This window comes from Okeania sp. SIO3B5, from assembly GCF_010692555.1.
Classification (GTDB): Bacteria; Cyanobacteriota; Cyanobacteriia; order Cyanobacteriales; family Microcoleaceae; genus Okeania.
Map to the genome: position 1 here is coordinate 732 of NZ_JAAHHG010000042.1, position 40,392 is coordinate 41,123.

Here is a 40,392-nt window from a genome sequence, read left to right on the forward strand (position 1 = left end):
GGTAAACTACTACCACCAGATTTCCTCATACCTCCTATACAAATCAACCAAAAATTAACTCCTACTCTGACAGAATTAGTAACTCAAGTAGATAATGAAACAACAGCGTCTTTTGAAACAAGCTTAGAAGAATTAAGCAGAGATTATATAGTACAAGCATTACAGTCAATGAGTTGGTCATACAAACCAACAGAAAGCTTTGCATTTGATGTAGCAGCCCAAAAATTAGGTATAGTTCCTACCCATCGACCACTGTTTAAGCGTTTGCTGCAAATATTAACAGAGTCAGGAATACTCAACTCAAAGAATCAGCAGTGGGAAGTATCACAAACCTTAGCTGAAGTCAAGCCTACGGAAAAAATCAGCAGTTTACAGAAGAAATATCCAGAAGAAACAGCAGCATTGACACTACTCTCTCGTTGTGGGTCTAAACTAAGTGGGGTATTACGAGGAGCAATAGACCCAGTAGAGTTAGTGTTCCCCCAAGGAGATTTGACAGCAGCGACTCAACTTTATGAAGACTCAACAGTAGCAAAAGTGATGAACACAATAGTAGAAAGAACCATCACCAAAGCTATAGAAAAATTACCCAAAAGCCGAGGAATCAGGTTGTTAGAAATAGGAGGGGGAACAGGAGGGACTACAAGCTATATCCTACCTCATCTAACTCCTCAGCAAACCGAATATACATTCACGGATATAGGGGCATTATTTACAACGAAAGCTCAAGAGAAATTCCGGGATTATAAGTTCATAAAGTATCAAACTTTAGACATAGAAGTAGACCCGACAACTCAAGGATTTGAGGCTCATCAATATGATGTAATTATTGCAGCTAATGTACTTCATGCAACGACAGATATGAAGCAGACATTATCTCATGTGCGAGAACTGTTAGCAGATGGGGGAATGTTGGTGTTATCTGAAGCAACAGCTAAAACAATATGGATAGATTTAGTATTTGGGTTGTTAGAAGGATGGTGGAAATTCAGGGATTATGAATTACGACCAGATTATCCTTTGTTGAGTCGTGAAAAATGGCATCATGTATTGAGAGAAACGGGTTTTACTGAAGTAGTTACTATGCCAGAAGTGGAGGGAATGGCAGAAACCTTGTCAGCACAAACAGTAATTGTAGCTAAAAGCTCTCAAAGGAAGTTAGAACAAAGGAATGATGATTCTAAGAGTTGGTTGATACTGGCAGACAAAAAGGGAGTAGGGCAACAGTTAGCGACCGTACTCCGCTCAGTAGGAGAGGTTTGTACTTTAGTATTTGCGGGAGAAAGGTATCAACAGATAGCTCCGGGAGAGTTTACTATTAATCCTAATCAAGCTAAAGATTTTGAGGAGGTAATAGAGACAGTGGCGCTTAAGTCACCATCATTGTATGGAGTGGTACAATGTTGGACGACTGAAGCGGGAGTGGGGAATGGGATTAATTCTGAGGAGTTAGGAAGTTTATCGAAGTTAGGGTGTGGCACAACTCTATCTTTAGTACAAGCATTGGTGAAAGGCGGGTTATCAACTGTCCCTCGATTATGGTTGGTGACAAATGGTGCTCAGGCGGTGCCGAATAATCATCCGGTGATACCAGGAGTAGCTCAATCTTCGGTATGGGGAATGGGGAAAGTGATTAGCTGGGAACATCCAGAGTTGAACTGTACTCGTATAGATTTGGACCCAGAGGAGACTTTAGAGGGTAAAGTTGATGGGCTATTTAAAGAAATTTGGTCGGAGGATAGGGAAGACCAGGTAGCATGGCGTGGGGATAGTCGTTATGTAGCTCGGTTGGTGGGTAGTCGTTATCGGCAACCAGTAGCACAAAAGTTGGTTGCATCACAACCATTCAAACTAGGAAGTTCCCAGAAGGGTAGTTTGGATAACTTAATCCTAGAGCCAGTTACGAGACGTTCGCCAGGAACAGGAGAAGTAGAGATTAGAGTGAAGGCAACAGGATTGAATTTTCTAGATGTAGTATCTGCATTAGGATTAGTTCCTCAGCAAGTAGATGGAATGTCTCAAAAACACTTAGTAGAGATGGACAGTTTTGGTGGGGAGTGTGCCGGTGAAGTAGTAGCTGTAGGGTCAGAAGTCAGAGATTTTCAAGTGGGTGACTTAGTTATGGCTATGGCTCAAGGCAGTTTGAGTAAGTATGTAACTGTTGATACTACCTATGTGGCGCTCAAGCCAGAAAATCTGAGCTTTGAAGAAGCAGCATCTATTCCAGCTAATTTTTTAACAGCTTATTACGCTTTGCATCATGTGGCTAAGATTAAGGATGGGGAGCGCATTCTGATCCATGCTGGAGCCGGAGGGACTGGAATGGCAGCGATTAAAATTGCACAGCAGCTAGGAGCTGAGGTTTTGGCTACAGCAAGTCCGCCCAAATGGGAGGCATTACGAAATCTGGGTGTGAAACATATTATGAATTCCCGGACATTAGAATTTGCTGACCAGGTGATGGAAATAACTCAAGGTCAAGGAGTTGATATTGTACTCAACTCCCTGACTTCTGGGGAATTTATTAGCAAGAGTATGTCAGTAGTAACTCAGGGTGGTCGGTTTGTGGAAATCGCTAAGCGCGGAGTATGGTCTTCCAGCCAAGTAGCAGCAGTCAGACCGGATGTATCTTATTTTGTGGTAGATTTACTTAAAGAGTCAATAGAGCAACCGGGATTAATCAATTCTATGTTGCAAGGGTTGAAAGAGGAATTTGGCAATGGTTTACTACAACCACCACCAATAAAGGTATTTCCAATAGAGGAAGTCATTGATGCCTTCCGTTATATGCAGCAAGCTAAACATATAGGTAAGATTGTTGTAACTCAAACACAACCTGATGCTAGGACTAAAAAGTCTTTAAGTTTCCGTTCTGGAGCAAGCTATTTGATTACAGGAGGTATGGGAGGTTTGGGTTTACTGGTAGCAAATTGGATGGTGTCAAAGGGGGCTAAACATCTAATCTTGTTGGGACGCCGTTCACCGGATGATACTGCTATCAAAAAAATAACCGAGTTAGAAATGGCAGGAGCAGAAGTGGTAGTGGAAAAAGCCGATGTATCTGATGGGGAATCGATGAGAGGTGTATGGCAGAGAATAGAGGAGTCAAAGAGATCCTTAGGAGGAGTGATTCATTCGGCGGGGATGTTATCAGATGGAGTGCTGCAAAACCAGACTTGGTCTAGTTTTGAACGGGTGATAGCACCGAAAGTGCAGGGTGCTTGGCATTTGCATCAATTGAGTCTTAATCAATCATTGGACTTTTTTGTGCTGTTTTCTTCGGCAGCATCTCTGTTGGGTTCATCTGGTCAGGGAAATCATTCTGCAGCTAATGCTTTTCTTGATGGTTTGGCTCATTATCGTCGAACTATGGGATTACCGGGATTGAGTATTCATTGGGGAGCAGTTTCTCAAGTGGGAGAGGCGGCTGAAAGGGGTGCAGATGTGAGGGCAAGTCAGCAGGGGATGGGTGTAATATCTCCGGCTCAGGTATTGGAGTCTTTAGAGCTATTGATGAGTGGTTCGGATGTGGAAGTAGGGGTAGTGCCTATTGAGTGGTCTCTGTGGCAGGAGAAAGTGACGCAGTGGGCGTTTTTAGAGGATTGGCAGGAAACTATATTGGAGGTAGCTAAACCATCGAAGTCAGATTTTCTATTAAAGTTGGAGGCTACACCACCTAATGAGCGTCGCTTGTTGTTGGTGGCTCATGTGCGTCGTCAGGTGGCTCAAGTATTGGGGATTAGTCATGCTGAATCAATTGCAATGGATACAGGGTTTTTTGATTTGGGTATGGATTCTTTGACTTCTGTGGAGTTGAGGAATAAATTGCAAAGTAGTTTGAAGTGTTCGGTACCTTCGACTCTGGCTTTTGATTATCCAAAGCTTAATAAGCTAGTAGATTACTTGGCCCAAGAATTAAGTTTAATAGATGTTCAACAAGAGGAGACTGAGTTGCGATCGCCTGACTTATATAAAGAAAAGTCATCCGAGTTATCAGAGCCTAGACCACTGACAGAAGTTGAATTAGAAGTATCAGTTATTGAAGCAATTGAAAAATTAGAAAAATTCATCTAAACCATTTTTATACTTTAGACAATAAAACTCAACAATCCAACACACATTACTTCTATTTACTAATTCCAAAACTACAACTATAGCGTAATCAAAACAAAATGAATCCAAAAGAAACACAAAAAAAACAACAATTAAATTCTCCTTTAGATTTAGAAAGAGCACTTAAAGCTCTCAACAAGGCATACTCCAAACTAGAAAAATACGAAAATCAAAACAAGGAAGCCATCGCTATTATTGGAATGGGTTGCCGTCTTCCAGGAGGCCCTTCTACCCCAGAAGCCTTCTGGGAACTTTTACAAAACGGAGTAGATGCGATTACAGAAGTGCCAGCAGACCGATGGCCTATTAACAAGTATTACGACTCCGACCCTACCGCTCCCGGTAAAATGTATACTCGTTATGGAGGCTTCATAGAGGGAATACAAGAGTTTGATGCTAATTTCTTTGGTATTTCTCCGAAAGAAACAGTTCATCTAGACCCTCAACAGCGATTACTTCTAGAAGTGAGTTGGGAAGCTTTAGAGCGTTCAGGAATAAATTATCAAAAACTTACAGGAAGCTCTACTGGTGTCTTTGTTGGCATTTGTAGTAATGACTATACTCAAAAGATATTAAATCAAGGCTTTGAACAAATTGATGCCTATATAGCTTCAGGAAATAGTCACAGTACAGCATCAGGAAGAATTTCTTACCTTCTGGGGCTAAAAGGACCGAGTTTGGCAGTAGATACAGCTTGTTCTTCTTCCCTAGTGAGTATCCATTTAGCTACGACCAGTTTAAGAAATAGAGAGTGTAATTTAGCTCTAGCGGGAGGAGTAAATGCATTAATATCTCCAGAATTTAGCATCAATTTTTCTAAGGCCAGAATGTTATCTGCCGATGGTCGATGCAAAACTTTTGATGCTACTGCAGATGGATTTGTCCGTGGTGAAGGATGTGGTATGGTCATACTTAAGCGTTTTTCTGATGCTGTAGCCGATGGGGATAATATTCTGGCTGTGATTCGTGGAACTGCCATTAACCAAGATGGTGATACCAGTGGATTGACTGTACCTAATGGGCCATCCCAGCAAGCAGTGATTGGTCAAGCCTTGGAAAATGGAGGAGTAGACCCAGCTAGTATTAGTTATATAGAAGCTCATGGCACAGGCACATCTTTGGGAGACCCTATTGAAGTGGGAGCAATAGGAACGGTATTTGGCAAAACTCACTCTCAAGAGCAACCTGTAATCATTGGTTCAGCCAAGACTAATATTGGTCATTTGGAGGGAGCAGCAGGAATTGCCGGTTTGATGAAGGTAGTATTGCAACTGCAAAATCAGAAAATCGCCCCATCACTGCATTTGAATCAGCCAAATCCCTATATTAATTGGGACCAATTACCGGTACAAGTCGCGACTAAGCTGACCTCTTGGCAGACAAATGCTAAAAGTCGCATAGCAGGGGTTAGTTCTTTTGGTTTTAGCGGCACTAATGCTCATGTAGTTATAGAAGAAGCTCCCTCCAAAGTCAAAATTCAGAATAATGTTGAACGTCCAATTCATCTCTTAACTCTGTCAGGGAAAACAGAAAAGGCTCTGGAAGATTTAGTCAGTAGTTATCAAAATTATCTAGAAACTAATCCCGAGTTACCCCTAGCAGATATATGTTATACAGCCTCCACAGGTAGAGCCCATTTTAATCATCGACTAGGGGTGATTGCATCTGAGCCCAAGGAATTAATGGAGAAACTGCTTGGGTGGAAAACTGAGTCAGAATTAGTAGGAGTATTTAAGGGACTTCCAAATAGTGAAAGTCCCAAAATAGCATTCCTATTTACAGGTCAAGGTTCCCAGTATATAAATATGGGGAGACAACTGTATGAACAAGCACCAACTTTCCGTCAAGCTTTAGAGGAATGTGCTCAAATTCTCAAACCCTATCTGGAAACATCTATATTGGAAATCATCCACCCTGAAGCTCCAGAAAACTCAAGTACTTTAGACCAAACAGCCTACACCCAACCTGCCATATTTGCCCTGGAATACGCCCTGTTTAAATTATGGTCTACCTGGGGAATCAAACCCAATGTAGTCATGGGTCACAGCGTCGGAGAATATGTAGCAGCTTGCATTGCCGGAGTATTTAGCCTAGAAGACGGTCTCAAACTAATAGCCATGCGAGGAAAGTTGATGCAAAAATTACCCTCCGGTGGTGAGATGGTATCCGTAATGGCATCAGAATCTCAGGTAACAGAGGCTATAAAAGAATATACTTCCCAAGTAACAATAGCAGCAGTTAACGGACCAGAAAGTATCGTAATTTCAGGTGAGAGTGGAGCTATAACAAATATTTGTAATTTTTTTGAATTAGAAGGAGTCAAAACCAAACAATTACAAGTATCCCATGCATTCCATTCCCCATTGATGGAACCAATGTTAACAGAATTTGAAGCAGTAGCCAAAGAAATCACCTATAATCAACCAAAAATACCACTAATATCAAATGTTACAGGTACTGAAGTAGGTGCAGAAATAACCACTGCTGAATATTGGGTGGGTCATGTGCGTCAACCAGTAAAATTTGCCCAGAGTATGAAAACTCTGGAAGAGCAAGGATATGAAAGCTTCCTGGAGATAGGACCCAAACCAATATTGTTATCCATGGGAAGGCAATGTGTAACAGAAGATATGGGAGAATGGCTGCCCTCATTACGTCCTGGAGTGGATGAATGGCAACAAATGCTATCAAGCCTAGGAAAATTGTATGTACAGGGAGCCAAAATAGATTGGTCAGGATTTGACTCTGACTATAGTCGTCAGAAAGTAGCATTGCCCACATATCCATTCCAACGGGAACGTTATTGGGTGGAAACAACAGAAAACAAACAGAAACAACATCAAAACACAGACAATATTCAACAAACTCCCATTTTCCAACTACTCACCCAAGGAAACACAGAAACCCTCACCCAACAACTAGAAACAACAGGCAAGCTTTCATCAGAAAAACTGAAACTCTTACCAGAACTATTAGAGATATTAGCCCAACAACATCAAGAACAACTAACAGCAGCAACCATCAAAAACTGGTTCTACGAAATTCAGTGGCGACCCCTCACTCAAACCAACTCCAACACAAACATTCAACCAAGTCATTGGTTAATCTTGGCTGATACCACAGGAGTAGCCGAAAAACTTGCCCAAAAATTACAACAACAGGGTCACGAATACAGCTTAGTTTATCGAGGCGAGAACTATCAAAAACCAACAGCAAATACTTATCAACTCAACCCTCATATTCCCCAAGAATTTGAACAACTGTATCAAGAAATTCAACAAAATACTCAAACTCCCATTACGACGTTAATTCATTTGTGGAGTTTAGACGCTCCCGACTCAAAAGACTTAACCCTTGAAACCTTAGAATCAAGCCAAATCTGGGGATGTGGCAGCGTAGTGCACCTGTTACAAACCCTACTCAAAAACCCCAGGGTTCCCGAACTGTGGTTAATAACCCGTGGTTCCCAGTCAGTATTATCCAACACAGAAAATCAGATAACAGGACTAGCAGCCTCACCATTGTGGGGATTAGGTCGAGTAGTGTCTAATGAACATCCCCAATTATGGGGAGGACTAATAGATCTGGACCCACAAAGTCCAGCAGCAGACGAGACAGAAATGTTATGGCAATTATTAGTTAACCAACAAGAAGAAGATCATCTAGCCTTACGAGGTAAAAACACCTATGTAGCTCGTCTAGTTGACAAAGATACTCCAGAATTTGCTCAACCCCTATCCTTATCATCAGATGGTAGTTACCTAATAACAGGAGGGTTAGGAGCTTTAGGATTACATACAGCCCAATGGTTGGTGGAAAAAGGAGCGAAAAATATTGTTTTAACAGGACGTCGCCCTCCCACAGAAAAAGTGACCGAGTCCCTAAAACAATTAGAAGAAAAAGGATGCCAAGTGAGAGTGTTGTTAGGGGATGTTGCTGTTGAAGCAGAGCTAGAGAAAATTCTGGAACAAATTCAGACATCAATGCCAACACTCAAAGGCATAATTCAGTCAGCCGGAGTGCTAGATGATGGAACCATACAACAAATGAATTGGGAACGTTTTGCCAAAGTCATGTCGCCAAAGGTAATAGGAACTTGGCACTTACATAAATTAACCCAAAATCTGCCATTAGATTTCTTTGTCTGTTTCTCATCAATAGCTTCGATGTTGGGGTCCCTGGGTCAAGGAAACTATGCTGCAGCCAACGCCTTTATGGATGCTTTAGCGAGTTATCGTCGCAGCCAAGGATTATCAGGACTAGCCATTAATTGGGGAGCCTGGGCATCAGAGGGCATGGCGGCTCGTTTAGCAGTGGAGCATCAAAATAGGATGCACAACAGTGGGATAACTGAAATAGCCCCCAAAGAAGGAAAGTATGCCTTAGATTTACTGTTAACCAAGAAATCGGCTACAGCTCAGGTAGGAGTAGCAGGTATACAGTGGCAGGTACTGGCAGAAAGTTGGAGTGGTATCAAAATCAATTCATTACTAAGAGAATTATTACAGCAAGAGGAATGGTTGGAACAAGATACACGGAAACAGAAAGTCAAAGGCGAATTTTTAGCAAAATTAGAGGAAGCATCAAATGAGAAACGTCAAGAAATTTTAATCGAATACATTCGAGGGGAGGTAGCTCAGGTACTAGGTTTCAGTTCGTCTAAATTACCAGAAGTGAATGTAGGCTTGATGGAAATGGGAATGGACTCTTTGATGACAGTAGAATTAAAAAATCGACTGCAAAATCAACTAGGAACCAAGTTACCTGAGACAATAGCCATCGAATATCCAACCATTGCCAAATTATCTTTATATATAGAGGAATTAATGGGATGGAATACAACAGAAAGTGACCCATCCTCTGAAGAAACCGAAACCCAATTGATGATGGAGCGCTCAAGAAGTGAAGCAATAGCCATCATCGGCATAGGCTGTAGATTTCCCGGAAATGCCAACACACCAGAAAGCTTCTGGGAATTGTTATCCAATGGCAAAGACTCCATTACAGAGATTCCCCTAGAACGTTGGGATCTAGATTCCTACTACGACCCCAACCCTGATACTCCAGGGAAAATGTATATCCGTCACGCAGCATTAGTAGAAAAAGTAGATCAGTTCGACCCACGATTTTTTGGAATCTCTAACCGAGAAGCTTATAGTCTTGATCCACAGCAACGCTTCATTTTGGAAGTAACTTGGGAAGCTTTAGAAAGAGCTGGTATTAACCCTCAACAATTAGAAAACACTCAGACAGGGGTGTTCCTGGGTATCGGTCAAAATGATTACGCGAATTTAGGTTTTCACCAAGCAGCCGAAGATATAAGCCCTTACGATGCTACAGGAAATTTGTTTTGTTTTGTAGCAGGTAGGTTATCTTACTTTTTAGGAACGCAAGGTCCATCAATGGCAATAGATACAGCTTGTTCATCATCTCTAGTAGCTATCCATGAAGCTTGTGAGAGTCTGCGTCAGGGTGAGTCCAACTTGGCTTTGGCTGGAGGAGTTCAACTAATTCTCTCTCCCGAAGTAACAACCGCACTATCAAGATTAAAGGCTCTAGCACCTGATGGTAAGTGTAAAACTTTTGATGCTGCTGCAGATGGTTTTGGTAGGGGAGAGGGATGTGGCATTGTGGTACTGAAGCGTTTGTCGGATGCGCTCAAGGATGGGGACAGGATATCAGCAGTAATTCCTGGTTCGGCTGTTAACCATGATGGACCAAGTAGCGGAATGACAGTACCGAATAAACTGGCTCAGGAAAAACTGATTCAGAAAGCTCTCAAAGCAGCCAAGGTAAAACCGTTACAAGTGAGTTATGTGGAAGCTCATGGTACAGGAACTTCTCTAGGAGATCCTATGGAAGTGAGAGCTTTAGCTAGGGTGTTTGAGGAGGGACGTGATCAGGAAAATCCATTGAACATCGGTTCAGTTAAAACTAATATCGGTCATCTGGAAGCAGCAGCTGGAATAGCAGGTATGATTAAGGTGATTTTGCAATTGCAACATCAGAAAATTGTGCCTCATCTGCATTTTGCTAATCCTAACCCTTATATTGATTGGGAAAATATGCCTTTGAAGGTACCCACTCAACTGACTCCTTGGTTGTCCAAGGGGGAGAAAAGGATGGCAGGAGTTAGTTCTTTTGGTATGAGTGGTACGAATGCTCATATAGTTTTAGAAGAGGCTCCTATTGAAGTCAGAAGTCAGAAGTCAGAAGTCAGAAGTGAAGAATATCTAGAACGTCCGGTTCATATACTAACTCTGTCGGCCAAGACTGAAAAAGCACTAGAAGATTTAGTTAATAGTTATGAAAGTTATTTAGAAGCCGAAAATAATGATAATTATTTAGGGGATATTTGCTACACAACCAACATCGGGAGAGCAAAATTTGACCACAGATTAGCAGTGGTTACTTCTGATAAACAAGAGTTAGTAGAGAAACTCAAACAATATAAACAAGGTGAGAATGTTGCTGGAATCTTTTCAGGAAAACAAATAAGTGAAACTAGAACAAAAATAGCCTTTATATTTACTGGTCAAGGTTCTCAATATCTGCAAATGGGAAGGCAGTTATACGAAACTCAACCCACTTTCCATAAAATTATTGACCAGTGTAGTGAAATGCTGGTAAACTCTCTAGAGGTTTCTTTATTAGATATACTTTATCCAGTTGAGATTAAAGATGAAAGTTCGACTTTGATAGACCAAACAGCTTATACTCAACCCGCTATATTTGCCCTTGAATATGCCCTAGCTAAATTATGGGAATCATGGGGTATAAAGCCAGATGTGGTGATGGGTCACAGTGTAGGAGAATATGTGGCAGCAACAGTAGCAGGGGTATTTAGTTTAGAAGATGGTTTAAAATTAATAGCCATGCGGGGACAGTTGATGCAAAAGTTACCCTCCGGAGGTCAGATGGCATCTATAATGGCATCAGAATCTCAGGTAATAGAGGCGATAAAAGAATATAGTTCCCAAGTAACAATAGCAGCAGTTAATGGACCAGAAAGTATAGTAATTTCAGGTGAGAGTCCAGCCATAGCAAGTATCTGTAGTCAATTTGAATCCGTTGGAGTCAAGACAAAGGCGCTACAAGTATCTCATGCTTTCCATTCCCCATTGATGGAACCAATGTTAACAGAATTTGAAACAGTGGCCACAGAAATCACCTATAATCAACCAAAAATACCACTAATATCAAATGTTACTGGTCAAGAAGTAGGTGGAGAAATAACCACTGCTGAATATTGGGTGAGTCATGTGCGTCAACCAGTAAGATTTGCGGAAGGGATGGAAACTTTACACAAACAAGGTGCTGAAATTTTCCTAGAAATAGGATCAAAACCGATACTGTTAGGTATGGCTCGTGAGTGTCTCATGGGAGAAAAAAAACTATGGTTGCCCAGTTTACGTTCAGGAAAACCAGACTGGTTACAAATACTACAAAGTCTGGCTCAATTGTATGTACGGGGAATAAAAATTGATTGGTTAGGATTTGATCAGGATTATTTCCGTAATAAGCTAGAGTTACCAACATATCCTTGGCAACGAAAAAGGTATTGGAGAACAGATATTAGACAACGGAAAAGTCAAGACAAAAAGAGCATAACATCTGAAAAAAAAGTACAACTTGATGGAGTAAATATTCAACTCAAGGAAATACAAATGAACGACAAAATATTACAGCAACCAAAACTAAAATTATCAGATCCAGAATCACTATATTTATCGAATGCTGAATCAACTATAGAGGTTCCAACAAAAGCAGTTCAAGTAAAACCTGCAGCTGATATTGAATCTGAAAATATAACTCAATTGAATAGCCTTGATAGAGATGTGACTCAAATCAGAGAAACCCTCAAAGAAAGTTTGGCAGATGCTTTATATGCAGATATAAGTGAAATTGAAGAAGACAAAAAGTTTGTTGATTTAGGTTTAGATTCTATTGTGGGAGTAGAATGGATAACTAACATCAATAAAATCTACAATTTAAATATAAAAGCCACTAAAGTATACGATTACCCTACCTTACAATATTTTTCCAAATATATTGCTCAAATCCTATCAACTAATAGTATAAATATTGATGTGGAGCGATCGCCATCTTACTCAAGTGAAGCAAGCATTAGCAAGCAATCTCAACTAACTGATACCCAGAGCAATTTCTCACAAGTCAAGGAAATTTTGAAACAACAATTAGCAGATGCTCTGTATGCGGATATTAGTGAAATTGAAGAAAACAAGAAGTTTGTTGATTTAGGTTTAGATTCTATTGTTGGAGTAGAATGGATAACTAATATCAATAAAACCTACAATTTGAATATCAAAGCCACTAAAATATACGACTACCCTACCTTATTAGATTTCGCCAAATATATTAACCAGGAAATTTCTTCTACAGGAGGAAGTAGATTTTCAACGGAGCATAAAGAATCTAGTCAAAAAGACTATTTGTCTGGAGATTCGCCAGAGGAAATGACACAAAAATTACGCTCAATATTGAAGAAAGTGGCCAATAAAGAATTAACAGTCCAGGAAGGAAATAAAATGATTCAACAAATAAAAAATAAATTAAAGTAAAAATATACTATAATTTTTCAGGAAAATTTTATGAATAAAGAGCAAATATTTAATATAATTAAAAGATATACTTGTGAAATAGCACCAGAATTAGAAAAAGTACCCATAGCACCAACTGATAGCCTAAAAAACCTAGGCATTGATTCAGTAAATAGGGCAGAAATTATAATGATGGTGATGGAAGAGTTATCCTTAAATATCCCACGCATAGAATTAGCGGGATCCAAAAATATAGGAGAACTGGCTGATATATTTGCAGAGAAATTAGAAAAAGTAAATCACGGGAATTAACAAAACTAAAGGGTGCATCAATGAGTAACATAGAAATAACAGGTATGGGCATTGTTAGTTCCATTGGTCAAGGAGTTGCTACTTTTAAAGAAGCTCTGTTATCAGGGAAAACTCAATTTGCTTATCTAAAACAGCCAGGACGTGAAAGCATCAAACCATTTATTGGTGCCGAAATTCCCGATATTGACGCCAAAACCCTATTTCCTGAGTACAGTGGACTGTTACGTACTGCTACTAAGAGCGCCCAAGTTGCAATAGTAGCTGTCGCTGAAGCCTGGCAAGATGCTCAACTCACCTCCAGCCAAGTTAACCCAGAACGAGTAGGATTAGTTGTAGGTGGTTCAAATTTACAACAACGTTATCAGCAGCAAACCTGGCAACGTTATCACTCACGTCAGGAGTTTATACGACCAACTTATGGTCTGACCTTTTGGGATACAGATATATTAGGTCTGATTTCCCAGTGTTTTCAGATTCAAGGTGAGGGCTATAGTGTAGGTGGAGCTTCGGCCAGCGGAGCAGTTGCTATAATTCATGCTGCTCGTCAAATTTTAATGGGGAACAGTGATATTTGCATTGCTCTGGGAGCTTTATCCGATCTATCAGGGTATGAATTCCAAGCACTAATGAATTTAGGTGCAATGGGGAGCGAACGTTTTGCCGATCGCCCAAACCTTGCTTGTAGGCCATTTGACCAAGACCATGATGGCTTTATTTATGGAGAGGGTTGTGGAGCAGTGATTTTAGAGAGAACTGACCGCGCTCAACAACGGGGCGCTCAATCCCATGGCCAACTTAAGGGTTGGGGATTAGCTTTAGATGGGAACCGTAGTCCCGAACCTTCCCAAAAAGGGGAAGAACGGGCTATAAATACTGCTTTAGCCATGGCAGACCTTCAGCCAGAGAGTATTGATTATGTGAATACCCACGGTACTGGTTCCCCCCTTGGCGACAAAACAGAAGTGGCAGCTTTCAAATCAGTAGGACTTCAGCATTGCCTACTTAATTCAACAAAATCTTTAATAGGCCACTGCTTAACTGCTGCTGGTGTAGTGGAAGCGATCGCCACCATATTACAAATGAAGTTTGGTTTTTGTCATCCAACTAAAAATTTAGTTAATCCTATTGATACCAGTCTCAATTGGGTGAAAGAAACTTCTGTTCAAGCTGAGATTAAATATGCTATCAGCAACAGTTTTGGTTTTGGGGGTATCAATACAGCTTTATTAATTGGACAGGAGTAAACTCATGCAACAAGTTGGAATTGAAGCACTAAATGTATATGGGGGTTCAGCTAAACTAGATGTGCGAATGCTAGGCGAAGCACGTCACTTAGACATGACTCGCTTCGATAATCTTCTGATGAAAGAGAAGACAGTTGCTATGCCCTATGAAGATCCAGTTTCCAATGCTATTAATGCAGCAAAACCTATTATTGATAGTCTCAGCGATCTGGAGAAGCAACAAATCAAAATGGTGATAGCTTGTAGTGAATCTGGCATTGATTTTGGCAAATCTATGAGCACTTATATCCATGATTATTTGGGGCTAAGTCGTAACTGCCGAATGTTTGAGATTAAGCAAGCTTGCTACTCAGGTACAGCAGGTTTACAAATGGCATTAAATTTGATTTTATCCCAAACATCTCCAGGGGCTAAAGCTTTGGTTATAGGAACTGATATATTTCGGCCTGTTGTTGTAGAGGGAGGAGAAGCTCTCAGCGAAGATTGGTCTTTTGTGGAACCAAGCAGTGGCGCTGGAGCAGTAGCTATTTTGGTCAGTGATGTTCCTAAAATTTTCCAAGTTGATGTAGGATGCAATGGTTATTATGGGTATGAAGTCATGGATACTTGCAGACCTAACCCAGACTCAGAAGCAGGAGATGCAGATTTATCATTGCTATCTTACCTAGATTGTTGTGAAAATGCTTACCGGGAATATCAAGATCGGGTAGAAGGAGTAGATTACCAAAAAACTTTTCATTACTTGAGCTTTCATACTCCTTTTGGAGGTATGGTGAAAGGGGCTCACAGAAGTATGATGCGTAAGTTTAAAAGGGCAAAACCTGTGGAGATTGAAGAGGACTTTCAGAAACGGGTGATGCCGGGATTAGTCTATTGTCAACAGGTGGGTAATATTATGGGAGCTACAGTGTTTTTATCTTTAGCTAGCATGATTGATAATGCAGATTTTAGCAAAGCCCGACGAGTTGGTATATTCTCTTATGGTTCTGGTTGTTGTTCGGAATTTTATAGTGGAGTTGTCACCCCACAAGGAAAGGAAATTCAAGCTCAACAAAAAATTTCATCACACTTAGCAATGCGTTATTCCTTAAACATGGAAGAATATGAGCAGTTACTAAGTCATAGTTCGATGGTTGCCTTTGGCACTAGAAATGTGACTCTAGATTACAAACTTTTTCCTGGTGTGTGGGAACAAATTGAAGGTAAAGGGCGCTTAGTGCTGAAAAGAATCAAGGAATTTCACCGAGAATATGAATGGGTATAGCCATGAGTTATCAAACCCTGAAAATCAGTTATCAAGATGTTGTACAAAGGATTCAGATATATCGACCTGAATCTAACAATAGCATCAATAGTCAGTTAACGATGGAATTGTTGTCAGCTTTGCAAGCTGCTGAAGCGGAAGAAGTCGTTAAAGTAGTGATATTAGAAGGACTACCTGATGTGTTTTGTACAGGGATGGATTTTGAAGAAGTGGCAACAGCAAAACAATTTGAACCAAAAGCTAGTGCGAATGGTTACTACAATATTTTGAAACAAATGTCTCAAAGTAGCAAAGTAATTTTGTCACTTGTGCGTGGTAAAGTACAGGCAGGGGGAGTTGGTTTAGTAGCAGCAAGCGATCTAGTTATTGCTGATGAAACGGCAACTTTTGTTTTATCAGAATTATTATTTGGATTATTACCAGCTTGTGTATTGCCTTTTTTGATTCGTCGAGTGGGATTTCAGAAAGCCTACCGTTTAGCACTAACGACTCAAGCTATTTCAGCATCAGAGGCCGAGAAGTGGGGATTAATAGATGAATATGGCAGTAATACTAATCAGTTAATAAGTAAATATATTCGACGTTTAAAGTATTTACCCTCATCAGGGGTGAAAGAGTTAAAAAATTATATTAATCAGTTATGGATTATTCAGGCAGAAACTCAAGATTTAGCCGTCAACGAGATTTCTAGCTTAATAGCAGAACCTACTGTTCAAGAAAAAATTAAACGTTTTCAAAAAGAAGGATTATTTCCATGGCAAACCTAAATCTTAATTTGGACTTAGTAGAGGGCAACTCTGATGTAGTACAACTGGTGGAGTTGGGTAATGGTGTCGTGCAAATCGCGATGCAAGATAAAGAAAACTGCAATATATTTTCTCCTGGAATAATTGAAGGATTATACAAATGTTTTGGTGCAGTTGCTCAAAACCAAAGTTATAAAGTAGTAATTTTGACAGGCTATGGAAATTATTTCTGTTCGGGAGGGACAAAAGAACAGTTAATCAGTATTTGGAAAGGAGACAGCAAATGTAATGATTTAGATTTTTTTAGAATAGCATTAGATTGTGAAATACCAGTAATTGCAGCTATGCAAGGTCATAGTATTGGCGGTGGTTTGGTTTTGGGATTGTATGCAGATTTAGTAGTGTTAAGTCAAGAAAGTATTTACACTACTAATTTTATGAAGTATGGTTTTACCCCAGGTGTCGGATGCACGTTAATTCTCCCTGAGAAATTCGGTGCTTTAGGGTTTGAAATGATGTATACTGCCCAAAATTATCGAGGGAAAGAATTAGCTGAACGGGGTGTTTCTTTTCCAGTTGTACCGAGAAAAGATGTGCTAGAAGTGGCTAAAAAGATAGCCTATGAAATGTCGGAAAAACCCAGACTATCTTTAATAACTTTAAAGGAACACTTAACTTCAAAAATCCGCAAAACGCTACCAGGATTTATAGATAAAGAAGTAGCTATGCACGAAATAACCTTTCACCAACCAGAGGTAGCAAGTAGAATAGAGGAACACTTTGACAAAAGGACAACGGCAAGTAATAACCCTCAAAATTTTCCTCAAGAGGCTGTAAGAAAAGAAATAAGAACAGATTCCTTGAATTGTCAACCATTTCAGTTGAAGACATTTAGTTATGGTTCGTTAAACAATTTAACTTTGGTACCTCTAGAACGTAGAGTTCCAAGCCCAAGTGAAGTTGAGGTTCAAATCAAAACTGTACCAGTTAATTTTCGGGATATACTCAATGCACTTGGTATGCTCCAAGAGTATTACGAAAAAACATTTGGCATTGCTAATGCTGAAGATCTCACTTTTGGTTTTGAAGGTGCAGGTACTATCGTAGCTGTTGGGGCAGAAGTATCGCAGTGGCAAGTCGGCGATGAAGTAATGGTAATGAGAATTCACGATGCATTTAGTAGCTTTATTATCTGCTCGCCGGACAAACTGGTGCGTAAAAATTTTAATCTGAATATGGAAGATGGAGCTAGTATTTGGGGGCCGTTTTTGACTGCATATCACGGGTTGATTAACTTAGCCAAAATTCAGCCAGGAGATAGAGTATTAATTCACGCTGCTTCAGGTGGGATTGGACAAGCAGCAATTCAGTTGGTTCAACTTTTTGGGGCGGAAGTATTTGCTACGACTAGTCCAGGTAAGATGAATTATCTCCGGGAACAGGGAATTAAGTATGTGATGAATTCTCGAACGATGGAGTTTGTAAATGATGTGATGGAATTCACTCAGGGCCGTGGGGTAGATGTTATTCTCAATAGCCTGACTCATGGAGAATACATCCAGAAAAATATAGAGATCCTCGCCGATAGAGGGCGATATGTTGAACTTGGTAAGTTGGGCATTTGGAGTCACGAGCAAGTCTATCAGAAACGCCCAGATATCAAATATTTTACTTTTGATTTGTTAGAAGAATTTGCCAAAGATAATCAATTGTTTTATCAGATATGGGATAATTTGTCACTTGAATTTGACCGCGAGCGCCTGAAGCCACTACCTTACAAAACATTTCCAATAGAAGATGTTATTAAAGCCTTTGATTATATGCGACGCGGGAAGCATTTCGGCAGGGTAGTGGTAGTTATGCCTGACTCCTATTCTGGAAAGGAAAAAGAATTGGATGCTCGGCTATCCATTGAAAATAAAATGACTAAAGAGGAACAGATATTATTTCAATTACAATCTGGTGAAGTTTCCTTAGAAAATGCGGAACAACTATTGTTAGGAAATACGGAAACAGAAACACAAGAGAAAGCTATAGCAGAAAATCAAATAGATAATATTCAAAACAAGTTAATTAACATGGATAGCTCAGAAAAAATATTATCTTTGATTAGTTCAGGAGAAATATCTTTAGAAACAGCAGAAAAATTATTATTAGAAGTAGTAGAACCAGAAGTTAAGACAGAGGTTAATGATGAGGTTAATCCTAGTCAAAATCATATACCAACTACAGATATAGCGATTATTGGTATGTCATGTAGATATCCAGGAGCGAATAACTGGAAAGAATTTTGGGAAAATTTAAAGAATGGAATTGACAGTGTAACGGAAGCTCCTCCTGGAAGATGGGAAGAAAAAAATTGGTATCATCCAGATCCAGATAATCCAGGTACTTCCTATTCAAAATGTGCCGGTTTTTTAGATGAAATTGATAAATTTGACCCTTTATTTTTTCATATTTCTCCGGAAGAAGCTTGGTTTATGGAGCCTGAGCAAAGAATATTTTTAGAAGAAGCTTACCACGCTATAGAAGATGCTGGATATGCTACAGACTCTCTTAGAGGTAAACAATATGGAGTATTTGTGGGAGTTACGGTAAATGGTGGTTATCTTAAGTTGTTGTCAATTTCAGGATTAGATGTTCATAGGATGGCGGCTACAGGAAATGGTCCGTCAATGATACCAGCAAGAATTGCCTATATGCTTGACCTTCAAGGGCCAGTAGTAGCTATTGATACTGCCTGCTCGTCGTCATTGGTAGCTGTTCATCAAGCTTGCCAAAGCATACAACGAGGAGAGAGCGAAATAGCGATCGCTGGAGGTATTACTCTTATGCCAACATCAGACTTCCAAATAATGTCAAGTCAGTTTCAAGTTGTATCTCCTGATGGACGTTGTAAGACTTTTGATGCTTCAGCATCGGGTACAGCCTGGAGCGAAGGTTGTGGTGTTCTCTTATTAAAAAGCTACAGTCAAGCAATTCAAGACAACGACCATATTTATGGAGTAATCAAAGGAACAGGAGTTAATTATGATGGTAATACTAACGGGATTAGTGCCCCTAGTAGTCAATCTCAAGCCAGTTTAGAAGAAGCAGTTTATCAGAAATTTGGAATTAACCCAGAAACTATTAGTTATGTAGAAGCTCATGGTACAGCAACACCTCTGGGAGACCCGATAGAAGTAGAAGCTTTAACAGAAGCCTTTTCTAAATGGACGAACAAAAAACAGTTTTGTGCGATTGGCTCGGTAAAAACTAATATTGGTCATTCAGCAGCGGCTGCCGGAGTTTCTGGTTTGATCAAGACAATTTTGTGCCTCAAAAATCAAAAATTAGTTCCATCCTTACATTTTAATCAACCAAACCCACATATTGACTTTGAAAATAGCCCTTTTTATGTCAATACAAAATTAAAAGATTGGGAAGTGCTTGAAGGCCAACCAAGGCAAGCTACAGTTAGTTCTTTTGGTTTTAGTGGCACTAATGCTCATATAGTTATAGAAGAGGCTCCTTCTCAAGTTAAAAGTCAGAATATTGTTGAACGTCCGATCCATCTGTTAACTCTATCTGCGAAAACAGAAAAGGCTCTAGAAGATTTAGTCAGTAATTATCAAAATTATTTAGAAACTAATCCCGAGTTACCACTAGCAGATGTATGTTATACAGCCTCTACAGGTAGAGCACATTTTAATTATCGATTAGGAGTTATTGCTTCTGAACCAAAAGCATTAATAGAGAAACTACTTGGGTGGAAAGCTCAGGAAGAATTAGTAGGACTATTTTCAGGAAAACGAAATAGCGAAGGTCATAAAATAGCATTCCTGTTCACAGGTCAAGGTTCCCAGTATGCGAATATGGGAAGGCAACTTTATGAAAAAGCACCAACTTTCCGTCAAGCTTTAGAGGAATGTGACCAAATTTTACAACCCTATCTAGAAGTACCTCTATTAGAGGTCATATACTCTGAGGATGCACAAAAGTCAAGTGATAATCTATTAGACCAAACAGCTTACACCCAACCCGCTATATTTGCCCTGGAATACGCCCTCTTTAAATTATGGGATTCATGGGGCATCAAACCTAATGTAGTCATGGGTCACAGCGTAGGAGAATATGTAGCAGCTTGCATTGCCGGAGTATTCAGTTTAGAAGATGGTCTGAAACTAATAGCCATGCGAGGAAAGTTGATGCAAAAGTTACCCTCCGGTGGTGAGATGGTATCGGTAATGGCATCAGAGTCTCAGGTAACAGAGGCTATAAAAGAATATAGTTCCCAAGTAACAATAGCAGCGATAAATGGACCAGAAAGTATAGTAATTTCTGGTGAGAGTGTAGCCATAAGAAATATTTGTAGTTTATTTGAATCAGAGGGAATAAAGACCAAGCAGCTACAAGTATCCCACGCTTTCCATTCTCCAATGATGGAACCGATGTTAGCAGAGTTTGAATCAGTAGCTAAACAAGTCACCTATAATCAACCCCAAATACCACTAATATCAAACGTCACAGGTACTGAAGTAGATGGAGAAATAACAAATGCTGAATATTGGGTAGATCATGTGCGTCAACCAGTAAGATTTGCCCAGAGTATGAAAACTCTAGAGTCGGAAGGATATGAAACCTTCCTAGAAATAGGACCGAGACCAATATTGCTAGGAATGGGAAGACAATGTGTAACAGAAGATGTAGGAGAATGGCTGCCATCATTACGTCCAGGGGTGGATGAATGGGAACAAATGCTATCAAGCTTAGGAAAATTGTATGTAAAAGGAGCCAAAATAGACTGGTCAGGGTTTGACTCTGATTATACTCGCCAGAAAGTAGTATTACCCACATATCCATTCCAGGGAGAACGTTATTGGGTAGAAACCAACAACAACTTCTGGCTTCAACGGCAATTTTCCCAAGGGGAAAACCTCCATCCCCTATTAGGTCAAAAGCTAAATTGTGCAGGGGAACAAAAAATATTTGCATCACAAATAGGAGAAAACTCACCCAACTATCTGAGGGACCACCGAGTATTTAATCAAGCACTATTTCCCATAACAGGCTACCTAGAAATAGCAATAGCAGCAGGAAATCACCAATTAAAAACATCCTTTATAGTAATAGAAGACCTAACCATAACTAGAGGATGGATACTACCAACAGGAGAATTAACCAATGCCCAAACCATACTCACCCCAATAGATAACCAAAGCTATAATTTTCAAATATTTTCTCAACCAGAACAACAGGAGTGGAGACTCCACACCACAGGAAAAATCAGAAAAGAGTCAACCCCCCCTACTCAGACAAAAGTTGACCTAGAAAAATACAAGAGTGAATGTAATCAAACAATAGAAGTCAAACAACATTATCAAAAATGTCAACAAGTAGGGATAGACTACGGGAATACCTTTCAAGGCATTCAAGAATTGTGGTCAGGTTCAAACCAAGCATTAGGTTATATCAAACTCCCCGAAGAATTGATAACACAAATAATCGACTATCATTTACATCCAGCACTATTAGATGCAGCCTTGCAAGTAATGTTTTATGCACTGCCAGCAACGGATAATGACAAAACTTATCTGTCAGCAGGAATAGAAGAATTCAGACTATATAAGACTCCCGGGCTGAGTCTATGGGCCTATGCATCAGTAACCAGTCAAGAAGTGGAAACTCCAGAAAGTTTGACGGCTATTGTCACCATAGTAACTCCAGAAGGAGAAATAATTGCCAACCTCAAAGGTTTACAAGTTAAACTAGCAACAAAACAGACCCTACTGAGAACAGAAACCGAATCAATAGAAAATTTGCTGTATGAAGTAGAGTGGAGAAACAAAGGTATTTTCGGTAAACTACTACCACCAGATTTCCTCATACCTCCTATACAAATCAACCAAAAATTAACTCCTACTCTGACAGAATTAGTAACTCAAGTAGATAATGAAACAACAGCGTCTTTTGAAACAAGCTTAGAAGAATTAAGCAGAGATTATATAGTACAAGCATTACAGTCAATGAGTTGGTCATACAAACCAACAGAAAGCTTTGCATTTGATGTAGCAGCCCAAAAATTAGGTATAGTTCCTACCCATCGACCACTGTTTAAGCGTTTGCTGCAAATATTAACAGAGTCAGGAATACTCAACTCAAAGAATCAGCAGTGGGAAGTATCACAAACCTTAGCTGAAGTCAAGCCTACGGAAAAAATCAGCAGTTTACAGAAGAAATATCCAGAAGAAACAGCAGCATTGACACTACTCTCTCGTTGTGGGTCTAAACTAAGTGGGGTATTACGAGGAGCAATAGACCCAGTAGAGTTAGTGTTCCCCCAAGGAGATTTGACAGCAGCGACTCAACTTTATGAAGACTCAACAGTAGCAAAAGTGATGAACACAATAGTAGAAAGAACCATCACCAAAGCTATAGAAAAATTACCCAAAAGCCGAGGAATCAGGTTGTTAGAAATAGGAGGGGGAACAGGAGGGACTACAAGCTATATCCTACCTCATCTAACTCCTCAGCAAACCGAATATACATTCACGGATATAGGGGCATTATTTACAACGAAAGCTCAAGAGAAATTCCGGGATTATAAGTTCATAAAGTATCAAACTTTAGACATAGAAGTAGACCCGACAACTCAAGGATTTGAGGCTCATCAATATGATGTAATTATTGCAGCTAATGTACTTCATGCAACGACAGATATGAAGCAGACATTATCTCATGTGCGAGAACTGTTAGCAGATGGGGGAATGTTGGTGTTATCTGAAGCAACAGCTAAAACAATATGGATAGATTTAGTATTTGGGTTGTTAGAAGGATGGTGGAAATTCAGGGATTATGAATTACGACCAGATTATCCTTTGTTGAGTCGTGAAAAATGGCATCATGTATTGAGAGAAACGGGTTTTACTGAAGTAGTTACTATGCCAGAAGTGGAGGGAATGGCAGAAACCTTGTCAGCACAAACAGTAATTGTAGCTAAAAGCTCTCAAAGGAAGTTAGAACAAAGGAATGATGATTCTAAGAGTTGGTTGATACTGGCAGACAAAAAGGGAGTAGGGCAACAGTTAGCGACCGTACTCCGCTCAGTAGGAGAGGTTTGTACTTTAGTATTTGCGGGAGAAAGGTATCAACAGATAGCTCCGGGAGAGTTTACTATTAATCCTAATCAAGCTAAAGATTTTGAGGAGGTAATAGAGACAGTGGCGCTTAAGTCACCATCATTGTATGGAGTGGTACAATGTTGGACGACTGAAGCGGGAGTGGGGAATGGGATTAATTCTGAGGAGTTAGGAAGTTTATCGAAGTTAGGGTGTGGCACAACTCTATCTTTAGTACAAGCATTGGTGAAAGGCGGGTTATCAACTGTCCCTCGATTATGGTTGGTGACAAATGGTGCTCAGGCGGTGCCGAATAATCATCCGGTGATACCAGGAGTAGCTCAATCTTCGGTATGGGGAATGGGGAAAGTGATTAGCTGGGAACATCCAGAGTTGAACTGTACTCGTATAGATTTGGACCCAGAGGAGACTTTAGAGGGTAAAGTTGATGGGCTATTTAAAGAAATTTGGTCGGAGGATAGGGAAGACCAGGTAGCATGGCGTGGGGATAGTCGTTATGTGGCTCGGTTGGTGGGTAGTCATCATCGGCAATTAGTGGCACAACAAGCTGATGGTAAAAGTCAAAAGCCCTTAAGTTTCCGTTCTGAAGCCAGCTATTTGATTACAGGAGGTATGGGAGGTTTGGGTTTACTGGTAGCAAATTGGATGGTGTCAAAGGGGGCTAAACATTTGATATTGTTAGGACGCCGTTCACCGGATGATGCTACGAGGAAAAAAATAACCGAGTTAGAAATGGCAGGAGCGTCGGTGGTAGTGGAAAAAGCCGATGTGACTGATTTGGAGTCGATGAAAGGGGTTTTGCAGAGGATTGAGGAGTCAAACAGACCGTTAGTAGGAGTGATTCATTCTGTGATGGTGCTATCAAATGGAGTGCTACGAAATCAGACTTGGTCTAGTTTTGAACAGGTGATGGAACCGAAAGTTCAAGGTGCTTGGCACTTGCATCAATTGACTCAAAGTCAACCATTAGACTTCTTTGTGCTGTTTTCTTCAGCAACATCTCTGTTGGGTTCACTGGGTCAGGGCATGGCAAATTATTCTGCTGCTAATGGGTTTCTTGATGGTTTAGCTCATTATCGTCGAACTATGGGATTACCGGGATTGAGTATCCATTGGGGACCAGTTTCTCAAGTGGGACGAGCGCTCGGGCGAGATACAGAGACAGCCGCTATGCTCAGTAAGAATGGGATGGGTTTAATATCTCCGGCTCAGGTATTGGAGTCTTTGGAACTATTGATGAGTAGTTCGGATGTGGAAGTAGGGGTGATGCCTATTGAGTGGTCAGGGTGGCAGGAGAGAGTGGCACAGTGGCCGTTTTTAGTGGATTGGCAGGAAACTATATTGGAGGTAGCCCAACCATCGAAGTCAGATTTTCTGTTAAAGTTGGAGGCTACACCACCTAATGAGCTTCGGTTGTTGTTGGTGGCTCATGTGCGTCGTCAGGTGGCTCAAGTGTTGAGAATTAGTCATCCTGAATCAATTGAAATGGATACAGGGTTTTTTGATTTGGGTATAGACTCTTTGACTTCTGTGGAGTTGAGGAATAAGTTGCAAGGTAGTTTAAAGTGTTCAGTACCTTCTACTGTAACTTTGGACTACCCTACCATTAAGGCATTGGTAGAATATTTATATGAACAGCTATTGTTAGAACAAGTTAGTTACTCAAATACTGTACCAACTGAAGAAATCAATGAAGATAGGGAGGAGATTACTCTATGAAACTGACCGAAATTCTATCTCAAATCTCTAGCCAAAACATTAAATTATGGACTGAAGGTGATGAGTTAAAAATTAGTGCTCCCAAGGGAACGTTAACCAAAGAAATTCGCGATTTATTATCCCAAAATAAACTTGAATTAGTCGGTTTACTTCGGCAAAAGAGTAGTAATATCAGTGCCACATCTAGTTGGCCGACCCTGATTCCGGCTCCTGAGGAAAGGTATCAACCATTTCCATTGAATGCAATCCAACAAGCTTATTGGATAGGTCGCAATGGATTCTTTAATTTAGGCAATATTGCGACCCATGTATACATAGAATTAGATTGTGAAAACTTAAATTTGGAACGCGTCAACCAAGCCTGGATGCAATTAATTGAGCACCATGAAATGATGCGGATGGTAGTTTTAGCGGACGGCAACCAGCAAATACTCGAGCAAGTGCCTCCCTATGAAATTGAAGTTTTGGATTTGTCCGGAGAGTCTCCTCAAACAATTGCTTCAGAGCTAGAGAATATTCGCAATCAGATGTCCCATCAGGTGTTACCAACAAACCAGTGGCCTTTGTTTGATTTACGGGCTGCCCGTTTGAATGAACAATGGTGCCGTTTGTATATCGACATCGATATGTTGATCTTGGATGGCTTGAGTTTCTATATGTTATTTGAGCAGTGGGCGCAACTGTACAAGGAGCCAGAGAGTGAACTACCAGCAACGGAAATCTCGTTCCGAGACTATGTGCTAGCAGAATTGGCACTCAAAGATAGTCCTCAGTATCTCCGTTCTCAGCAATATTGGTTCAACCGCATCGATGAGCTACCTCCGGCACCAGAAATGCCCCAAGCGAAAATAACATCTGCAATCACCAACCCTCGCTTCAAGACTTACACATCTAGACTATCTACGACGAATTGGCAACAGTTAAAACACAAGGCCCGGAAAGCAGATTTAAGCCCATCAGGAGTATTGTTAAGTGCTTTTGCCTATATATTAAATTACTGGAGTAAAAGTCCAAAGTTTACTATCAATCTGACTATATTTAACCGTCTGCCCTTACACCCTCAGGTTAATGAGCTTTTGGGTGATTTCACCTCGAATATTTTGCTGGCGGTGGATCACTCACAAGCAGTTCCATTTATTAGTCGTGCTCAAAAGTTGCAAAAACTGCTCTGGGTAGATTTAGAACATCGGTATATCAATGGAGTAGAAGTGCAGCGAGAGTTACATCGCCGAGGGCGTAGTCAACCAATGGGGGTGGTGTTTACTAGCATGTTAGGCTTCGAGTATCTAGTTGATGAAAGGTTGGGAAGAAGACTTGGTTTGGACGAATTCGGAGAGGAAGTGTATAAAGTAGGTACAACACCTCAAGTGTGGCTGGATAATGTAGTCGCTGAGAAAAACGGAGCATTGATATTTAATTGGTATGCCGTTGAAGCGCTATTCCCGGAAGGTTTAATAGATAAAATGTTTGAGGCTTATTGTGATTTGCTTCAGCAGCTAGCTACCTCGGACGAACCTTGGATGGAAACTTACTTCCAATTATTACCAACTGCCCAGCTAGCACTACAAGCACAAGTAAATCAGACCACTCAATCTTTGCCTGAAGGGCTCTTGCATGGCTTGTTTGTTGAGAACGTAAAAGTTCAAGGTCAAGAGATAGCTGTGATTAGTCCCCAGAAAAGCCTAACTTATGAAGAACTGTATCAACGGTCTCATCAATTAGGACATGGATTACGTAAATTAGAAGTCAAACCGAATGAGCTAGTAGCCGTAGTCATGGAAAAAGGTTGGGAACAGGTAGTAGGGGTATTGGGTATCTTGATGTCTGGTGGAGCTTACCTACCGATAGACCCTGCACTACCTCAGGAACGCCAGTGGTATCTACTTGAGCAAGCAGAAGTCAAACAAGTATTGACTCAAACTCACCTCAAACAGTCCCTGAGTTGGCCTGAGGGAATTAACTGCTGGTCTGTAGATAGTGAAGAGCTAGCAGTAGAAAATCCGACTCCCTTAGAACCAGTACAAACTCCAGAAGATTTAGCCTATGTGATTTACACTTCCGGTTCTACAGGTTTACCCAAGGGTGTAATGATCGATCATCGGGGAGCTGTAAATACAATCCTAGACATTAATCAACGGTTTGAAGTCAGAGCATCAGACAGGGTATTGGCCTTAGCAAATTTGAACTTTGACCTATCAGTATACGACATCTTCGGCGTGCTAGGAGCAGGAGGAACTATAGTGATGCCACCGCCAGAAGCAGCCAAAGACCCTGCTTGCTGGATAGAATTAATTGAAACCCATCAAGTGACTCTATGGAACTCAGTTCCTCCTTTGATGCAGATGTTGGTAGAACATTTATTCGGAACTTCAAGAGTGCCAGTAGAGGGTTTGCGAGTGGTTATGCTGAGTGGGGATTGGTTACCAGTAGACTTACCAGAAAAAATCCAGTCTCTGTGGCCTAATGTTCAAGTTATGAGTTTAGGTGGAGCAACAGAAGCATCAATCTGGTCAATTGGTTATAAGATTGAAAAGGTTGATCCTAATTGGAAGAGTATTCCCTACGGTAAACCCCTGTTGAATCAACGTTTCTATGTACTCAATGAATTGATGGAAGCTAGACCAGTTTGGGTACCTGGACAACTTTATATTGGAGGTGTAGGATTAGCTAAGGGATATTGGAAAAATGAGGAAAAAACCAAAGCTAGCTTTATTACCCACCCAGTTACTCAAGAGAGATTATACAAAACAGGAGATTTAGGAAGATATTTACCTGATGGTAATATTGAGTTTTTAGGTAGAGAGGACTTCCAAATCAAAATCAATGGTTATCGTGTTGAACTGGGAGAAATTGAAGCAGCATTAAAGCAATTTCCGGGAATTAAGGAAGCAATTGTTACTACTATAGGAGATTCAGAACAAAACAAACGTTTAATTGCTTATGCTGTGCTAAAGCAACAGCCTGTTACTACTGAAAATCAGATAGAAGAACAAGATAAAATTAGCCAACTCGATCAGGACTTAAATTCTGTTTCTCAACAGTTGCGTAAGTACCTAAGGCAAAGACTACCAGAGTATATGGTTCCTTTTAAGTATGTTATTTTGGAAGCTTTCCCACTAACTGCTAATGGCAAAGTAGACCGTAAACGATTGCCAGAACCTCAAGTAGAAACTATGACCACAACTAAATATATACCACCTCAAACAAAAATAGAGCAACAAATTACTGCTGTTTGGCGAGAGGTTCTTCAGATGGAAAAAGTCGGAATTCACGATATTTTCTTTGAGATAGGGGGCAATTCTGTACATATTATCCGAGTGCATAGCAAATTGCAAGAACTATTGGGCATAGAACTAAAAGTAGTTGACTTATTTACTAACCCAACCGTTCATTCATTAAGCGAGTTTATTATTAATTGCGGTGCAGCAGAATTAAATAAACAGAGTAAAATTAGTTATGAGAAGCGTGTCAGTAAACGTCTCTCTAAGAAAAATGAAAGGGGTAATATTCGAAAAAAACTCCATTAGACTTATCCAAAAATGCCGATTTTGAACGGCGGGGTAAGGGTTTTAGAACCTTTTTTGGAGATGTCTATTCTCAAAAATAAGTGCCAATAATGATAGGGTCTAAAAGTAAAAATCTAGCACTTAATTATTAGCGGTACTGCGTAAGTTCTGTATTAAACATAATTAAAGGTAATCAAATGAACCAACCAGAAGAAGAACAACAATATCACAATAATGAAATTGCTATCATAGGGATGTCTGGACGTTTTCCAGGGGCAAGAAACCTGGAGGAGTTTTGGGATAATCTCAAGAAGGGTGTTGAATCTATCTCATTATTATCAGATAAACAGTTAAGAGAATCTGGCATTACACCAGAAATACTTAATGCTCCCAACTATCTAAAAGTTAATGGTACGGTTTCAGACATCGATATGTTTGATGCTAACTTTTTTCAGTATAGTCCTAAAGAAGCAATAGAAATAGACCCACAACAACGATTTTTTTTAGAGTGCGCCTGGGAAGCAATAGAAAGTAGTGGTTATAACCCAGAAAACTATGAAGGTTCAATTGGGGTTTATGCTGGTAGTGCAATGCCTAGCTATTTAATGTCTAATCTTGGAGGCCTAGATTTTCTTCTACTGGATCATCACTCCTTTACCCAAATGCTAGGTAATGACAAAGATTACTTAGCAACCCGCGTCGCTTACAAACTAAATCTTACCGGACCAGCGCTGAATGTTCAAACAGCTTGCTCCACTTCATTAGTTGCAGTACATTTAGCTTGTCAAAGTTTGCTCTATGGAGAATGTGATATGGCTCTGGCAGGTGGTGTTTCTATCCAAATCCCTCAAAATGTGGGATATTTACATCAGGAGGGATCTATCTCCTCCCAAGATGGTCATTGTCGGGCCTTTGATGCCAGAAGTACCGGAACAGTATATGGTAATGGTGTGGGAGTTGTGTTACTTAAACCACTGCAAGATGCTATAGGGGATGGAGATTGTATTCATGCTGTAATTAAGGGTTCGGCGATTAATAATGATGGTTTTTTGAAACAGAGTTATACTGCTCCCAGTGTGAATGGTCAAGCAGCGGTGATTTCTGAAGCTCAAGCTGTAGCTGATGTATCTCCAGAAACAATTACATATATAGAAGCTCATGGCACGGGGACGAAGTTAGGAGATCCTATTGAAATTGAAGCTTTAACAAAGGCTTTTTCAGAGCATACAGATAAAAAACAGTTTTGCGCCATAGGTTCCCTCAAAACAAATGTGGGGCATATGAATACGGCAGCAGGGGTGGGAGCATTGATCAAAACGGTTTTGGCTCTCAAACATAATTTAATACCTCCGAGTTTACACTATGAGAAACCTAATCCCCAGATTAATTTTAGCGATAGTCCGTTTTACGTCAACAATACTTTGTCTGAATGGAAACATAACGGCACTCCTCTACGAGCAGGAGTTAGTTCTTTTGGTGTAGGTGGTACCAATGCTCATGTAATTATAGAAGAAGCACCTTCTCAAGTCAAAAGTCAGAACGTTATTGAACGTCCAATTCATCTATTAACTCTGTCAGCAAAAACAGAAAAGGCTTTAGAAGATTTAGTCAGTAATTATCAAAATTATCTAGAAACTAATCCCGAATTAGAACTAGCAGATGTATGCTATACGGCCTCGACAGGCAGATCCCATTTTAATCATCGACTAGGAGTGATTGCATCTGAGCCCACAGAATTAATAGACAAACTGCTGGGGTGGAAAACTCAGTCAGGATTAGTAGGAGTATTTTCAGGACAACCAAATAGTGAAAGTCTCAAAATAGCCTTTCTCTTCACAGGTCAAGGTTCCCAGTATATAAATATGGGAAGACAACTGTATGAACAAGCACCGACCTTCCGTCAAGCTCTAGAGCAATGTGACCAAATTCTCCAACCCTATCTAGAAACATCTCTCTTAGAAATCATCTACCCCAAAGATGTACAAAAGTCAAGTCTTTTAGACCAAACAGCTTACACCCAACCTGCCATATTTGCCCTGGAATACGCCCTCTTTAAATTATGGGATTCATGGGGAATCAAACCCAATGTAGTCATGGGTCACAGCGTCGGAGAATATGTAGCAGCTTGTATTGCCGGAGTATTCAGCCTAGAAGATGGTCTCAAACTAATAGCCATGCGGGGACAGTTGATGCAAAAGTTACCCTCCGGTGGTGAGATGGTATCTGTAATGGCATCAGAATCTCAGGTAACAGAGGCCATAAAAAAATATACTTCCCAAGTAACAATAGCAGCAGTTAACGGACCAGAAAGCATAGTAATTTCTGGTGAGAGTGGAGCCATAACAAGTATTTGTGCTATCCTAGAATCAGAAGGAATTAAGACAAAACAACTACAAGTATCCCATGGCTTCCACTCCCCATTAATGGAAGCAATGTTAACAGAATTTGAAGCAGTGGCCAAACAGGTCACCTATAATCAACCAAAAATACCACTAATATCAAATGTCACCGGTACTGAAGTAGGTGCAGAAATAACCACTGCTGAATATTGGGTGGGTCATGTGCGTCAACCAGTAAGATTTGCTCAGAGTATGAAAACTCTAGAAAAGCAAGGATATGAAACATTCCTGGAAATTGGACCGAAACCAATATTGTTAGGCATGGGAAGGCAATGCGTAACAGAAGATGTGGGAGAATGGTTGCCATCATTGCGTCCAGGAGTGGATGAGTGGCAGCAAATGCTCTCAAGCTTAGGAAAATTGTATGTAAAAGGAGTAAAAATAGATTGGTCAGGGTTTGACTCTGATTATAGTCGTCAGAAAGTAGTATTGCCCACATATCGATTCCAACGAGAACGTTATTGGATAGAAACCAAAAAAGCCCAACTACTCAATTGGCGAAAAACCCAAAATCAACATCCCCTACTCGGTGAAAAACTCCACCTAGCAGGAATAGAAAATCAAGACCGTTTTCAATCGTACCTAGCAGAAAAATCTCCAAGTTATCTCAGTGACCACAGAGTATTTGAAAAAGCACTATTCCCAGCTACAGGGTATCTAGAAATAGCATACTCAGCAGCCAAAGAACTATTCAGTTCACCCCAAGTAACAGTAACAGACGTATTCATAGTCAGAGGTTTAATTCTACCAGAAACAGAAACCAAAAGAATACAAACAGTCCTCACCCGCCAAGAAAATAATAACTATAAATTTGAAATATTCAGCACATCAGAAGCCGAAGAACAACAGAAACCCCAATGGACATTGCACATCCAAGGGAAAATATCCACTGACTCAGCTCCAACTCCAGAAGCCAAAATCAACCTAGAAAAATACAAGAGTGAATGTAATCAAGTAATAGACATTAAAGAGCATTACAAATACTTTAGAAACAATGGAATTGACTATGGCAGCAGTTTCCAAGGAATCAAACAACTGTGGAAAGGTCAAGGAAAAGCCCTAGCCGAGGTCTGCTTAAGTGAAGAATTAACAACACAAGTAGTAGACTATCACATACATCCAGCTCTATTAGACCTCTGCTTACAAATTACAATTCATACCAAACCAACAAAACCAACAGACAAAACATACCTACCAATAGGAATAGAAAAATGGAAATTGTCTAAATCTCCAGGAACAAAAAGAGTTTGGGTGATAGCTGAAACCCCATCAGAAAGTAGCCTAATATCAAACACCAAACTGGTAGATGACGAAGGAACAATACTGGCCGAACTGCAAGGACTCAGGGGAAGAGAAACAACAGTATCAGAACTCTTAAGAAGTCTACAACCAGACATCAATAATTGGTATTATCAAATCAACTGGCAAACCCAACCCCTGGCCAGCCCAGCATCTAAACTTACCACCCAAAAATGGTTAATCTTAGCAGAAGATACTCAAGTGCAACTATTAAAAGCCCTAGAAAAAAAAGGTCATCAGTGCATTCAAGTATCACCAGGAAAAAAATATCAACAACTAGGACCACAAAAATATCAAATAAATCCTACCAGTAGCCAAGAATTTCAACAACTACTACAAGAAAATCAAGGAATAACAGGAATAGTACACCTATGGGGAATCAAAAAACTTGAAAACAAAGACAACCTAGAACTAGAAACAATTCTTGCACAAAGTTGTGGCTCAGTGCTGCATCTAGTACAAGGAATTATCAAAAGTCAACCCGCCCAAAATCCCCAACTGTGGCTAATAACTCAAGGAACCCAGAACGTACTCTCAAATACAGAAGTCATCAACCCAGAATACGGAAGTTTATGGTCACTAGGACAAGTTATCACCCTAGAACACCCAGAATTAAAGTGTAAACGCATCGACTATGACCCCAACATAGAACCGACTCAAATAGCCGAGTCCCTAGAAGCGGAACTATTATCACAAGAAGTAGAAGACCAAATAGCCATACGTCAAGGTCAACGTTACGTAGCCAGACTCGAACAAAAACAACAGGATGAGCAAGTCCAACCAGTGCAATTAAAACTGGCAGAATATGGAGTGATAGACAACCTTACATGGCAGCCAATGCAGCGTCGTACTCCAGAAGCTGACGAAATAGAAATCAAAGTAGCCACAGTAGGATTAAACTTCAGAGACGTACTCAACGCCCTAGGATTACTTAAAGACTACTACGCCCAAAACTTAGGAATTACAAGTGCAGAGCAACTCAGATTCGGATTTGAATGTGCCGGAACAATATCCGCGGTAGGAGAAGAAGTATCACAGTGGCAGGTAGGAGACAAAGTGATAGCCACAATGGCGTCGGATGGGTTCAGTAGTTTTGTGACAACAAAAGCCACAAATATAATCCCTCTACCGGAAAAAATGAGTTTCCCAGAAGCAGCGACCTTACCCCTAACCTTCTTGACTGCCTACTACGGGTTGCAGCACCTAGCTCTAATCCAACCAGGAGAGCGGGTATTAATTCATGCAGCAGCAGGAGGTGTAGGACAAGCCGCAGTGCAAATAGCTCAACTAGCAGGAGCGGAAATCTTAGCCACAGCAAGTCCGAGTAAATGGGAATTTCTCAAATCCCTAGGAATTAAGCATGTGATGAACTCCCGCACCCTAGATTTTAGCCAAGAAATCATGGAGATCACAGGAGGAGAAGGAGTAGATGTAGTCCTCAATAGTCTCAATGGAGAGTACATACCCAAGAACTTGGAAGTATTAGCTCCAGGAGGCAGATTTGTGGAAATCGGCAAAATCGGAATTTGGGAGACAGAGCAAGTCAAAGAAAAGCGACCAGATGTCAGTTACTATCCCTATGATTTAGGAGAAGTAGCCCAAGAACAACCAGGTTTAATGGGTCAATTATTAGAGGAATTAACCAAGGAATGGAACCAAGGAAGACTCAAAGCCTTACCTTATAAAACTTTCTCCAGTACAGAAATTACGGCAGCCTTCCGATATATGCAGCAAGCCAAACATATAGGGAAGGTAGTGGTGGAAATGTCAGAAGTGAGCGCAACTCAAAAGTCAATCCAACCAGAAGCCAGTTATTTGATTACAGGAGGTTTAGGAGCTTTAGGCTTAGTAGTAGCTCAATGGATGGTTAAGGAAGGAGCCAAACATATAGTATTAATGGGGCGTAGTGGTCCTGGTGAAACAGCACAAAAAAACATAGAGGAGTTAGAAGCGGCAGGAGCTAAGGTGAGTGTGTTGTTAGGGGATGTTTCTGTGCCAGAGGATGTGGAGGAAATTTTCCAGCAGATGGGAGAGTCATTACCCCCACTCAAAGGTGTAATTCATACGGCCGGGGTATTGGATGATGGGTTACTGCAAAACATGAGTTGGCAGCAGTTTACTAAGGTTATGGCTCCCAAGGTGCAGGGTACTTGGTATTTGCATCAGCAAACCCAGGAATTAGAATTAGATTTCTTTGTTTGTTTCTCGTCTATAGCTTCAATGTTAGGGAATTCAGGTCAAGGAAATTATGCAGCAGCTAATGGGTTTATGGACACGTTAGCTAGTTATCGTCGTGGTATGGGTTTACCAGGATTAAGTATTAATTGGGGAGCGTGGGCAAAAGGAGGAATGGCAGCGCGTTTAGGGACTCAGCATCAGAGTCGTATGGAAAGTAGTGGAATGAGAACAATTCAGCCAGAGGAAGGGATGGTGGCATTGGAAAACTTGTTATCAAGGTCTCAAAGCCAAGTAGGAGTGTTTCCGGTGAATTGGTCACAGTTTTGGACACAAGTACCTGGTGTGGAGAAAATGCCATTGTTGTCAGGGTTGCTTTCAACTAAACCATCACTGCCTCAAAAATCAGGGTTTTTAGAACAATTAAAATTAGTTTCCTTCATGGAAGGAGAAAAGATATTAATTTCTTATCTCCAAAATGAAGTAGCTCGAGTATTAGGTATTAAAAATCATCTAGATATACACAAACCTTTAATTGAAATGGGATTGGACTCTTTAATGTCAATCGAGCTAAGACATAAAATTAAAAATGAGCTAGGAGTGGATGTTCCAATGACAAAATTTATCGAAGGAATCACCATTGCTGCTCTCTCAAATCAACTAAATCAACAACTGAATCAAAGCGATAGCACAGATAATATTAAAGAAAATAACTGGATAGAGGTAGACCTATGAACTTAATTGAATTCTTACAAGACCTTTCCCTCAAAGGGGTAAAATTATGGACTGATGGAGGAAAGTTAAGAACTGGAGGTTCCCAAGAAGTACTGACAACTGATGTTATTGCCCAACTAAAGCAGTACAAATCAGAAATATTACGGTTACTAAAGGAAAATCCAGATATATGCCAAGTTTATCCCCTGTCTTATGGTCAAAAAGGTCTCTGGTTTTTGTGGCAGCTATCACCCCAGAGCCATAATTATAATCTGTCATTTGCGATTAGGATCTACTCCAAAGTAGATATAACTATTTGGCAACAAGTTTTTCAAGCTCTAAGGGAAAGGCATCCGTTGCTACGGAGTACATTCCCGAATTTGGGCGAACAACCAATCCAACAAATACATCAACATCAAGAGTTAGACTTCTTACAGATAGATGCTTCTAGTTGGAGTGAAGAGGAGTTAAATAAAAAGGTAGTTGCAGCTCACAGATATCCTTTTAACCTAGAAACAGAACAAGTGATGCGAGTTAGGTGGTTCACTTGCTCGGAAGCAAACCATATTATGTTACTGACAATACACCACATTGTTTTAGATGGTTGGTCATACAACTTAATTGCTCAAGAGCTGCCACAACTGTACGAATCTCAACTAAATGGGCTTGAGGTATCCCTACCACCACTACAGTATTCTTATCAAGATTATGTTAGTTGGCGACAGGAGTTAGTAGAAGGACCAGAAGGAGAACAACTATGGAGCTATTGGCAACAAAAATTGGGCGGAGAATTACCTGTATTGAATTTGCCCACAGATAGACCACGACCTCCTATACAGACTGATAATGGTGGCAGCTACTCCTTCAAGTTATCTCAAAAGCTGACTGAACAACTAAAGGAACTAGCTAAAACAGAGAGAGCAACTCTTTATATGACTCTGTTGGCTGCTTTTGAAGTGCTTCTGTATCGTTACACAGGTCAAGAGGATATCTTGGTAGGATCGCCTACATATGGTGGTAGGACTAAAGAGGAGTTTGCCTCTATTGTTGGTTACTTCGTTGACGCAGTAGTGATGAGGGCAGATTTGTCAGGGAGTCTCTCTTTTAGAGATTTTCTATCTCAAGTCCGCCAAACAGTCATGGAAGCGTTAGCTCATCAAGATTATCCCTTTGCTTTATTGGTAGAGAAGTTAAAGGTAGAACGTGACTCCAGTCGTTCCCCTCTTTTTCAGGCTTGCTTTCTACTGCAAAAATTCCTGGAATCTCAAGATCAAGCAAAGGTGTTTTTTAGCACGGAAAAAACCTTGATGAAATGGGCCGGACTTGAAGTAGAAGCATTTTTACTAGATCAATATGAAGGTCAATATGATTTATTACTGGAAATGTTTGAAGAGGACTCATCTATGGTTGGGTTCTTAAAATACAATGCTGACCTATTTGACGAGCAAACTATTGCTCGAATGGTTGGTCATTTCCAGAACTTATTAGAAGGGATAGTGAACGATCCGCAGCAGAGAGTAACAGCACTACCATTAATGACAGAGCCAGAGCTAGACCAAATACTGGTGGAGTGGAACAATACTAAAACAGATTATCCCAAAGATAAATGTATCCATCAGTTATTTGAGGAGCAGGTAGAAAACAACCCAGATGCAGTAGCAGTAGTATTTGAACAACAAAAGCTGACCTATTCCCAATTAAACAGCAAAGCCAATCAACTAGCCCATTACTTGCAAAAATTGGGAGTCAAACCAGAAACCCTAGTGGGAATATGTGTAGAGCGCTCAGTGGAGATGGTAGTAGGAATACTCGCCATACTCAAAGCCGGAGGAGCTTATGTGCCATTAGACCCGAACTATCCCCAAGAACGCCTAGAATATATGTTCGCTGACTCTCAAGTGTCAGTGTTACTAACTCAAGAACAATTATTAGCTCAACTCCCCCAACATCAAGCCCAAGTAGTTTTTCTAGATAGAGATTGGGAAAAAATAGCAACTGAAACAGCAGAAAAAGTAGAGAGTGAAGTCAGCCCCCAAAATTTAGCTTATGTAATTTATACGTCAGGTTCCACAGGTAAACCGAAAGGAGTCTTAGTAGAACACAAAGGACTGTGTAATCTGGCTACAGTTCAAGTTCAAGCATTTCAAGTCAACTCAAACAGCAGAGTCGTTCAGTTCGCATCATTAAGTTTTGATGCCTCCATCTCGGAAATAGTCATGGCTTTAGGTTCAGGAGCCAGTTTGTATCTGGGCAGCCGAAATACCTTAATGCCTGGAGTGGGTATGAGTCAGTGGTTGCACAACAACAAAATTACCCATATCACCATACCCCCCTCAGCTCTGGCAGTGATGCCCAAAGAGGAATTACCTGATTTAAAGACCATAGTGGTAGCAGGAGAAGCTTGCCCACCAGAGCTAATATCTCAGTGGTCTGTGGGGCGACAATTTGTGAACGCTTACGGACCAACAGAATCAACAGTATGTGCTACCATGGCCGAATGCTCGCCAGAGTCTTCTGTGCCATCCATAGGTAGGGCGATCGGCAATACTCAAATTTACATCCTAGACAGAAATTTACAACCAGTCCCCATCGGAGTACCTGGTGAAATTTATATCGGTGGTGTTGGTGTAGCTCGTGGCTATCTTAACCAACCTCAATTAACACAGGAAAAATTTATTTCCCATCCTTTGAGGAATTTAACCGAGGAGAGGCTTTACAAAACAGGAGATTCAGCTCGTTACTTACCGGATGGCAATATTGAGTTTCTTGGTCGTATAGATAATCAGGTGAAGATACGAGGTTTCCGAATTGAACCTGGAGAAATTGAATCAATGCTCACGAGGCATCCCCAAGTCCAACAAGCTGTAGTAATTGACAGGGAAGATACTCCAGGAAACAATCGGTTGGTAGCATATTTTGTTCCCGAACCAGAGTTTGAACAAAATGTCCAGGAGATGGAAGGCATAGAACTTTGGCCATCAGTAGCAGAATACTATGTTTATGATGAGTTATTGTACTATGCAATGACTAATGATCATCGTCGAAACCAAAGTTATCAAGTAGCAATTAATCAACTTGTTAAAGATCGAGTAGTAGTAGAAATTGGTACAGGTAAGGATGCTATTTTAGCAAGATTTTGTGCCAAAGCAGGAGCTAAGAAAATCTATGCCATTGAGAGAGACCAAGAAACCAGTCAGTTAGCTAAAGCTAGCGTGGATAAGCTGGGATTATCGGCACAAATTGAAATCATACATGGAGATGCGATGACGGTTAACCTACCAGAGTTAGCAGATGTATGTGTTTCGGAAATTGTGGGAGCTATTGGTGGATGTGAAGGAGCAGCGGTAATTATTAATAATACCAGAAGGTTTTTGAAGCCAGATGGTGCGATGATTCCCGAAAGAAGTGTAACTAAGATTGCAGCAGTAACTCTTCCAGAACCGTTACTTAATCAACCCAGGTTTACAAAGGTTTCTGGTTATTATACCCAGAAAATATTTGAACAGGTTGGGTATCCTTTTGATTTACGGGTTTGTATTAAAGGATTTCCTCAAGCAAATTTACTTTCCAATCGAGAAATATTTGAGGATTTAGATTTTAATAAATCTGTAGATACAGAGTTGACTCATAAAATTAAGTTAAGGATAGAAAAATCAGGCAGATTAGATGGTTTTCTGGTCTGGTTAAATTTGCATACTATTGAGGGTGAGTGTATAGATATTCTCGAACATGAACATTGTTGGTTACCAGTTTATTTTCCAGTGTTTGAGCCTGGTATTGATGTGAGTGAAGGAGATGTGATTGAAGCTGTTTGTAGCCGAAAGCTTTGTGAAAATAATCTGAATCCAGATTATGCTATCCAAGGACGTATTATCAGGCAACAAGGAGAAGATATTGATTTTGAACACATTTCTTATCACTGGAAACAACAGTTTAAGCAAACTCCTTTTTATCAAAGGTTATTTGCAGAAAATGAAACAGTTAGCACTTCTAACTTACAAATATTAGATACTCACATCAACAGTTGGCAAAACCTATTTAACCAACAAATTGAAGAAGACAAAAGTAAAGTAAAAGATCGATTATTCAATATCTCAGGTTGGAGTAGCAGTTATGACAACCAATCCTTACCAGAAGAGCAAATGCGAATTTGGGCAGGGGATATTGTAGCTCAAGTTTTAGCACATAAACCTAAAAAAGTATGTGAAATAGTTTTTGGAACCGGGTTGCTACTATTTGAAATTGCACCCCAAACCCAAGCCTATTATGGCGTTTGTCTATCTAGTATTTCACTAGAGTATATCCAACAACAAATACTCCAGAAACCAGGGAAATATGCTCATGTCAATCTAGCACAGAAAAGAGCAGATGATATCGGTGAGATATCAGCTCAAAACTTCGATGTGGTGATTCTCAACTCAGTAATTCAATATTTTCCGAATGTAGAGTATTTGTTACAAGCAATATCTGAAGCAATTCGGATAGTCAAACCAGGAGGAATAATTATCCTGGGAGATGTCAGGAATTTTTCGTTAATAAAAGCATTTCATAGTTCGGTGGAACTGTATCAAGCAACTCCATCACTGTCAGTAGAACAACTCCAGGCCAAGATAGATACAAAAATACAGCAGGAGAAGGAGTTGTTAGTGTCACCAGAGTTGTTTGTAGCTCTCAAAGAAAAACATCCAGAAATAACTCATGTACAAATACGTTTACAGAGGGGAAGAGAACACAATGAACTGAATAAGTATAGGTATAGCGTACTGTTGCATATAGAAGCTCAACCAGAAACAGTAATAACACCAACTGTAGAAAGTGGAGCTGCTCTAAGTATTCAAGAGATAGAAACTTATCTGCGAGAGCAAGAACCCGAATCTGTTTGCTTTAGTGGTTTAGTCAATAGCAGAGTAGCTAACGATGTAGAGTTGGTAGAGTTGCTATCACAGCCAGAATCAAAACAGAATGTGCAGCAGTTAAGAGGAAAGTTAGAGTCAAAGGAAACCAAGAGCATCGACCCAGAGAGGTTATATGAACTAAGTGCTTCTTGTGGGTATAGTTTAGAGTTGTGTTGGTCAGCAGAAGGTAGTCCGAAATTGATGGATGGGGTATTTGTGCGCAGTGAGTTAGCAAAAGAGGGAATCGTGTTAACACCCCTAACTCAAAAATCGGTGGTGGCAGGTAACTGGGAGAATTATGGGAATAATCCGTTGATCGGGGAGCAG

The 40,392-nt window shown here is 40.3% G+C and carries 10 protein-coding genes; all 10 read left to right on the forward strand.

Annotated features, from left to right (window positions below; all coding sequences use genetic code 11):
- A partial coding sequence (locus F6K54_RS08735) for an SDR family NAD(P)-dependent oxidoreductase (protein WP_293076554.1) occupies positions 1-4,074 on the forward strand: 4,074 nt, incomplete at its 5' end.
- 98 nt (positions 4,075-4,172) lie between these two features.
- A complete protein-coding gene (locus F6K54_RS08740; protein ID WP_293076556.1) occupies positions 4,173-12,695 on the forward strand; it encodes a type I polyketide synthase in 8,523 nt (2,840 codons plus the stop codon).
- 30 nt (positions 12,696-12,725) lie between these two features.
- On the forward strand, positions 12,726-12,986 hold the full coding sequence (locus tag F6K54_RS08745; protein ID WP_293076558.1) for an acyl carrier protein: 261 nt from the start codon (positions 12,726-12,728) through the stop codon (positions 12,984-12,986).
- A gap of 20 nt (positions 12,987-13,006) precedes the next feature.
- A complete protein-coding gene (locus tag F6K54_RS08750; RefSeq protein ID WP_293076560.1) occupies positions 13,007-14,230 on the forward strand; it encodes a beta-ketoacyl synthase N-terminal-like domain-containing protein in 1,224 nt (407 codons plus the stop codon).
- A gap of 4 nt (positions 14,231-14,234) precedes the next feature.
- Positions 14,235-15,494: a hydroxymethylglutaryl-CoA synthase family protein gene (locus tag F6K54_RS08755; protein ID WP_293076562.1), complete on the forward strand. Its 1,260-nt coding sequence runs from the start codon at positions 14,235-14,237 to the stop codon at positions 15,492-15,494.
- The gene (locus F6K54_RS08760) at positions 15,485-16,261 is read left to right on the forward strand and encodes an enoyl-CoA hydratase/isomerase (protein WP_293076564.1); all 777 of its coding nucleotides are present in this window, start codon (positions 15,485-15,487) and stop codon (positions 16,259-16,261) included. The genes F6K54_RS08755 and F6K54_RS08760 overlap by 10 nt, the downstream gene beginning before the upstream one ends.
- Positions 16,249-25,077, forward strand: coding sequence for a type I polyketide synthase (locus F6K54_RS08765; RefSeq protein ID WP_293076566.1), 8,829 nt, complete (start codon positions 16,249-16,251; stop codon positions 25,075-25,077). Before F6K54_RS08760 ends, F6K54_RS08765 begins: the two co-directional genes overlap by 13 nt.
- Positions 25,074-28,604, forward strand: coding sequence for an amino acid adenylation domain-containing protein (locus F6K54_RS08770; RefSeq protein ID WP_293076568.1), 3,531 nt, complete (start codon positions 25,074-25,076; stop codon positions 28,602-28,604). Before F6K54_RS08765 ends, F6K54_RS08770 begins: the two co-directional genes overlap by 4 nt.
- A 176-nt stretch (positions 28,605-28,780) precedes the next feature.
- Positions 28,781-35,191 carry a type I polyketide synthase gene (locus F6K54_RS08775; RefSeq protein WP_293076570.1) on the forward strand — a complete coding sequence of 2,137 codons (6,411 nt, stop codon included), beginning with the start codon at positions 28,781-28,783 and terminating at the stop codon, positions 35,189-35,191.
- Positions 35,188-40,392 (forward strand): amino acid adenylation domain-containing protein (locus tag F6K54_RS08780; RefSeq protein WP_293076572.1); only part of this gene is annotated, 5,205 nt, incomplete at its 3' end. The genes F6K54_RS08775 and F6K54_RS08780, both read left to right, overlap by 4 nt.

What these genes read in the sequence shown, in the direction of transcription:
- F6K54_RS08760 (WP_293076564.1), top strand. Translation starts at nt 15,485, where the DNA reads ATGGGTATAGCCATGAGTTATCAAACCCTGAAAATCAGTTATCAAGAT.
- F6K54_RS08740 (WP_293076556.1), top strand. Translation starts at nt 4,173, where the DNA reads ATGAATCCAAAAGAAACACAAAAAAAACAACAATTAAATTCTCCTTTA.
- F6K54_RS08755 (WP_293076562.1), top strand. Translation starts at nt 14,235, where the DNA reads ATGCAACAAGTTGGAATTGAAGCACTAAATGTATATGGGGGTTCAGCT.
- F6K54_RS08770 (WP_293076568.1), top strand. Translation starts at nt 25,074, where the DNA reads ATGAAACTGACCGAAATTCTATCTCAAATCTCTAGCCAAAACATTAAA.
- F6K54_RS08765 (WP_293076566.1), top strand. Translation starts at nt 16,249, where the DNA reads ATGGCAAACCTAAATCTTAATTTGGACTTAGTAGAGGGCAACTCTGAT.
- F6K54_RS08775 (WP_293076570.1), top strand. Translation starts at nt 28,781, where the DNA reads ATGAACCAACCAGAAGAAGAACAACAATATCACAATAATGAAATTGCT.
- F6K54_RS08745 (WP_293076558.1), top strand. Translation starts at nt 12,726, where the DNA reads ATGAATAAAGAGCAAATATTTAATATAATTAAAAGATATACTTGTGAA.
- F6K54_RS08750 (WP_293076560.1), top strand. Translation starts at nt 13,007, where the DNA reads ATGAGTAACATAGAAATAACAGGTATGGGCATTGTTAGTTCCATTGGT.